Below are 55,518 nucleotides of genomic sequence, written 5' to 3' on the forward strand. Positions count from 1 at the left end.
GTGACCACCACCGTCTCGTTGGCCTTGACGGACTCGGCCTGGGCCAGGCCCGGTACGGCCAGCAGACCAAGGGAGAGCAGAATGGGGTTCAGTTTAAAGAGGCCGTGCTGCAACTGCATTGTCAAAAACTCCATGGATATAACTGAGGTTATGGGGTCCGGATTCTTCTGATCCGGTGCTCACTGACTTCCTTGTCTGGCGGTGCCAGAGGCAGGATTATTGTTATCTCTTGTGCTCTTCAGGCTCCGGATGAGGAACCAGACACCGGCGCAGGCCACCAGGGTGCACGCAATGTTGATCCAGGCCAGGGTGGGGAAACCGTGCAGTGCGCCCCCCTCGTCGGAGACCAGATATCTGGCGGAGAACAGGCTGCCGAGGCCCGCCGCCACATTGGTGACCGAGCCCTGGAAAGACATGAAGGCGGCGCGCTGATGGGGGGCCGGAATGGCCGCCGTGACCGCGAGGGTGGTGCTGGCACGGGCGGAGCTCAGGGCCATGAAGAGGGTGAACAGCAGATAGAGAGGCAGGCCTGCTGGCAAGGCAAAGCCCACCAGGGTGATCAGGGCCAGGGCCAGGCTGGTGAGCAGGATGGCGCCCTGGGCGCGGCCCTGATCGATCCAGCCGCCGCACAGGCGCATGGTGGCCATGCTGGCAAGGCCGCCGCACAGATAGAGGCTGGCGATCTGCTCGCGTGGGAAACCCAGGTTGAACTGGAAGTAGTTGGCAAAGTGCGGAATGAGCAGGAAGTGGCCGAACATCTGCAGGCAGAGGATGAAGAGGGCTCCCTGGCAGAGCGGTGACCCCAGCAACTGGCGCATCCCCTGGCCTGCCGGGGCCCGGTTGACCGGCAGGGACGGCAGCCAGATGGCACACAGCAGGGCCAGCAGCAGGCCCCCTGCACCAAACAAGAGGAAGGGGCTCTGCCAGCCAGACCACTGAGCCAGCACGAGGGCCGCGGGCACGATCAGAATGGCGGCCAGGGAAAACGCCATGCCCACGTAGGCGAGACGGCGGCCCCGCTCGGCGGGCGGTACCAGATCCAGCACCGCCGCCATCAGGATGGCCCCCAGGGGGCCGGCCACGCAGCCGGACAGGATGAAAAGCAGCAGCAGTGTCTGGCTATCCTCGGCCAGGGCGCAAGCCATCAAGAGCAGGAAGCGCAGGACCAGCAGTACCAGCAGAGCGGGTTTGCGGTTGACCCGATCGAGCCAGGGGGCGGCCAGGAGGCCCAGCAGAGCGGCGCCCAGGGTGGCGCCGCCGCTGAAGTAACCTGTCTGCTCCGGCAGCATCCCCAGGCGGGTTACCAGTTCCGGGCCAAGGGGCATCACCATCATCATGCAGCCCATGGAGAGCATGTTGATGAGCAGCGCCAGGTGGATGGCGGCAGGGGTGGATGCGACGGATTCTGGCTTCATCAGAGGCTGACTCGAAAAAATGAGTCCGAATTGTATCCGAGGGTTTTTGTTGTGACAACAAATGATAACCATTTTTATTTGTATTGATTGGTATCTTAACGAGTCTTTATCAGGTGCCTCTGTATGGGGTTGCATACCAGGCCCGTTGCAATCGGGGCGCCATGGACCATGATGGCAGGAAGCGAGAGGGTGGCGGTGAACGCCGGGAGGAGAAGATGCGCGCTGGATCAGGGTATTGGGGGCTGGGGTGCTGCCTGTTGCTGGCATTGCCCCTGAGGGCCGAAGTGAAGGTCATACCGGTATTCGAGGCGGATGCCGCGGTGCAGACGCTCAAGGAGATCTACCCGGATCTCGGGGTGAGCGCCATGGGCAACCAGCTGGTACTGAGCGGAACCCCCGCCCAGTTGCAGGAGGCCGAGCGTACCCTGGCGCAAGTGAACCAGCCGCCCCAAAGCCTGCTCATCGAGTGGCGGGTGGATGGCGCCTCCAGCCGTCAGCAGGCCGGAGTGGGGCTGGGCCTGGATGCCAAACGGCAGTGGCTGCTGGAGGGGGATGCCCGGCACTATGAACGCAGCCAGAGTGACAACTGGCAGGTGCGTGGCCTCTCCGGACGGCCCGTGTTGTTGCAGATGGGGTCCTATCAGCCGGTCACCTTTTACCAGTGGCAGGGGGGAAGGGTGGTGGGCATGATGCCGCTGATGAACGGTCTCTACGCCACCGCGACCCTGATAGGGGACAGGGTGCAGGTGGCCCTCAGCAGTGAACAGGTAAGAGTGGAGCGAGGCAACATACACACCGGCCAGAGTGCCACCGAGGTGAGCGGCGCCCCGGGCCAGTGGCTGACGGTGGGGGAGCTCTCCACAACCCAAGGCAGCCGGGAGGCCGCGATCGCCAATCCATCAGGCATGGGCGGGGCCAGCGGCAGCGAACGCCAGACTCTGCAGATCCGGGTCACGCGCCAGTGAACCAGCCTGTCAGTGGGGCTGATCCAGAGCGTAATCCCGCAACTGGCGGCTTCTCAGCAGATACCAGAGCGCCCAGAGGCTGGCGATGAGCACCAGGGCGGTGGGCCAGTTGAACGACCACTGCTGCAGATTGAGGCTGTGCAACTGCATGACCAGGCCGCTCGCGGTGGAGCAAAGCAGCAGGGCGCGGCTGTGGCGTCTGAGCCAGGCTCTGGCACTGTGGGTCTGGCGATGGGTGCCGCCGCAGGCGAGCAGCGCCAGCATGGCGGGTACGTCCGTCAGCAGGCTGACATAGAGGGTGAGCTTGTCCGGGTAGAAGAGGGTCAGGATGGCGCTGCCACTCTCCCGGGTGACCCCCGCCATCAGAAACAGCCAGACCGAGCGGGTCAGCAAGAGGGCGATGGGCCAGAACCAGAGCGGGGGGCGCAACTGGCCGTGATCGTCGTAACGGTGTTCGGGGTAGAGGGTCATGGTGGACCGGTATCCATTCATGCAGTGCGAGTGATGAAGGGGATATGGGGCACAGGGCAGGCCATTGCAAGGCCGGCAACGGCCGGGAATTAATCGGGGGGCCAGGCCCCCCAATCCGCAGTCTTTAGTTGCCGGGTTCCGGCGTCACAGCCAGCCTTTTCTCTTGAAGAAGAGACCGGTGCCCAGCGATGACATCACCATCAGCACCAGGGAGAGGGGGTAGCCGTATTCCCAGGCGAGCTCCGGCATGCGGCCAAAGTTCATGCCGTAGATGCTGGCGATAAGCGTCGGCGGCAGGAAGATCACCGCGGCTACCGAGAAGATCTTGATCACCTTGTTCTGCTCCAGATTGGTCACCCCCATGGAGGCCTCCAGCTGGAAGTTGATCTTGTCGAACAGGAACTGGGTATGGGGCAGCAGGGATTCCACGTCGTGCAGCATCTCGTCGATCCACTTGTTCTGCTCCCCCGTCATGCGCTGGCGCAAACTGCGTTTGAGGAAGCGCAGGGCGCGGCGGGTATCGTGCAGGGAGAGACGGATCTGGCCGTTGGCCTCTTCCTGGGCCATCAGCTCCTTGAGCATGGGGTTGATCTGGTCCGGCTCGAAGATCTGATCGGCGGTGTTCTCCAGGGTCTTGTAGCCATCCTCGATCAGGTCTGAGAGGTACTCCACCTTGAGGTTCTGCACCTCCAGCAGGATGTCGAGGGCGTCTTCGACCTCCAGCCTGTCCTGACGCATGTAGTGGCGCAGCAGACGCACCAGGCCGATGTCATCCTCGCGGATGCTGATCAGCAGGTTGTTGCGCAGGGTAAAAGAGACGTGCACACCCTTGGTGTCGCGACCGATGCGCTGGGGAAACAGGGAGTGGATGTGCAGACCGTCGGTGTCCCAGTAGAAGCGGGCGGATGCCTCGATGTCATCGAGCTCCTCCTTGTCCGGCACCTCCTCCAGGAACAGGCCCGTCAACCATTCTCGCTCCGCAGTGTCCGGCTTGTAGGCATCCAGCCAGACGGTGTTGTCGGGAACGATGTCATCCGGCCCGAGTGTGACTATGTCCAGCACCTTGTTGTTGAGAATGTAGGCGGTGATCATCTGTCCCCCCTTAAGAAGTCATGGGTAATCAGGGATGGTTGCACAGGTTCATGCGGCCTTAGATCGCACGGAAAGCGATCCCATGAAATAGCATAACGAGGCCGATGGACAACCTGAATGCGGCGAACTATACAGGGGCGGGACCCGCTTGTCAGGGCCTATTCATCAGGGGTTCAGCCTGTTCGCTCAAAAAAGCGGCGGGGTCGGATCAGCCACGCCGACCTCGAAACGGGCGATCCCGACGTCACCTCCTTTGTTCGCCCTGGAGTGGAGGAGGGCCCGGGCTCACCGGCGGGAATGACGGGTTGCTGGTCGCCCTGCGACAGCCCCCGGCCAAGCGCAGGAAACGGTCTCCGTGCGGTGTTCCGGGGCTGCGTCTCCTTGTTATCTGCTCTGGTTTGCGTGGGCAAGCCTGTTACATATTGGGATAGTTGGGGCCCGAGCCGCCCTGGGGCGGCGTCCAGACGATATTCTGGCTGGGATCCTTGATGTCGCAGGTTTTGCAGTGAATGCAGTTGGCAGCGTTGATCTGCAGCCTTGGCCGGGTATCCCCATCAAGGATCTCGAACACCCCCGCCGGGCAGTAGCGCTGGGCGGGTTCGGCCCAGGTGGGCAGGTTGACCTCGACCGGAATGCGCGCGTCCTGAAGGGTCAGGTGACAGGGTTGATCCTCGTCGTGGCTGGTGCTGGCCAGATAGACGGAGGAGAGCTTGTCGAAGCTGAGCTTGCCGTCGGGTTTGGGGTAGTCGATGGGCTGGCAACGGCTGGCCAGGCGCAGCTGGCGGTAATCCGGCTCCTTGTCCAGCAGAGTAAAAGGAGAGGTCAAGGCAAAGAGTCGCTGCTCCAGCCAGTTGAAGGCGCCGCCGAGCCAGGGGCCGAAGCGGTGCAGTGCGGCCCCAACGTTGCGGGCCCTCTTCAGTTCCCGGGTCAGCCAGCTTTGCTGCAGCGCGTCCTGAAACTCGGCCAGATCCCGTCCCCCTTCATCCCCTCCTCGCAGTGCCATAGCGACCGTCGCGGCGGCCACCATGCCTGACTTCATGGCGGTGTGGATCCCCTTGATGCGGGAGAAGTCCAGGGTGCCCGCATCACAGCCGATGAGCAGGCCGCCCGGAAAGTGCATGCGCGGCAATGAGTGCCAGCCCCCCTTGGTGATGGCCCGTGCGCCGTAGCTGATGCGCTCGCCCCCCTGCAACGTTGCCGCGATGAGGGGGTGGTGCTTGAGACGCTGGAATTCGTCGAAGGGGCTGAGCCAGGGATTCTGGTAGTTGAGATCGACGATAAGGCCGACTGCCACTTGATCCAGGGCCAGATGATAGAGATAAAAGCCCCCCTGACTCTTGTTGCCCTTTCCCTCACCAAGGGGCCAGCCGCTGCCGTGCAGCACTCGGCCCGGTTTGCCCTGGCCGGGAGGGAGCTGCCACAGCTCCTTGAAGCCGATGGCGTAATGCTGCGGCTGGGCAGTATTTTCCAGATGGAATCGGGCGATCAGCTGTTTGCCGAGGTGGCCGCGCGCCCCTTCGGCAAACAGGGTATAGCGGCCATACAGGGCCATGCCGGGCACGTGATCCGGCTTGGGGTTGCCCTCCTTGTCGAGACCAAGGTCGCCGGTCACCACACCGCGAACCCGGCCCTCCTCCACGATGAGGGTGCTCGCCGCAAAGCCCGGGTAGATCTCGACACCGAGGGCCTCGGCCTGCTTGCCGAGCCAGCGGCAGAGGGTGCCGAGGCTGATGATGTGGCTACCGTCGTTGTGCATGCGGGGTGGCACCGCCCAGTGGGGCAGTTGCAGGGAGCGGCTGTCGCTTTGCAGCAGATGGACCTGATCATCCGTCACCGGTACGCCGAGGGGGGCCTCCTGCCAGCTCTCTGGCAGCAGCTCCCTGAGGGCGACGGGATCGAGCAGGGCGCCGGAGATCAGGTGGGCGCCGATCTCGGCACCCTTCTCCAGCAGGCAGACCGAGAGGGCCGGGGCCTGCTGCTTCAATGCGATGGCGGCGCTCAGGCCTGCCGGGCCGCCACCGACGATGACGACATCAAATTCCATTGCTTCGCGTTCCATCTTGCCTCTGCGCTCGACTTGGCCTAGGGTAGTGCTGGTAGTTTACGTAAACGTAAATCACTTTGTCAGCAGAAAAGTGAGTGACGACAAGGTGGACCCACACAACAGGTATGAGGGATGACCGCCATGAAGCTGCTGGTCGCAGTCAAACGGGTCGTTGATTACAACGTCAGGATCCGGGTCAAGGGGGATGGCTCCGATGTGGAGCTCGCCAATGTGAAGATGGGGATCAACCCGTTTTGTGAAATCGCGGTGGAGGAGGGGGTCAGGCTGCGGGAAGCCGGCGTGGCATCCGAGCTGGTGGTGGTGACCTTCGGCCCCGAGGCGGCGGCCGAGCAGTTGCGCCATGCCCTGGCGCTGGGGGCGGATCGGGCGCTGCACTATGTTACCGGCGAGACCCTGACCCCGCTCACCGTGGCCCGGGCCCTGCAAACGGTGTGCGGGCAGGAGCAGCCCGACCTGGTGCTGCTCGGCAAACAGTCCATCGATTCTGACAACAATCAGGTAGGGCAGATGCTCGCCGCCCTCAATGACTGGCCGCTTGCCACTTTCGCCTCCGCCATCAGGCTGGTGGAGGGGGAATTGCAGGTGACCCGCGAGATAGACGGTGGCCTCGAGACCCTCGGCATGGCGCTGCCCGCCGTGGTGACCGTGGACTTGCGCCTCAACGAGCCGCGCTTCGCCTCCCTCCCCAACATCATGAAGGCCAAGCGCAAGCCGCTGGAGAGCCAGCCGTTCGCCGCCCTCGGGGTGGTGCCGGCCGACCAGACACGGCAGCTCGGAGTGATGGCGCCACCGGTGCGCAGCGCCGGCATCAGGGTGGGCTCGGTGGACGAGCTGCTGGACAAGCTCAAGCACGAAGCCCGGGTGCTCTGATGGGCAGGGGCATGAGAGGGATGCCTCCCGCAGGCGTGAGCGCCATGCATGGGGCAACGGCCCCGGGGAGCAAGAGATCAATGGATGACATGAAGGTGCTGCCATGAGCGTACTTGTGATTGCGGAACATCATCAGGGGCGGATCGCCGACAACCTGGCCCAGCTGGTCACGGCGGCGAGGCGCCTGGGGGGCGAGGTGCATCTCTTGCTGCTGGGGCAGGGGCTGACGGAGGCGGGGGAGCAGGCCGCCGCCCTCACGGGGGTAAACCGGGTGCTGCTGGCGGAACATCCCATGCTGGCGGAGGGGCTCAACGACGGGGTCGACAGACTGCTCGCCGAGGTGACCAGGGACTACCAGCACTGCCTGATGGCTGCCAGCAGCCAGGGCAAGGATCTGCTGCCGCGAGTGGCGGCCAGGCTCGGGGTGGAGATGATCGCCGAGGTGACCGGCATCGAGGGGCCCGACACTTTCCTGCGTCCCATCTATGCGGGCAACGCCATCGCCCGGGTGGCGAGCAGCGCCCCCGTCAAGGTGCTCACCGTGCGGCCCACCGCGTTCGCCAAGGCCGGGTCCGGGGAGGAGCGTGCCGTGATGGAATCGCTGCCGGTGGCCGAGGTGCGCTGCCGTACCCGGCTCATCGAGCGGCGTGCGATGCGCTCCGCCAGACCCGAGCTCGGGGCGGCCCGGGTGGTGGTCTCCGGCGGGCGGGCACTCGGCTCGAAAGAGCACTTTGCCCTCATCGACGCTCTGGCGGACAAGTTGGGGGCTGCCGTCGGGGCATCGCGGGCCGCCGTGGATGCCGGTTATGTTTCCAACGACCTGCAGGTGGGGCAGACCGGCAAGGTGGTGGCCCCCGAGCTCTACATCGCGGTGGGCATCTCGGGCGCCATCCAGCATCTGGCGGGGATGAAGGAGTCCAAGGTGATCGTCGCCATCAACAAGGACGCCGAGGCCCCCATCTTCCAGGTGGCGGACTACGGTCTGGTGGGGGATCTCTTCACCCTGCTGCCGGAGCTCACCGCCAAGCTGTAAATTTGCCACAAAGGGGCGAAAAAAGCCGTCCGTGCTGTCTCGCCCCCGTTTCCATGCATATTCTCTGCAAGCCCTGGCCCGTTCAGGGCTTTTGTCTGATGGGTGCCCGGTGGCGCCGGGGCAAAAGGTTGCGCTGGATCCCAAAAAGCCTTTGCCCCCACGGGGGGCTGTCGTGTAAAAACGTTCGAGTCACCGATCACACACATCCATTCACGGAAAGCGTCATGAGCAAACAGATTTACAACTTCTGCGCCGGCCCCGCCATGTTGCCGGTTGAAGTCATGGAGCGCGCCCAGCGCGAATTTTGTAATTTCCAGGGGCTGGGAGCCTCGGTCATGGAGCTTTCCCATCGCGGCAAGCCCTATATGGCGGTCGCCGAGAAGGCCGAAGCGGACCTGCGCGACCTGCTGGCGGTGCCGGACAACTACAAGGTGCTCTTCATGCACGGCGGTGGCCGCGGCCAGTTCTCCGCCGTGCCCATGAACCTGCTGGGTGGCGCCAACAAGAAGGCGGATTACCTGGTGACCGGCGTCTGGGCCCAGAGCGCCGTGGATGAAGCCCAGAAATACGGTGACATCCAGACCTTCCAGGGGGTAGCCAAGAACGAGCAGGGGGTCTCCCACCTGCTGCCGACGCCGGCGTTTCGCGCGGATGCCGCCTATGTGCACTACTGCCCGAACGAAACCATCGATGGCATCGAGATGTTCGACATCCCGGCCACCGGCGATGTGCCCCTGGTGGCGGATCTCTCCTCCACCATCCTCTCCCGTCCCCTCGACGTGAGCCGCTTCGGCATCCTCTACGCCGGTGCCCAGAAGAACATAGGCCCCTCTGGTCTGGCCATCGCCATCGTGCGCGATGACCTGCTGAACCAGGCCCGCGCCGATGTGCCGTCCATCTTCGACTACCAGCTCACCGCCAAGAACGACTCCATGTTCAACACGCCCCCCACCTACGCCTGGTACCTGGCCGGTCTGGTGTTCGAGTGGCTCAAGGAGCAGGGTGGCCTGGCGGCGATGGAAGCACGCAACAAGGAGAAGGCCGACTTCCTCTACGGCTACCTCGATCAGTCGAGCTTCTATGGCAACAAGGTGGATGTGGCCTGCCGCTCCCGCATGAACGTGCCCTTCCAGCTGAAAAACGAGGCCCTGGACAAGCTGTTCCTGGCGGAGTCGGAAGCGGCCGGTCTGCTGGCTCTCAAGGGACATCGCATCGTCGGTGGCATGCGCGCCAGCCTCTACAACGCCATGCCCCTGGAAGGGGTCAAGGCCCTGGTCAGCTTTATGGATGACTTTGCCAAACGCCACGGTTGAGGCGTGTCTCCCCATTGCCAGACGCCGGGGACTCCCCGGCGTCTGTTTTTCAGACCCATCCTGACCCAGGCCGCCCTCTCCCGCGGTCGTGCCACTGTCGAACTTGCCGCGGGGGACGCGGGCTGTTAACGTCCGGTCAGGTGATTTAATTGAGATCGAACAGGAAGTCTATGAATTCGTTGCGTTTGGAACCCATTTCTAGCGTGGCCGGGGTGGTCAATCTGCCCGGCTCCAAGAGTGTCTCTAACCGGGCCCTGCTGCTGGCGGCCCTGGCCCGGGGCACCACCCGGCTGACCAACCTGCTCGACAGCGATGACATCCGCCACATGCTGGCGGCGCTGACCCAGCTTGGCGTCAAGTACAAGCTCTCCGCCGACAAGACCGAGTGCACTGTGCATGGTCTGGGTCGCAGCTTCGCGGTCTCGGCGCCGGTCAACCTGTTCCTCGGCAATGCCGGTACTGCCATGCGCCCCCTGTGCGCCGCCCTGTGCCTGGGCTCCGGCGAGTACACCCTGGGCGGCGAGCCGCGCATGGAAGAGCGCCCCATCGGCCACCTGGTGGATGCCCTGCGCGAAGCGGGTGCCCACATCCAGTACCTGAAGAAAGATGGCTATCCGCCCCTGGTGGTGGATGCCAAGGGGCTCTGGGGTGGCGATGTCCACATCGACGGCTCCGTCTCCAGCCAGTTCCTGACGGCGTTTTTGATGGCGGCCCCCATGGCGGCCGGCGACACCCGCATCCACATCAAGGGGGAGCTGGTCTCCAAGCCCTACATCGACATCACCCTGCACATCATGAAGCAGTTCGGGGTGGTCATCGAGCACGACGACTACAAGGTGTTCTACATCAAGGGCAACCAGACCTATGTCAGCCCGGGCGACTTCCTGGTGGAAGGGGATGCCTCCAGCGCCTCCTACTTCCTCGCGGCGGGTGCCATCAAGGGCAAGGTGCGGGTTACCGGCATCGGCAAGCACAGCATCCAGGGGGACATCCACTTCGCCGACGTACTGGAGAAGATGGGGGCACGCATCACCTGGGGTGATGACTTCATCGAGGCCGAGCAGGGGCCGTTGCACGGCATCGACATGGACATGAACCACATCCCGGATGCGGCCATGACCATCGCCACCACGGCGCTGTTTGCCGAGGGCACCACCACCATCCGCAACATCTACAACTGGCGGGTGAAGGAGACCGACCGCCTGCACGCCATGGCGACCGAGCTGCGCAAGCTGGGCGTGGAAGTGGAGGAGGGGCACGACTTCATCACCGTGATCCCGCCCGCACAGCTCAAACACGCGGCCATCGACACCTACAACGATCACCGCATCGCCATGTGCTTCTCCCTGGTGGCGCTCTCCGATACGCCGGTCACCATCAATGATCCGGGTTGCACCTCCAAGACCTTCCCGGACTACTTCGACAAGCTGGCCAGCGTCAGTCAGGCCTGAGCCCTTTCGGCCCGCTTCGTGCGGGCCTTTTCATCTCTGCCCCCCGCTTTTTTCATGCCTCCTAGCAGCATTATGCAAACTTGCAAGGTGCGATAATAAAATTCCTTGCCGAAGAATGTAATTTTCTATTTACACCGACCCGGCACAGGGCTAGATTGAGATCTCTTTATCGCAGTCATCTAGCAGGAAACTTGGTCATGCAGCATCAAACCGACGACGTTCGTATCAGTGAAATCAAAGAGTTATTGCCCCCGGTTGCGGTGCTTGAGAAGTTTCCGGCGACCGACACCGCCTCGGCCACCGTGTTTGAATCCCGTCAGGCCATCCACAACATCCTGGCCGGCGACGATGATCGCCTGCTGGTGGTGATCGGCCCCTGCTCCATCCACGATCCGGTCGCCGCCCTGGAATACGGCAAGCGCCTCAAGGTGCTGCGCGACGAGCTGAAAGATCAGCTGGAGATCGTGATGCGGGTCTACTTCGAAAAACCCCGTACCACAGTGGGCTGGAAGGGGCTGATCAATGACCCCTACCTCGACAACAGCTGCCAGATCAATGACGGCCTGCGCCTGGGTCGCAAGCTCTTGCTGGATCTCAACGACATGGGGCTGCCGACCGCCTCCGAGTTCCTCGACATGATCACCCCGCAATACGTGGCGGATCTGATGAGCTGGGGTGCCATCGGCGCCCGTACCACCGAATCCCAGGTACACCGCGAGCTGGCCTCCGGTCTCTCCTGCCCGGTGGGCTTCAAGAACGGCACCGACGGCACCATCAAGGTGGGCATCGACGCCATCGGCGCCGCCAGCGCCCCGCATCACTTCCTGTCGGTGACCAAGTACGGCCACTCCGCCATCGTCTCGACCGCTGGCAACCCGGACTGTCACATCATCCTGCGCGGTGGCCGCGAGCCCAACTACAGCGCCCGTCACGTGGATGAGGTGGTGAGTGGTCTGGACAAGGCCGGTCTGCCCCAGAAAGTGATGATCGACTTCAGCCACGCCAACAGCAGCAAGCAGTTCAAGAACCAGATGCTGGTGGCCGAGGACGTGGCCGGTCAGCTGCGTGCCGGCAGCAAGGCGGTGTTCGGCGTCATGGTGGAGAGTCACCTGGTGGAAGGGCGTCAGGATCTGGTGGACGGGTGCGAGCTCACCTTCGGCCAGAGCATCACCGACGCCTGCATCGGCTGGGCCGATACCGAGGTGCTGCTGCGCAACCTGGCGGACGCCGTGGCCGCTCGCAACGCCCTCTGAGCTCAAGGCGCCCCGTTGGCGGGGCAATAAAAAAGCGCGACCCTGGGTCGCGCTTTTTGTTTGGCCATCTCTCGGCAGGTCGCGGTTTACTTGGCCCGCTCCTGGTGGCCGCGCAGGCGGATGTTGATCATCTCCACCACCAGCGAGAAGGCCATGGCGAAGTAGATGTAACCCTTGGGAATGTGCAGATCCAGCCCTTCGGCCATCAGCGCCACCCCGACCAGGATAAGGAAGGAGAGGGCCAGCATCTTGATGGTGGGGTGGGTATCGACGAAGTCGCCGATGGCCTTGGCGGCAAACATCATGACGCCGACGGCGATGATGATGGCCAGCACCATGACAGGGACATGATCCGCCATGCCCACGGCGGTGATGACGGAGTCCAGGCTGAAGATGATGTCGAGGATGGCGATCTGCACCAGAGTGGACAGGAAGCCCGCGGTCTTGCTCACCACACCCGCCTCTTCGGCGGCCCCTTCCAGGCTCTGGTGGATCTCGTGGGTGCTCTTGGCGATGAGGAACAGACCCCCCACCAGCAGGATGAGATCCCGTCCCGAGATGGCTTCCCCCAGCACGGTGAAGAGGGGCTCGGTGAGGCGCATCACCCAGGCCAGGGAGAGCAGCAGCAGGATGCGGGTGCCCATGGCGAGCCCCAGCCCCAGGATGCGCGCTTTCTGGCGCTGGGCTTCCGGCAGGCGACCCACCAGGATGGAGATGAAAATGATGTTGTCGATGCCGAGCACGATCTCGAGCAGGGTCAGGGTGGCGAGCGCGACCCAGGCGGAGGGGTCAGCAATCCATTCCAGCATGATTGAACCTTGGTTGAACAGTGATTGAGGTAGAAGTCGCGCATTTTAGCAGGGGGTCATGGCTTGTCCCAGTGGCGGGAAAAGATAAAAATGGCGGCGATCCAACAGGAGGGAAACATGTTTCGATTAGGGCTCATCATCAACCCCGTCGCCGGCATCGGCGGGGACGTCGGTCTCAAGGGCAGTGACGGTATGGTCGCCGAGGCGCTGGCGCGCGGGGCCGTCCCCAAGGCCCGGGAGCGGGCCCGCCAGGCCCTGTTGCCCCTGTGCGAGCTGACCACGTCATTCGAGCTGCTGACGGTGGCCGAAGAGATGGGGGCCGACCTCGCCGCAGAGCTCGGGCTGCCCCATCGCATCGTCCATCGGCCTGCCGGGGCGCAGACGAGCGCCGAGGATACCCGGGCCGCCGCCCTGGCCCTGCGCGATGCCGGGGTGGATCTGCTGCTCTTCGCCGGTGGCGATGGCACCGCCCGTGACATCTGCGCGGCGGTGGGGGAGTCCTGCCATGTGCTCGGCATCCCGGCGGGGTGCAAAATCCACTCCGGGGTCTACGGGGTGACGCCGGCGGCAAGCGGCCGGGTGGCGGCCAGAATGATCGCAGGGGAGCTCCTGAGCCTGGTGGATGCGGAGGTGATGGACATCGACGAGGAGGCGTTTCGCGCCGGCAAGGTGCGCGCCCGCCACTACGGGCAGCTGCTGGTGCCCGGGGATCTGCGCTACGTGCAGGCGGTCAAGCAGGGGGGGCGGGAGTCCGAGGAGCTGGTGCTCGCCGATCTTGCCGCCGGTGTGGTGGAGCAGATGGAGCCCGATACCCTCTACCTGATGGGGTCGGGGAGCACGGTGGCCGCCTGCATGGGTGAGCTGGGTCTGGAAAATACCTTGCTCGGTGTGGATCTGGTGGAAAATGGCCAACTTATCGGGCAGGATCTCAGCGCCGCCGAGATCCTGACCCGGATCCGCGGCCGTCGCTGCCGTCTGATCATCACCCTGATCGGCGGTCAGGGACATCTGTTCGGGCGCGGAAATCAGCAATTGAGTCCAGACGTGATCCGGGCCGTCGGGCGCGAGCATATCCAGGTGCTCGCCACCAAAGCCAAGCTGGCGGCGCTAGAAGGCCGTCCGCTGCTGGTGGACACCGACGATCCGGCACTGAACCGGTCGTTGAGTGGTTATCTGCGCATAACCACGGGATACAAGGATCAGGTCATCTACCCGGTGGCCAACCCGGAATAGGACATCAAGGATGCGGCTGGCCTGGCGCCAGAGAGCCGCGATCAACCGGATCGCGGTTCCACTCCCCGAATTTTTTGCCGGCAACCCCGGAAATGAGGCTGCGTTAAATGACGATTCACGATTTTGAACACAAGTTGTTGGGACTGATCGACGCCATGGTCGCCACGGCCAGCGAAGACGAGCTGTTTGCGGGTGGCTATCTGCGAGGGCACATCTCCCTTGCGGTGGCGCGCGCCGAGCTGGAGGGCAAGACCCTGGTGCGGGACGTCAAGAGCTATGTGCTGCGCAGCCTGAACGAGGCCATCTTGCAGGGTGAGCTCTCCGAGCAGGACGAGGTGCTGGTGCAGGAGATGTGGAAGCGTCTGCAGGCCCAGGCGGAAGCTTGATCCCATTCGCAGTTCAAACACAAGTTTAAGTAATCTGCTTCCCTGAGTGTTATCAAAAGGTTAATAATGAGGCTCGCCTTTTGTTTCAGGGATTAAACCATGGCCTCCACCTCACGCATTGCCACCAGACTGCCGCTCGAGATGCTCTATCACTGGGAGCGGCAGTGTCCCGACCGAATCTACCTGCGTCAGACCATCCACCGCGAATACGTCGACTTCACCTGGGGTGAGGTTGCCGACGAGGCGCGGCGCATGGTGACGGCACTGCGCGCCCTGGGCCTGGTGCCCGGTGACAAGGTGGCCCTGCTCTCCAAGAACTGCGCCCAGTGGTTCATCGCCGATCTGGCGATGCAGATGGGGGGATACGTGAGCGTGCCCATCTACCCCACCGCCAACGTCGACACCATCGAATACGTGCTGCGCCACAGCGAAACCAGGGCGATCTTCGTCGGCAAGCTGGACGACTGGAAGAGCCAGGAGGCGGGGGTGCCCGGGGATCTGCTGCGTATCGCCCTGCCTTACGACACCATGCCGGCCGCCCACCAGTGGGACGATCTGCTGGCGCAATACGACCCCATCCCGGACAGCCCGGTGCAGGCGCCGGATGCCCTGCTGAGCCTGGTCTACACCTCCGGCAGCACCGGCAAGCCCAAGGGGGCCATGCTGAGCGTGGAGCGCTACGCCTGGTCCTGCGAGAAGCTGGTGGAGGCGGTCTCCCTCACCGCCGAGGATCGCGGCTTCTCCTACCTGCCCCTTGCCCACATCACCGAGCGGGTCTACATCTACGGCGGCAGCCTGTTCAGCGGTGCCACCATCGCCTTCCCCGAGTCCCTCGACACCTTCATCGAGGACGTCAAGCGCTGCCGTCCCACCGTCTTCATCTCGGTGCCGCGGCTCTGGGCCATGTTCCGCATCAAGATCCACGAGAAGCTGCCCCAGAAAAAGCTGGCGCTGCTGCTCAAGATCCCCCTCGTCTCCAGCCTCATCAAGAGCAAGCTGCAAAAGGGGCTGGGGCTGGATCAGGCGCGGGTGCTGGGCTGCGGCTCGGCGCCGGTGGCCCCGGCGCTGCTGGAGTGGTACCACAGCATCGGCCTCGAGATCACCGAGGCATGGGGCATGACCGAGAACCACGCCTACTCCACCCTCAACTACCCGTTCCGGGCGGACAAGATAGGCACCGTCGGCAAGGCCGGGCCCGGGGTGACCATCAAGATCTCCGACGAGGGGGAGATCCTCTGTCGCTGCGACGGCATGATGGTGGGCTACTACAAGGATCCCGAGCACAGTGCAGAGGCCATCGACGCCGACGGCTGGCTGCACACCGGTGACATGGGTAAGCTGGACCGGGAGGGTTACCTCACCATCACCGGCCGCATGAAGGACGTCTTCAAGACTGCCAAGGGCAAGTACGTGGCCCCGGTGCCCATCGAGGGGATGCTCGGGCAGGAGCCCATCATCGAGCAGCTCTGCGTCATCGGCTACGGCATGCCGCAGCCGGTCGCCCTGGTGCAGCTCGCCGAGAGCGCCATGAAGGGGGACAAGGCCGGGGTGGAAGCCCAGCTGGAGGCCGCCCTCAACCGGGTCAACGACAAGCTGGAATCCCATGCTCGCCTGCGCGGCATCCTGGTGGTCAAGACCCCCTGGAACATCGAGAACGGGGTGCTGACCCCCACCATGAAGATCCGCCGCCACCTGCTGGAGCAGAAGTACGCGGACATCGGCGAGCGCTGGTCCGGCAGTCAGCGCATCCTGTGGGAGTCCTGACAGGGGTCGGTGCCGCCATATCGGCCACATCAATGACAGTCGGGGGAGCCAGTGGCTCCCCCGCTGTATTTCAGGGGGGAAGCAGCCGACAGGGGGCTGGGGCATTGACCCCTTCCCCGACGTTTCCCGCCGCCGTCATACCGCCCCGCGTCGAGGGAACGGCAGGGAAAGGTATTTGCAAAATCCATGGAGAGGGGTGATCCCAGTGGCTGGGCAAATGCATCTTGAGGTCACACACGGGGGCCGCAAGGGGCGGGGTGGGGCATTGGCCCCTTAACCTGGGCTTCCCGCTGCCGCAGAGGAGGTCTGCCAATAAGGTCATCGGAGGGAGAGCGCCCTCACATGGGGCAGGGGGGCATCTGATGCACGGCGCCAGAGGCGCAGAGAAAGGGGGTGAGGGGCAGGATGAGAGCCGCAGAGAGCAAGAAGGGGAGCCGCAGCTCCCCTTCCCGTTGGCGGATGCCGGGGTCAGACGGCTTTGTACTCAAGCTCGACCGAGCCCAGGGCCTTCAGGGTGGACTGGGCCGAATCCCGCTGGCTGATCTGGCCATCCTTGCTCTCCAGCAGCACGGCGCGGCGCACGGTGGCGAGATCCTCGCCACCCAGCACAGCGTGGGCGCAGGCCATCTGCATCGGCGGCAGGCTCGGGTTGAAGGCGGCGTTCTCGGCATAGCGGCCGCAGAAGATGCGCCCGTCCTCGAACTGCAGCGCCACCGCGGCATAGCCCTGGCTGTAGGGGGCATAGCTCTGGCGGGCGGCGGCGAGCGCAGCCTGCCACAGGGGGTCGTCGCTCTCGAGCACCAGCTCATCATGGGCCTGGGGGCTCATCAGGGCATCGGTGATCTCGAGATCGGCGGGGCCGAAGGAGTGGGGCAGGAAGGATTGCAGCTCGCTGAGATCGTCCGGCAGGGAGACCTTCAGGGTCTTGGCGGTGCTCAGCTCGTTCATGAACTGGCGGCAGTGGCCGCAGGGGGTGTAGTTCACGGTGATCTCGGAGATCCCGGTCTCGCCACCCAGCCAGGCGTTGGAGATGGCGGACTGCTCGGCGTGGACCGAGTGGAACAGCCCCTGGCCCGCGAACTCCATGTTGGCGCCAAAGTACCAGGTGCCGCTCAGGCCGCAGGCGATGGCGCCGACGAAGAACCTGGAGATGGGGGCCACCGAGCAGGCGGCCGCCAGCGGCAGCAAGGCCAGACGCAGGGCCCTGTCATCCAGCCCGGTGGCGGCTTTCAGGGTCGCGACCTGGTCCGGGGTGAAACGGGCCTGGAAATCGTCCCCCAGCATGGGCAGCAGGGCAGCCTGGAGCGGGGCGGAAAGGGTCTCGAATGGCTTGGCAAAGCGGGGATGCATACTGTGTCCTCAAAGGCCAATTGGGGGGCCATTGTAGGGAGCAAGCGCGGCGAATTGTGTGAGCGCGCTCACGCCTTGATGGGCAAAGGGGCGGGGATGGTAAAGGAAACGTTTGTCTTTCGCAATCTGTGCGCCAGCTCCCGGCATCAGGGAGGTGAGGGTATCGGATGGAAACGGTGAAAGGGTACAGAGGCCATGGCCGCAGGGGCGGCCATGGCAACGGGGATCAGGTCAGCCAGTGGTAGAGGGCGAACAGCAGGGGGGCGATGGCCGCGGTCAGCACGCCGCACACCACCATGGCCAGCGACGAGAAGGCGCCCTGGGTCACCCCCTGCTCGGCGGAGGCGGCGGTTCCGATGGCGTGGGCGCAGGCTCCCATGGCGAGCCCCTGGGCCTCGGGGTCGGTGACCCGCATCAGCTTGAGCAGGGGATAGCCCGCCAGGGCCCCCAGGATCCCCACCACCACCACCACGGCGGCGGCGATGGCGGGAATGCCGCCGAGGGACTGGCTGACGCTCATGGCGAGCGGCGTGGTGATGGACTTGGTGGCGATGGAGGCGAGCAGCGCCGGATCCGCCCCCATCAGGTGGCCGACTCCCAGGGTGGTGCAGACCGAGATGAGCACCGCGGTGAGGGTACAGGCCAGGATGGGTGTGAGCTTGTCGCGGATCTGGCGTGCCTGCTGGTAAAGCGGCAGGGCCAGGGCCACCACGGCGGGTTCCAGCAGGGCGGTCAGGGGCGAGGCCCCCTGCTGGTACTGATCCAGAGGCAGATCGAGCCAGAGCAGCAGGCCGATGATGACGGCGGTGGGGATCAGCACCGGATTGATGACGGGCCAGGGCAGGCGGCGGTAGAGGGCCCGGGTCATGAAATAGAGGGCCAGGGTGAGGGGCAGGGCGAACCAGAGGATCATGGCTTGTTCATCCTTTGATAGAGGTGGCCGACCGCGCCCAGGATGAGCACGATGCCGAGCACGACGCAGAGCATGATGAGACCGAAGGATTGGCGCAGGGGCTCGAGCCAGGCCACCAGGCCCACCGCCACCGGCACGAACAGCACCCCCATGTGGCGCAGCAGCAGGCCGCCCCCCAGCTCGACCCAGGAGAAGCGGACGATCTGCAAAGAGAGCAGCACGAACAGCAGCAGCATGCCGATGATGCTGCCGGGGAAGGCGAAGGGCAGGATGGCCGCCACGGCCTTGCCTGCCAGCAGACAGGCGATGATGACCAGAAAATCACGAAGGTAGCGCAGGGTGCGTTGCAGCAGCACGGGGGCCTCATCTTGGCAAGTGTGAGCAAGGTCGCAGTTTAACAGGCACGGGGGGGAGGGAACAGGGTCAACTGGCCCGCAGGGGATACAATGGCCCGGCTTCAACCCCATTCACAAGAAGGAGTTCCCATGTCGACCCCCTCTCTCCTGGCCCGGTTGCGCCAACTGCCCGCCGATCCCGCCCTCCCTGACACCCTGCTGCAAACCCGCCAGTGGGAGGGGCCGCTTTGCCGGGTGAGGCTTGACAACACCGGGAAGCAGTCCGAGGCCGTCCACCACTGGCGGCTGTTTGAGGGGGATCTCGGACTTGCGCCCGACGCGGCCATCTACGGAGAGGGGTTCCAGATGCTGGCCCAGACCGGGGGACGCTGGAATGCCCCCGAGCACCTGGGCCGCTGCCCCGATGCGTCTGTCTATCGCATCACCGCCGACCATGGCTACCACACGGTGCACAACCTGCTGCTGGTGGCGCAGGAGGGGGGCTGGCTGCTGCTGGCCTTTGCGAGCTGCCAGCGCTTTGGCGGGGAATTTCGCCTCCATCCCGACGGGCGCCTCGAGATCGTAATGAACACCGAAGGGCGTACCCTGGCGCCGGGTGCGCACTGGCAGAGCGAGGCGCTGATCTGCCAGGAGGGGCCGGACAGGGAGGCCCTGCTCGCGACGCTGGCGCAGCATATCGCCGCCGAGCACGGCTCCCTGGTGGGGGAGGTGCCCACGCGCCCGAGCGGCTGGTGCTCCTGGTATCACTACTACGCGAACGTGAGCGCGGCGGACATTCGCGAGAACCTGGCGGTGCGGGCCGAGCGTTTCCCGGCCCTGCGCTACGTGCAGATAGACGATGGCTATCAGGCCAGGATGGGGGACTGGCTCACCCCTTCCGCCAAGTTCGAGGAGGGGGTGGCGGCCCTGGCAGGGGAGATCCGCGCCGCCGGTTGCGAGCCTGCGCTCTGGGTCGCCCCCTTTATCGCCGAGCCCGGCTCGCAAGTGTTCCAGGATCACCCTGACTGGTTCGTGAAAGGGGAGGATGGCCTGCCGCTCCCCTCGGAGCGGGTCACCTACGGGGGCTGGCGCTGCACCCCCTGGTACGTGCTGGATGGCACCCACCCCGAGGTGCAGACGCACCTGGAGCAGGTATTTCGCACCCTGCGTACCCAGTGGGGCATTCACTACTTCAAGCTCGATGCCAACTTCTGGGGGGCCATCCACGGTGGTCGCTTCCACGACCCCGCCGCCACCCGGGTGGAGGCCTATCGGCGCGGCATGGCCGCCATCCTGCGCGGCGCCGGGGAGGGGGCCTTCCTGCTCGGCTGCAATGCGCCGCTGTGGCCGAGCCTCGGCCTGGTACACGGCATGCGGGTGAGCGATGACGTGGAGCGCCAGGGCCCCCGTTTTCGCCAGATAGCGCGAGAAGCCTTCTGCCGCGCCTGGCAGCACGAGCGGCTCTGGGTGCTGGACCCCGACTGCGTCTGCCTGCGGGATATCCCGGGCCAGCACGGGAGCCGCGCCGAGTACGACTTTCACCTGGCCGCCCTGGTGGCGAGCGGTGGCATGGTGCTGGCGGGGGACAGATTGCAGGATCTGGACGAGGGGCAAGGGGCGCGCCTTGGCAAGCTGCTCGCCCTGTGCGCCGCGCGCACCCCGGCGGCCCGCTTCGAGGGGATGGCATTCGAGCGCGGGCGGGTGGCGTTGCCCGGGGGCGGCGAGCTGCTCTGCCTGTTCAACTGGGGGGAGCACCCCTGCGAGTGCCCGTTGACGCCGGGGGGCACAGACTTCTGGGACGAGACGCCCCTGGGGAGCACCCTGGTGCTGCAAGGGGGGCAGGGGGCGGTGATCCGCTACCCCTGATGGCGTTGCACTGCAAAAAGGCTCCCTCGGGAGCCTTTTTTACGTGGCGAAATGGTCTCTAGAAGTGCCACTCCATCCCGATGGCGTAATTGGCGGAGCCATAGCCCGGGATCTCGTTGCTGGAGGCGAGCGCCTTGACGGTGAGGCGGGTTGTCAGGGGGATGCCGAGCCCCATGCCGATGGCGATCTCGTCGCTCTGATCCCCCATCATGTCCACCCGCAGGGTGCGATAGAGGGAGAGATCCTGGCTCATCTGGGCATAGATCTGGGACGACTTGTTGTAGAGCTGGCCGAACACCTCCATCTGGAAGCCGTTTTGCGGCGTGATGGCCAGGGGAATGCCGGCGAAGCGGTAGAGATCCGAGTGGTTGAAATAGCTGTTGGTGATTTGCGGGGTGAAGTCAGTCTGCTGGTAGAGGGTGCTGAAATTGCGCTCGATGAGCCGGTAGGTCTGCTCCGGCAGGCGCAAGAGGTAGTCCGGCACCTCGAACCGGGCGCCAGCGAGGGCGGCCTGGGGCAGCAGGGCACAGGCGACGAGTGTCAAAGCAGGCAGAGCTGAACGCATAAAACGAGAGTTCCCCAACAGTCGAAAGCACGGCATCCATGCCGTCAGCGCATCTAAATATTCACACTATCAGGAGCTTGGGCTCCCTGCCCATTATGTCGCGAGCCGGGGAAACGCATCGGTTTTTAACTGTGAAACGGCTCACATCTCACAGATTTTCAAGGTAGTGATAGAGACTCTTTAGAATCGCAAAGTTCCGTTCGTTCCCCTGGTTCTGTTCCGCCAGGGCTTCCAGGCGCGGCACATAATCCGGCAGGCGGCGGCTGAAGTAGTCACTGCAATGCAGGCGCCAGCGCTTCTGCTCCGCTTCGCTCAAGGTGTGGGGCCAGTTGCGGGCGCGGTAACGGAACAGCATCTCGGGCAGACGGGGATCCGTGAAGGCAAACTCCCGCTCCCCCAGCAGATCCGCCGGAGTGGCGCGCACCAGGTCTATGGTGGACTTGTCGCCGTGGCCGAAGAAGCCGGCGTAGAGCTGGGTGTCGGGGTCGCCGTCGGTGCTGCCGGCAAACTCCTGGTTGAACACCTCCACCAGTTTTTCCCGCACCTCGGGGTGGGCCCGCAGCAGATCCAGGCTCTTGCGGCACTGAGCCCGATTGATGCCCAGCTCGTCCGCCCGCTCCGGCGTCAGGGTGGCGGCCGGGGCCAGTACCGGGCACTTGTTGATGTGCACCAGTTTGACCGGAATGCCGGCCAGATCCCCCAGCTCCTCTTTTTTGGTGTAGAGGCGCTCGCGGATCTCCTCGCAGGAGAGCTCGATGAGCGGAGTCGGGTCACGGGTCAGATCCACCATGATCACCGCGTTCTGGTTGGTGGGGTGCCAGGCGAGCGGCGACACCCAGCTCGCACACCCCTGCCAGGGGGAGAACATGCCGGAGACGTGCACCAGGGGTTTCATGGTCACCACGTCGATGAGGGCCTTCACCTTGTTCTTGTTGCGAAGATCAAAGAGGTACTCGAAGAGCTTGGGCTGGGCATTTTTCACCAGCCTGGCCATCTCGATGGTGGCCAGCACATCCGAGAGCGCATCGTGGGCGTTGGCGTGGGCCACGCCGTTGGCCACCGTCAGCTTCTCCAGCCTGAAGCTCGGCTTGCCCTCGTCGTCCAGGGCCCACTCTATCCCCTGCGGGCGCAGGGCGTAGCAGGCCCGCAGCATGTCGAGGATGTCCCAGCGGGAGTTGCCGTTCTGCCAGGCGTAGGCATAGGGGTCATAGAAGTTGCGATAGAGGGTGTAGCGGGTCACCTCGTCATCGAAGCGGATGCTGTTGTAGCCGAGCACGCAGGTGCCCGGGGTGGCGAACTCCCCGTGGATCTGGCGGATGAAGTCCGCCTCGCACAATCCGTCCTTCATCGCCTTCTGCGGCGTGATACCGGTGATGAGGCAGGCCTCCGGCTCCGGCAGATAATCCGCCGGCGGCTTGCAATAGATGACCAGGGGCTCCCCGATGACGTTGAAATCGGCGTCGGTGCGAATGCCCGCGAACTGCGCCGGCCTGTCTTTGGCCGGACTGATGCCGAAGGTCTCGTAGTCGTGGAAGTAGAACGTGGGCCCGCTGGCCGGGTGCGCTGATGTGCTCATGTTGCTCGAAAGGAGTATCCGATGACGGCGGCGCCTGGCGCCTGGGTGGGGGTGCCATGCACCGCAATTGCCTGCATGGTAAACCATCGCGCTGGCAGAGCGAAGTCCGGGGCGTTCGCCTGGCGCTTTAATGGGCAGTGGGCGTTGTCCGTGAGCCTGGTCATCCCATCGGTCCGGCTCAGGGCTGGGGAAAGTGAGGAGTCAGGGTATTGAGGTCCAGCAGGGTGAAGTAGCCGCCTTCGTCTGGGTACCAGCCGCCGGTGTCGATGTAGTGGACGTTGCCAAGGCGCACCGGCACCCTCACCGGGGTGTGGCCCACCACCAGGGCGGCGAGATCCGCGACCCCGCTCTCGTCCAGCCGTTCGATACGGCGCCTTGACCAGAGGCAGACGTTCTTGATGGCCCGAAGCCGTCCGCCGCTCACCCCGGCATCGAGTTGGTCCAGCAGCCCCTGCCAGGAGGAGAAGGGGCAATCGGCGTGAAGCAGCCCGACCGGACCGGCCGGGGTGGCCACCTCGATGGCCAGGGGCAGGCTGCGGTAGAAGACGGCGAACGCCGCCTGCTCGGCAGGGGTCAGCTGCTGAAACCAGCCGCCGCCGTTTCGGACCCAGTTCTCCCGATCGCAACTCTCGTAACGGCAGACGTAGTCGTCGTGATTGCCGCAGACCGGGTGAAACCATGGCCTGGCCAACCAGTGGATCACCTCGCTGCACTCGGGCCCGCGATCCGCCAGATCCCCGACGCTGAAGAGACGGTCCCGGGCGGGATCAAAATCCAGGGTGTCGAGGGCCTGCTGCAACAGGGCGAAGTGGCCGTGGATGTCGCCGACGGCCAGATCGCGCCCCTGGGTGTTTTGGGGGAAGCGTCTTATCAGGGGGGAGGGTGTCATGGCGTCTCCTGCCTCTATCCCGGACGGGGATGTTTTGTCTGCCTGTACATAAGGTTACAGAAGAAAAGTGGCGAGCGGGCAGGGCCTGGTAAATCATGGGATTGCCCCCGTGAACGTGCGGCGTCACGCGCTGCCTGTGGGGGAGTCACTCCGGGAGGGCGCCTTGTCCGCCCGCTTTCGGAGGCTCTCTTTCTCCACGCTTTTTGACAGGAATCTTGAATGCGGCGTCAGCTGTTGATCTGGATAGGCCCCCTGTGCAGCCTGCTGCTGCTGGGGGCGGCCTTGACCGTCCTCTATCATTTGACCCACCTGTGGCACTGGCACGACATCCGCCAGGCCATCTGGTCACAACCCTCGCCGCAGTTGGGGGGCGCCCTGCTGCTCACCCTGCTCAGCTATGGCTGCCTCTGCTGCTATGATCTGCTGGCCCTGAAGGTGCTGGAAAAACGCCTGCCCTGGCAGCAGGTGGGGATGACCTCCTTCATCGCCTACACCTTCTCCAACACCCTGGGCTTTGCGCTGCTCACCGGCTCCTCGGTACGCTACCGGCTCTACTCCTCCCTGGGGCTTGGCACCGGGGAGGTGGCCAGGGTAATCCTCTTTTGCTCCATCACCTTCTTCCTCGGTCTGCTGGGCTGGGGGGGCAGCGCCCTGCTGCTGGGGCTGGGGGCGGCTCTGCTGGTGGACTGGCCCCGCTGGGCGACCGGGTTGTTGCAACTGGCGGGGGGCCTGGCCCTGCTGACGGTGCTGGCGTATCTGGTGTGGCCGGGGGCTGCCCTGGTCTGGCGCGGACACCCGCTGTTCTTGCCGCGCATCAGATACCGCCTGCTGCAACTGCTCATCGCCCTGCTTGACTGGATGGCCGCCGCCGCCGTGCTCTATGTGCTGCTGCCATCGGGCAGCGTGCCCTATCCGGTGCTGCTCAGTGCCTTCGTGCTCTCCAGTCTGCTCGGGGTGCTGGCCCATGTGCCGGGGGGCATCGGGGTCTTCGAGGCGAGCATGAGCCTGCTGCTCACCCACTATCTGCCGGTGGACAAGCTACTCGCCTCCCTGCTTATCTACCGCTGCGCCTACTACTTCCTGCCCTTCCTCTGTGCCCTGCTGCTGTTCGCAGGTCAGGAGCTGCTGCAACAGCGGGCCCGCCTGCATCGGCTGCAGGGGGTGATGATGGCGACCCGGGAGTTTGTGCCCGCCCTGGTGAGCATGGGTACCTTCGCGGCGGGCACCCTGCTGCTCTGCTCCGGGATGATCCCGACCATGAGGGGGCGGATCGAAGCCTTCCTGGAGGTGCTGCCCCTGCACTTGCTGGAGCTCTCCCATGTGCTCGGCAGTGTCAGCGGCGTGTTGCTGCTGTTGCTGGCCCACAGCCTCTACCGCCGTCATGACGGGGCATTCAGGATCACCCAGTGGCTGCTGGGGCTTGGCATGCTGTTCTCCCTATTCAAGGGGTTTGACTGGGAGTCGGCCCTGCTGCTCGGGGGCTTCTTGCTCATCATCACCCCCTGCCGCCCTCTCTTTTATCGCAAGGGTTCCCTGCTTCACGCCCGGTTCACCCCTTCCTGGCTGATGTCGGTGGGAGCCGTGCTGCTGGGGGCCTTGTGGTTGCTGCTCTTCTCCTACCGCCATGTGGAGTACGACCCTTCCCTCTGGCTGCACGTCTCGGCCCACGGACCCGGGGCCGCTTCCCGTGCCCTGCGCGCCATGGGGAGCGTCATCGGGGTGCTGGCGGTGGTCGGGGTGGCCCATCTGCTGGCCCCCTTGCGCCTGGCCGCCGGCAAGCCGGATGCCGAGGCGCTCTCCCGTGCCCATGGGCTGGTGATGCGGGCAGGGGGAGGCCACGGCTACCTGGCCCAGCTCGGGGACAAGTCCCTGCTGTTCCACCCCAGCGGCGAGGCCTTCCTCATGTACGGGGCCGAGGGCAGCAGCTGGATAGTGATGGGGGATCCCGTCGGCCAGCCCTCCCTCGTGGAGGAGCTGCTCTGGCAGTTTCGCGAGCGCTGTGACGAGCACGACGTCAGCCCGGTCTTCTACCAGGTGTCGGCCCGATATCTGCCTGTCTATCTGGATCTCGGGCTCATCCCCTTCAAGCTGGGGGAGGAGGCCATCGTGGATCTGCCGAGCTTCGATCTCGCCGGCAGTCGCCTGCGCAACCTGCGCAACCTGCGCCAGAGCCACGCCAAGGGCAAGCGGGAAGGGCTGCGCTTCGAGGTGGTGGCTCCCGGTGAGATTGCCCCCCTGCTGCCCGAGTTGAAGGGGATCTCCGACAGCTGGCTGCACAGCAAGCAGGGCAGGGAGAAGGGCTTCTCCGTGGGCAGTTTCGATCCCGCCTACCTCACCCTCAACCCGATGGCGCTGGTGCGGCGGGAGGGGCAGATCGTCGGGTTTGCCAACCTCTGGACCAGCGACAACAAGGAGAGCCTCTCCATCGATCTGATGCGCTACAGCCTGGACACGGGGGCGGCGCCCGTCATGGATTTCCTGTTTGTCGAGCTCCTGCTGTGGGGCAAGCAGGAGGGTTATGCCAGCTTCAACCTGGGGATGGCCCCCATGTCGGGCTTCAACGACAACCCCCTCGGCGGTTACTGGGCCCGCCTTGGCAACACCCTGTTCACCCGGGGCAGCCGTTTCTACAACTTCCAGGGATTGCGGCGTTACAAGGAAAAGTTCGGCCCAAGGTGGGAGCCCCGCTACCTGCTCTGTACCGGTCATCTGGTGCTGCCCCGCACCCTGACTCACCTCGTCTCCCTCATCAGTCGCGGCCCCTTCGGGCTCATGAAGAAATAGGAGTTGGCCCATGAGAGCCATGTTGTTGCTGTTGATTTGCTGTTTCGTCTCTTCGTTCACCTTGCCGGCAGTGGCCGCCCAGCCGGGGCGGGTCGGCGCGGATCTGGGGCTGGTGGAGTTGCCGGTGGTGCAAGCCTCGTCTGCCCCCATGGTGGTCTTCATGAGCGGGGATGGCGGCTGGGCGGCGCTGGACAAGGGGCTCAGCGCCCAGTTGCAGGCCCACGGCATGCCGGTGGTGGGTTGGAGCTCGCTCTCCTATTACTGGAAGAAGAAGACGCCGGAGCAGGCGACGGCGGATCTGGTGCGCATCCTCACCGAGTACCAGTCCCGTTGGGGGCGCCAGCGCTGGTTGCTGGTGGGTTTCTCCTTTGGTGCCGAGATAGTGCCCTTCGTCATCAATCGTCTGCCGCCAGCCTATCGCGACAGCCTGGCGGGGGCCGTGATGCTCTCCCCCTCGACGGCGTCGGATTTCGAGATCCACGTCAGCGACATGGTGGTGCACGACAAGGGGGGCCGCTATCCCACCCTGCCGGAGGTGACACGCATTCAGAGTCTGCCGCTGCTCTGCGTGCAGGGGGCGGAGGACGACTCCCCGGTCAAACTCTGTCCGCGCTTGCAGCAGCCGAACGTGACGACGGTGACCCTGCCGGGCTCCCACCACTTCGACGACAACTACCAGACCCTGTATCAGCAGATTGCCGTGCACCTGGGTCTGGCCCAATAACGGCGAGAGACCGGGAAAACGACACAGGGCGGCCAATGGCCGCCCTGTTGCCGTGGCCCCTTGCAACTGTCCAGGGGGCCGGCATGCCGGGATCAAAGCAGATCTTCGAGCTGGTACTTCTTGAGCAGGGTGTTGAAGGTGCCGTCGGCCTTGACACTCTCGATGGCGGCATCGAAGCGGGCCTTGAGCTTGTCATCGTGCTTGCGAAGGGCCACCGCCACCCCTTCTCCCAGGATCTTGTCCTGGGTGCCGTTGAACTGGGGACCGACGAAGGCGAACTGCTTGCCCATCTCCTTGTCGAGGAAGCCCACCTTCAACTGCACCATGTTGCCGAAGGTGTAGTCGGCGCGGCCGGACTGCAGATCCAGCATGGGAGACTGGGCGTTGACGTAGCGCTTGATCTTGGCCACCTCGCCATAGCGGGCGGTGACGAAGTTGTCCTGGGGAGTGCCCTCCTGCACCGCGATCACTTTGCCCTTGAAGTGGGCCGGATCGTCTGCAAAGTCGGCGGCCTTGTCGCTGCGCCCCACGAAGCGGTTCTGCATCATGTAGTAGACCTGGCTGAAGTCCACTTTCTGGCGCCGCTCGTCCGTGATGTTCATGGAGGACATGATGGCGTCGTACTTGCGCACCTGCAGGCCGGGCAGCAGGGCATCCCAGGGCTGGTTGATCACCTCGCACTCGGTCTTCATGGCCGCGCACAGGGCATAGGCCAGATCGACCTCGAAGCCGCCGAGCTTGCCGCTGCTGTCGACCATTTCGAAGGGGGGATAGGTGGCATCGGTGGCGATCACCAGGGGTTTGGCGGCGGCCTGGCCGGCGGTGGCCAGGGCCATCAGCATCATCAGTGTGTTGAGTTTCATGGTCAGTCCCTTGAAGTGTGGTGTCATTCCTAGCGTGCTAAAGGGTGCCGGCCTCAAGGGCCGACGGCTATCTTGCGATGGGTGAGGGCCGGCAACTGGCTGCGCACCGTGCGCTGTGCTGCCAGATCCAGGGTGGCGATGGCCAGGCCCTGACCCTCCTCTACCTGGGCCAGTATCCGGCCCCAGGGATCGATGATCATGCTGTGGCCGAAGGTGCGCCGCCCACCGGGGTGGTGTCCCCCCTGGGCACTGGCGAACACGAAGGCCAGGTTCTCTACCGCACGTGCCCGCAGCAGCAGCGCCCAGTGCGCGAGCCCGGTGGTGTGGGTGAAGGCCGCGGGCAGGGCGATGAAATCGGGGGCGGGCCCCAGGCGAAACAGCTCCGGGAAGCGCAGGTCGTAGCAGATCCCGAGGCGCAGCACGCCCCAGGGCAGGGGATGGCTCACCACCTCCCGGCCCGGGGTCATGGTCGCGGCCTCGTCATACTGCTCCTGCCCGGTGCAAAAGCCAAACAGGTGCAGCTTGTCGTAGCGGCTTGCGAGCTGCCCTTGCGGGTCGATGAGCAGGCTGCTGTTGTGCATCTTGCCGGGCTCGTGGCTGGCAAGCGGCAATGTGCCGGCCAGGATCCAGAGCCCGAGCTCCCGGGCCAGCCCCTGTACCCAGGCAAGCAGGGGGTGATCGTCAACGGGGGCAGCCAGGGCCACTCGCGCCCGCTCATCGACCGGCATCAGGTAGAAGTATTCGGGCAGCAGGGCCAGCTCGGCCCCCTCGGCCGCGGCCTGACGCAGCAGCGCTTCGGCCTGGGCCAGGTTGTGGTCAAGGTCATCCCCGGAGACCATCTGGAGGACGGCAACGCGCAGTGAATCCATGGTGCCCCCTAGACGGCGCACAGGCGCTCGGCGCCCGCCAGCAGGGTGTCGTCATCCTTGGAGAAGGAGAGGCGGATGACCCGCTGATCCGTGCCGTCATGATAGAAGGCGGAGACCGGAATGGTGGCGACCCCGTGATCGCGGATGAGCCGCTGCACGAACAGGCTGTCCGGCTCGTCGCTTACCCGCTCGTAGCTCGCCAGCATGAAGAAGCTGCCCGCCGAGGGGAGCAGGGTCAGTCGCGAATCCGCCAGGGCCGAGGCGAGCAGGTCACGCTTGCGCTGGTAGAAGGCTGCCAGCCCCTGATAGTGGGCCGGTTGCTGCAACAGGTGGGCGAAGCCGTACTGCATGGGGGTGTCGGCGGCGAACATGGCGAACTGGTGCACCTTGCGGATCTCCTCCATCAGGGGACGGGGAGCCACGCAGTAGCCCACCCGCCAGCCGGTGACGTGGAAGGTTTTGCCGAAGGAGAAGACGGCGACGGAGCGCTCCACCAGCTCCGGATAGCGGATGACGCTCTGGTGCAGGGCGCCGTCGAACACCACGTGCTCGTACACCTCGTCCGAGAGGATCAGGATGTCGGTGCCGCGCACCAGGCGGGCGAGGCGCTCCTGATCCCCTGCCTGCCAGACGGTGCCGGTGGGGTTGTGGGGGGTGTTGAGCACTATCATGCGGGTGCGGGGGGTGATGCGGGCGGCCACCTCGTCCCAGGGGATGGCGAAATTGGGGGCCTTGAGGGCGATCACCACAGGGGTGGCTCCCTGCAACTGGATCATGGGGCGGTAGCTGTCGAAGGCCGGCTCGAACATGATCACCTCGTCGCCGGGGTGAACCAGGGCGGTGATGGCGCAGAACAGGGCTTCGCTGGCGCTGGCGGTGATGGTGATCTCGTCGCCCGCGTCATAGTGATGGCCGTAGCTGGCTGCAATCTTGGCCACCAGTTGTTCGCGCAGGGCAGGCAGCCCCGTCATGGGGGCGTACTGGTTTTCACCGGCCAGCATGGCCTCGTGGGTCACCCGGATGAGCTCGGGATCGCAGGGGAAGCTCGGCGCCCCCTGGGAGAGGTTGATGCTGGGGTGGCGGGCGGCCAGATCCCCGATCACGGTGAAGATGGTGGTGCCCACCTGGGGCAGTTTGCTGGAAACCTGGGGGATGGACATGGGGCCGTCACCTGCGTGTGTGAAAGAGGTCCCTTTTTAGCCCCCCCAAGGCTTGCCGGACAACGGATTATTCGGCATGGTACGCATGAGTTTTTCTCAAGCATGGAGGCTTGTCATGTTGTCTACCCAGCCGCGTACTCAGTTGCCTCTCTATGGCCTGCAGGTCTTCGAGTGTTCTGCCCGCCACCTGAGCTTTACCCTGGCTGCCGACGAGCTGTGCGTGAGCCAGGGGGCGGTGAGCAAGCAGATCGCCCAGCTGGAGGCGCGCCTGGGCCACCTGCTGTTCGTGCGCGGCACCCGTTGTCTCACCTTGACCCCCGCCGCCGAGCGGCTGCTGCCTTTCGTTCGTGAAGGGCTGGCCCGCATGGGGGAGGGGCTCAGCGCCTTGCAGACCCTGCCCCACGAACAGGCGATCAGCATCAAGGTGCCCTCCTGCGCCAGCCGCTGGCTGCTGCGGCGGTTGCAGGCGTTCGAGGGGGAGGCGGTGGAGGTGCGTGGCAGCCACAGCCATGGCATCGACTTCTCCCGGGAGCCCTTCGATCTCGCCATCGTCTACCAGCCCTGCCTGGGGCGCTATCCCCACAGCCAGCCCCTGTTTCGGGAACGGCTGACCCCGGTCTGCGCCCCGGCGTTTGCTGCCAAGCATCGTCTGTTCGAGCGCGACCTGAACGAGCTGCCCCTGCTGCCCCTCATCCATGCCAGCGCCGATAGGCGGGACTGGCGCAACTGGTTTGCCGCCTTCCTCGACATCCCCTGGCAGCCCCAGGGGGGGCAGCTGTTCGATACCCTGGACTTGGCGATGAATGCCGCCTTGCAGGGGTTTGGCCTCTCTCTCGGGGATCCCACCATAGTGGCCGAGGAGCTGGAGAGCGGCGCCCTGGTCGCTCCCTTCGCCCCCGTGCTGGAGACGGATCACGAATACGCCCTGATCGCCCGGCCCGACAGCCAGCGCCACGGGGTACAGCGAGTCTGTCACTGGCTGCTGGAGGGGGAGGGTCATCCCTGAGGGGACGCGAAATGAAACAGCCCCGCGGGCGGGGCTGTTGTCATGGTGATGGCCGCTGGCCGATTAAAGGGTCAGTGGCAGATCTTGTAGTAGACCTCGTTCCAGCGCAGTTGCTCCTTGAGCGCGGGGATGCGGGTGTGCTCGTCGATGACCACAAACTCGATACCCATGATGTCGGCGAAGGTGCGCAGCTGCTCGATGTCCACCGCCTGGGTGAACACCGAGTGGTGGGCGGCGCCCGCCAGGATCCAGGCCTCGGCGCTGGTCTGCAGGTCCGGCAGGGGTTTCCACAGGGCGCTGGCCACCGGGAGTTTCGGCATGGCCTCTGGCAGGTCCACCACCTCCAGCTGATTGACCACCAGGCGGAAGCGGTTGCCGAGATCGATGAGGCTGGCGTTGACCGCCTTGCCCGCCGGGGCCGCGAACAGCAGGCGGGCCGGATCGGCCTTCTTGCCTATGCCTAAGTGCTGGGCGTCCAGCACGGGTTTGCCTGCGGCGATGGAGGGGCAGACTTCCAGCATGTGGGCCCCCAGCACCAGGTTGTTGCCCGCTTCCAGATGGTAGGTGTAGTCCTCCATGAAGGAGGCGCCCCCCACAAGGCCATATCCCATCACTTTCAGGGTGCGCAAGAGGGCCGCGGTCTTCCAGTCCCCTTCTGCCCCAAAACCGAAGCCTTGCTCCATCAGGCGCTGGCAGGCGAGGCCCGGCAGCTGGTGCAGACCATAGAGATCTTCGAAGGTGGTGGTGAAAGCGCCAAAACCACCGTCGGTGAGGAACTTCTTCATCCCCAGCTCCTGGCGCGCCGCCTCATACAGGGAGGCACGAAGCCCCCCGCCCGCCTGCACCGCCTCGGTCAGGGTGTAGGTCGCCTCATACTCGGCCAGCAGCGCCTCGATGTCGCTCTCGGGCACGGCGTCGATCACCTTGACCAGATCGCCGACCGGGTGGTAGTTCACCTGATAGCCGAACTGGATCTGGGCCTCAATCTTGTCGCCCTCGGTGACCGCCACGTTGCGCATGTTGTCGCCAAAGCGGGCGATCTTTAGGTGGCGGCTGTCGTGGATGGCGGCGGCGATGCGCATCCAGTTGCCAATCTTCTGTCTTGCCTCTTCATCCTGCCAGTGACCCACCACCACGGTGCGCGGCAGCCGCAGGCGGGCCCCCATGAAGCCGAATTCGCGTCCGCCGTGGGCGGTCTGGTTCAGGTTCATGAAGTCCATGTCGATCTCGCTCCAGGGGAGATCCCGGTTGAACTGGGTGTGGAACTGCAAAAGGGGCTTTTGCAACTGGCTCAGCGCCGGGATCCACATCTTGGCGGGGGAGAAGGTGTGCATCCACACCATGAGCCCGGCGCAGCGCTGGTCGTGGTTGGCATCCCGGGCCACCGCGCTGATTTCATCGAGGGTGGTGCCGGTGGGTTTGAGCACTATCTTGAGGGGCAGGTTCGCCCCCTCGTTGAGCTGGTTGGTGATGGTATGGGCGTGATCGGCCACCTGCTTCAATGTGGTGGCGCCATACAGGTGCTGGCTGCCGACCAGGAACCACACTTCCAGCTGTTTCATCAATTCCATGAGTTTGTCCTCTTTTAGGCTTTTGTCTGGCCGTAATAGGCGTGTTTGCCATGCTTGCGCTGGTAGTGTTTCTCCAGCAGGTAATCGGGCAGGGGGCGGGCCCCCGGGTTGATCTGGCCGGTGAGCCAGGCCATGCGGGCCACCTCTTCCAGCACCACGGCGTTGTGCACTGCATCCTCGGCGCTCTTGCCCCAGCTGAAGGGGCCGTGGTTGGCCACCAGCACCCCCGGCATGGTGAGGATGGGGGTCTGCTTGAGGGTTTCGACGATGAGATGACCGGTCAGCCCCTCGTAATCCTCCTCCACTTCGCCCGGGGTGAGCAGGCGGGAGCAGGGGATCTCGCCGTGGAAGTAGTCGGCCTGGGTGGTGCCGAAAATGGGGATGGGACGCCCCGCCTGGGCCCAGGCGGTGGCATGGGTGGAGTGGGTGTGCACCACGCCGCCAAGCTCCGGATAGGCGCGATAGAGCACCAGGTGGGTGGCGGTGTCGGAGGAGGGGCGAAGGTCCCCCTCCACCTGCTTGCCCGCCAGATCCAGCACCACCATGTCCTCGACCCGCATCCGCTCATAGCTGACGCCGCTTGGCTTTATCACCACCAGATTGCGCTCTCGGTCGATGCCGCTCACGTTGCCCCAGGTGAAGGTCACCAGGCCATGGCGCGGCAGATCCAGATTGGCGGCGAGCACCTGATCCTTGAGGGTCTTGAGGTTCATGCCGGCACCCCCCGGTTGTAGAGCGGTTCGGCGGCGGCGCCCCAGGCGAGGTAGCGCTGGTAGAGGCGTTCATACTCGGCGACCCGCTCGGGGTGTGGCTGGTGGGTGCGCTCCACGGCGCTCGCCATGTGGTGCTGGGCCTTGGCCACATCGGCGTGGATCCCGGCCGCCACGGCGGCAAAGATGGCCGCCCCCAGGGCGCAGCACTGATCCGAGGCCACCACCTGGATAGGCCTGTTCATCACGTCGGCGCAGGTCTGCATCACGGTGGTGGACTTGCGGGCGATGCCGCCAAGGGCGATCACCTGCTCCACCGGCACCTGCTGACTGGTCATGCACTCCATGATGCTGCGGGCACCGAAGGCGGTGGAGGCCACCAGGGCACCGAAGAGATCGGGGGCATCGGTGCCGAGGTTGATCCCCGTGAGGGTGCCCTGCAGGCGCTGGTTGGCATAGGGGGTGCGCCGGCCGTTGAACCAGTCGAGCACCACCGGCAGGTGCGCCAGGTCGCGCTGCTGATCCCAGGCGGCGGCGAGGCTGGGTAACAGGGCCTGCTTGTGGCGCTCGATGGCGGTGCGAAGCTCCGGATACTGGGCGGCGAGGCTGTCCAGGGGCCAGCCGAGCTGGCGCTGATACCAGGCATAGATGTCACCGAACGCGGACTGTCCTGCCTCCAGCCCCACCATGCCCGGCACCACGCTGCCGTCTACCTGGCCGCAGATCCCGGCAATGGCCCGATCACCTATGGTGGCCTCATCTGCGATCAGGATGTCGCAGGTGGAGGTGCCTATCACCTTCACCAGCGCATTGTTGCCGGCCCCGGCTCCCACCGCCCCCATGTGGCAGTCAAAGGCGCCGCCGGCGATCACCACCTCGCAGGAGAGGTGCAGCCGCTCCGCCCACTCCGGGGTCAGAGTGCCGACCGGGAGATCGGCGGTCCAGCTGCCGGTAAAGAGGGGGAAGTCGAGATCCTCCGTCAGCAGGGGATCCAGGGCATTGAGGAAGTCGGCGGGGGGCAGGCCGCCCCAGCTCGGGTGCCAGAGGGACTTGTGGCCGGCGGCACAGCGCCCGCGCTTGAGGGTGGCCGGGGCCTGGGTGCCGCTCAGGACGGCGGGGACCCAGTCACACAGCTCGACCCAGTTGCAGGCGGCGGCGCGCACGGCGGCATCGGCGCGGGAGACGTGCAGGATCTTGGCCCAGAACCACTCGGAGGAGTAAATGCCGCCGATGTAGCGGCTGTAGTCGGGGAACTGGCCGCCGTGGCACAGGGCGGTGATGGCCTCCGCCTCCTCGATGGCGGTGTGATCCTTCCACAGCACGAACATGGCGTTGGGGTTGTCGGCAAACTCCGGACGCAGGGCCAGCACGCGCCCCTCTCTGTCGATGGGGGCGGGGGTGGAGCCGGTGCTGTCCACCCCGATGCCGCGCACGGCGGTGCGCTGACTCGGCGTGAGCTGGCTCACCACCGCCACCACTGCCTGCTCCATGGACTCCAGATAGTCGAGGGGGTGGTGGCGGAACTGGTTGTTGACCGGTTGGCAGTAGTGGCCTGCCTGCCAGCGCGGGTAATAGACGACATGGGTCGCCAGCTCGGCGCCGTCCTGGCAGCGCACGGCGAGTGCCCTGACCGAGTCGCTGCCGAAATCGAGTCCGATGACGATGTGCTCAGACATAAGTGCTCCTGACCATCAATGAGGGGTGACTGGGGGGAACCATAGGAGATGGGCAGGAGGGGCGGTTAGCCATTGGCTGCTGGAAATATGGATTTTAACGCTGTCAGTGCGACAGGGTGACGGCTCTCTAAAATTCAATATGTGACGAAATTGCTAATTATATAGACGAAATGGCTGCAATCTCATGGCGTGATCCTGCTCTCCATTTTTAATTGTGAAAACGATTACAACTTGGTTCGCTCAATCAGCAACAACAATAACGTCCTGTTTAAGCATGTTTTTATATGGCTGCGACTTGATTGACTCAACGAGCAGCACTGCGTGGATACATGGATTGATAGAACCGTTGGAGACATTCGCATGAACAAAATCGTTAAAGGCATGATCGCGATGGGGTTCGCCCTTGGTATGGCAAATTCTGCTTTCTCGGCCGAAGCGCTGAAGCTGGGCTACCTGGTCAAGCAGCCCGAGGAGCCCTGGTTCCAGACCGAGTGGAACTTCGCCGACAAGGCGGGCAAGGAACTGGGCTTCGAGGTGATCAAGATAGCCGTCCCCGACGGGGAGAAGACCCTCAATGCCATCGACAGTCTGGCGGCGAATGGCGCCAAGGGCTTCGTCATCTGTACCCCTGATCCCAAACTCGGTGCCGCCATCATGGCCAAGGCCAACAGCATGGATCTGAAGGTCATCACGGTGGATGACCAGTTCGTCAACGCCAAGGGCCAGCCCATGGAGCAAGTGCCCCTGGTGATGATGGCCGCCACCAAGATTGGCGAGCGTCAGGGTCAGGAGCTCTACAAGGAGATGCAAAAGCGCCAGTGGGACGTAAAGGCGACCGGGGTGCTCGCCATCACCGCCGACGAGCTCGACACCGCCCGTCGCCGGGTCGAGGGCTCCCTAGGCGCGCTCAAGGCCGCCGGTTTCCCCGAGGGCCAGATCTTCCGCGCGCCCACCAAGAGCAACGACATTCCGGGGGCGCTGGATGCCGCCAACTCCATGCTGGTGCAACACCCCGAGGTCAAGAACTGGCTCATCGTCGGCATGAATGACAACACCGTGCTCGGCGGCGTGCGCGCTACCGAAGGGCAGGGCTTCAAGGCGGAGAACGTCATCGGCATCGGTATCAACGGGGTGGATGCGGTGAACGAGCTCTCCAAGTCCAGCGCCACCGGCTTCCTCGGCTCCCTGCTGCCCAGCCCGGACGTACACGGCTACAAGAGCATCCAGATGCTCCATGACTGGGTCGTCAACGGCGCCGAGCCTGCCAAGTTCACCGAGGTGACCGACGTGGTACTCATCACCCGCGACAACTTCAAGGCCGAGCTGCAAAAGAAAGGGCTGTGATCCCCATCCCTTGATACCCATGCCGGCATGGCGGAGTGCGCCGTGCCGGCTGGCTGGAGTCATCTCATGAATCAAGTTCCATATCTGGAGTTTTGCGGCATCAGCAAGGAGTTTCCCGGCGTCAAGGCGCTGCAGAACGTCTCCTTCGCCTGCCAGCAGGGCACGGTACACGCGCTGATGGGAGAGAACGGGGCCGGCAAGTCCACCCTGCTCAAGATCCTGAGCGGTTTTCAGGCGCCCACCCGCGGGGTGGTGAAGCTGGCGGGTCAGGAGAAAGTGTTCCAAAACACGGTCGATGCCCTTGAGAGCGGGATCGCCATCATCTATCAGGAGCTGCACCTGGTCCCTGAAATGAGCGTGGCGGAGAACATCTACCTGGGGCAGTTGCCGACCCGGCGCGGCGTCATCGATCGGGAGAAGCTCTATCAGGATGCGGCCAGGCAGCTGGCACGCCTCGGCATGGACGTCTCCCCCGAGACGCCGCTCAAGTACCTGTCCCTGGGTCAGTGGCAGATGGTGGAGATCGCCAAGGCCCTGACCCGGGACGCCAGCATCATCGCCTTCGACGAGCCGACCAGCAGCCTGTCGTCCCGCGAGATTGAGCAGCTGTTTCGGGTCATCCGCCAGTTGCGGGATGAGGGCAAGGTCATTCTCTACGTCTCCCATCGCATGGACGAGATCTTCGCCCTGTGCGATGCCATCACGGTGTTCAAGGATGGCCAGTTCGTGCGCACCTTCGCCTCCATGGCCGAGGTGGACCGGGATCTGCTGGTCAAGACCATGGTGGGGCGCGAGCTGACCGACATTTATGGCTACAGCCCAAGGCCGCTTGGTGAGACGGGCCTCAAGGTGGAGCACCTGATGGGGCCCGGCCTCAAGGCGCCGGTGTCGCTCGAGGTGAAACGCGGGGAGATCCTCGGCATCTTCGGGCTGGTGGGGGCCGGGCGCAGCGAGCTGATGAAGCTTATCTTCGGCGCCGAGACACCTCGAGGGGGCGAGATAGCGGTGTTTGGCAAACAGGTGGTCATTCAGAGCCCCATCGACGCCATTCGCAGCGGCATCATGCTCTGCACCGAAGACAGGAAGGCGCTTGGCATCATCCCCATCCATTCGGTGCAGGAGAACATCAACATCAGCGCCCGCCGCCACCACGCGTGGGGAGGCTTCTGGATCAACCAGCAGTGGGAAGACGAGAACGCGAGGCTGCGGATCCGCGACATGCGGGTCAAGACCCCGTCTCCCCAGCAGGCCATCATGAACCTCTCCGGCGGCAACCAGCAGAAGGCCATTCTGGGGCGTTGGCTGTCGGAAGACATGAAAGTGATCCTGCTCGATGAACCGACCCGGGGCATCGACGTCGGGGCGAAGAACGAGATTTACAACGTGATTTACGATCTGGCCAAGGTGGGCATTGCCGTGGTGGTGGTCTCGAGCGAGCTGCCGGAGGTGCTGGGCATCGCGGATCGGATCCTGGTCATGCGGGAGGGGGAGATCGCCGGAGAGCTTTCCCATGACGAGGCCAACGAGGTCAAGGCGCTCAATCTGGCCATGCCGGCCCGTTGATCTGCTGACCGCAACGAGATAGCACCCGGAATTTTCAGGAGAAATACCATGACAACAACGACCTCGGTCGGCCAAGCCGCCAACGACACCGCGGCGAGCGGTACCCGCCTGCAACTGACCCGCATCTGGGATCAGTACGGCATGCTGGTGATCTTCGCCATCCTGTTCCTGCTCGCCTGCGTGCTGGTCCCCAACTTCGCAAGCCTTATCAACATGCGGGGGCTCGGGCTTGCCGTCTCCATGTCGGGCATGGTGGCCTGCGGCATGCTGTTCTGCCTCGCCTCCGGCGAGTTCGACATGTCGGTGGGCTCAGTGGTGGCCTGCTCCGGGGTTGCCTGTGCGGTGGGCATCAACGCCACCGAGAGCATCCCCCTCGGCATTCTGGCCGGTCTCTCGGTGGGCCTTGTCTTTGGCCTCATCAACGGTATCGTCGTTGCCAAATTCAAGATCAACGCCCTCATCACCACCCTTGCCACCATGCAGATGGCGCGCGGGGTGGGATACATCATTTCCGACGGCAAGGCAGTGGGCATCGTGGAGGAGGGCTTCTTCGAGCTTGGCAACTCCGCCCTGCTCGGCATCCCGACGCCCATCTGGCTGACGGCGGTCTGCTTCGTGTTGTTCGGTCTGCTGCTCAACAAGACCACCTTCGGGCGCAATACCCTGGCCATGGGGGGTAACGAGGAGGCGGCACGTCTGGCCGGGGTCAACGTGGTGCGCACCAAGATCATCATCTTCACCATGACCGGGCTCATCGCCTCGCTCGCCGGCATCATCCTCGCATCCCGCATGACCTCGGGTCAGCCCATGACCTCCATCGGCTTCGAGCTGGTGGTGATCTCCGCCTGCGTGCTGGGTGGGGTCTCAATGAAGGGGGGGATCGGCAAGATCTCCTACATCATCGCCGGGGTGCTGATCCTGGGGCTGATGGAGAACGCCATGAACCTGCTCAACATCTCCCCGTTTGCCCAGTACGTGGTGCGTGGCCTCATCCTGCTCGCCGCCGTGCTGTTCGACCGCTACAAGCAGGTGCGCAAAGCCCGTATCTGAGCGATGTGTTTCCTCGTCACCGGGCCGGCCTCGCGTCGGCCCGGTGTTTTCCCCGGCAAGCTGTGAGCCAGTTCAACAATTTCACAACGAACAGCTTGCGAACATAGGGGGTTCCTACGCCGGATCTCTACAATGGCCCATGTCGACTTTTTTACCGAAACCCTGTTTTCCGCCATGTCCTCGATGCAAAAAGAGAAGCCGAAACAACTCAATCCCCTGCTGCCTGGCTACGCCTTCGACGTCTTCCTGGTCTCGGGGATGACTCCCATCGAGCAGGGGAGCGCGCTGGATTTCACCATCGACAGGCCCCACGGCATGAAGGGGTTCATCGTCAATCTGACCATCAAGGGCAAGGGACAGATCTTTCAGGGGGACAAGGCCTTCACCGTGGAACCCGGCGACCTGCTGCTCTTTCCACCAGCGGCGGTGCACCATTACGGCCGGGCGCCGGATGCCCGAGAGTGGTATCACCGCTGGGTCTATTTCCGGCCGCGGGCCTATTGGGCTGACTGGCTCAAGTGGCCCCAGGTGACGGAGCAGGTGGGGCGACTGCAACTGGCGGACAACCAGCTGCTCACCGAATTCGACGCCCTCTTCCTCGACATCGAGGAGACCCACAAGCAGCTGCGGCCCATGTCGGAGCAACTGGCCATGAACCTCTTGGAGCGGTTGCTCATCCGCTGCTACGAGGCATCGTCCCAGAATGCCTATCCAGCCATCGATCACCGGGTCCACGAGGCGTGCCAGCTCCTGAGCGAGTCCCTCTCGGCTGAGATCTCGGTGGAAGCGCTGGCGGAGCAGGTGTTCTTGTCCCCCTCGCGCCTCGCGCACCTGTTTCGCGAGCAGGTGGGGGTGAGCATAGTGCGCTGGCGTGAGGATCAGCGCATCATGCGGGCCAAGCTGCTGCTGCAGACCACGCCGCTGTCGGTCGCCACCATAGGCCAGCAGGTGGGCTATGACGATCAGCTCTACTTCTCGCGGGTGTTCCGAAAGCGGGTAGGGGTCAGCCCCACCGAGTACCGCAAGTGCGCCACCCCGCTGTGAGCAGAGCCCAGAGATGACAAAGCCCTCATGACGAGGGCTTTTGTTATCCATGAGGGGCGGATGCGCAATCAGCCCTGACGAGCCTTGAACCTGGGATTGCTCTTGCAGATGACGAACAACTTGCCGCGCCGACGCACGATCTGGCAGTCCGGGTGACGCGACTTGGCGGATTTCAGGGAGGCGAGGACTTTCATTGTTTCTCTTTTCCTTTGCTGAAGAACTGACCGAATCGCTGGCCGAAGCGAGCGACCTGACCTTCCTTGCCGACCTGCTTCTGTTTGCCGGTATAGAAGGGGTGGGACGCGCTGGAGACATCCAGCGTCACATAGGGGTAGGTGTTGCCATCTTCCCACTCTCTGGTGCGATCGGTGGCCAGCGTGGAGCCGATCAGAAAGTAGGTATTGCTGGCGAGATCGCGGAACAGAACCTTGCGGTATTCAGGGTGAATATGGGGGCGCATGATTGCCTCTTTTGTTATGTTATAACAAGAGATGGATAATGCGATGGATGAGAATCAATATCAACTGTTTTTTCCATGATGACAGCGATGGGGGAAAATCGGGGCCGTTCGGCTGCACATCGTCAGCGAGAAGGTGTGAGCGGTGAGGGCCTATGTGCAGCCACCATCTTTACTTTTTAAAAGTACTGTATAAAAATACAGTAAACTATCATGGAGACGTACCTTATGCGCCTGGAAATCATCATCGACAGAAAACACCAGATCCCCACCTCGACCATGGAGGCCTTGCGCCAGGAGCTGCTCAAGCAACTGGGTGAGCGCTTTCCCGATCTGCATGTGCGGGTGGCACCGGGTAGTGCCATGGCTCTGACGGTCAGTCGCGCCAGCAAGGAAGACAAGGAGCTGGCCGAAGCCATGGTGCAGGAGGTGTGGGAAAACGCCGATAGCTGGATGCCGGAAGAAGAGGCTCTGGAGGCCTGAAGATAAGCTCTCAGCGGCAAGCATCGTCGTGATCTGCCAGGGCGCGAGGAGGAACCTCCAGTCGGGTGATGATCCCTGTACCGGCTTTGCCGAACCGCTCTTCAAAACACGCAGCCATGGGCTGCGTGTTGTGTTGATGGGGTAAGCGCATGACCATGAAGGCGAAAGGCGAAAGGCGAAAGGCGAAAGGCGAAAGGCGAAAGGCGAAAGGCGAAAGGCGAAAGGCGAAAGGCGAAAGAGTAATGTCTCTGGCTGCGTTCAGAGTCCCGCCCAACGCTTGAGGCTGTCGACCTGCACCCGTTGGGTGGCCTGTGCGATGTCGCCATTGGCACGTAGTGCCTTGAGGGCGGTGGGGAGCGCCGCGCGTACCTCGTCCGCCGTCATGCCCGGTTGCAATGCCGGGTGGTAGGCAAGCCTGAGCAACACGTAATCGAGCCCGGTCAGAAAGCTGTCGATGCTGCTGTCATTGAAGATGGAGGGGAACACCTTGTCCGAGTCGTTGGGCAGCCCCATCACCTGGCTCAACTCTTCCACTACGCAATCCAGAAAACGGCCCTTTGCCCGGCTGTAATCCACCGGAATGATGATGGTGGCACGGGTGATCTCGTAGCGAGCGTTGGTGGCGAAATTGGCCAGGCAAATCCCCTCCTTGAGGGCGATGCGCACCGACTCGTCCTGGCGCATGGTGCGCGCAGCCCAGCTCGCCATCTGTTTGTGCCGGGTCATGATGAGGGTGAGATTGGGGTTGTCGCTGACAATCTCGATGGGGTGACCGGTGATCCTGCTCAGGTGACGGGTCTGTACCTTGACGACCTCGGCCTGCAGCGGCTTGTCGCCGAATTCGTTGACGAGCTTGAGACGAACAGGGCCCGGCCAGCGGGAGAAGTGCTCCTGTTGTTCATGGCCATACTCCCGTTTCATGGCGATTTCCATGAAGCTCTGGACAAGGTAGTCATCACGCTGCCAGCGTTCGGTGGCCGACAACGGCAGTGAGAAGAGCCAGAGCATCAGCCCCGGGAGCAACCAGTGCCCATGGCGAACGGGCTGGAGAGGTGTGTGCCATGGGCGCATCTTGCCTCCTTGCAAGGGGATCAGCGGGCGGTACGCTCGATATCACGCCAGGTGAGCCAGAGCCTGAGATCGAACTCCAGTTGATGATAGTCCGGTTCCATGTGCTGGCAGAGCTGGTAGAAAGCCTTGTTGTGATCCTTCTCCTTCAGGTGGGCCAGCTCATGCACCACTATCATCTTGAGAAAGGCGGGATGGGCCTCCTTGAACAGGGCGGCGATACGGATCTCGTTCTTGGCCTTGAGCTTGCTGCCTTGCACCCGGCTGACATAGGTGTGCAGTCCCAGGGCATCCTTGATCACGTTGATCTTGCCGTCGAAGATCACCTTGGAAAGCGGCGCGGAGCTTTTCAGGTAGCGGTTCTTCAGCTCCATGGTATAGGCGAGCAGCGCCTTGTCGCTCTGGACGAGGTGGGTTTGCGGGTAGCGTTTGGCCAGCATCTCGCCGAGTTTGCCCGCCGCAATCAACTGCTGTACCTGAGCCTTGAGTGGCTCCGGATAGCCCCCCAGATAAGTCAGCTCCGCCATGATTCTTTCCTCTGCCGCGAAAAAGAGCGCCATTGTAGTCAGGATGGGGCGCCTTGAACATGGTCGGCCCCCTCTTTATGACGGCAACGAAAAGGGGCCATCACCAGGATGGCCCCTTCTGTGTGCCTGATTAGCGGCGCCGGTACAGGCCCGGATCCACCTCTTCATACTGGTCTGTCAGATACTGGTAGAAGGCAAGGTGGGAGGGGGAGGTCGGAGTCTTGAGCTCCTGTGCCACCCGCTCCGGTTTGGCGATGATGAATTTGGGGTGTTGGCGCTGGATGTCAGCCAGCACCCGCTCGCGCACATCGTAGGGCGGGTTGACGTTGGCAAAGAACAGATAGGCGGAGGCCGGCTGGCGATCGGTCCAGAGGTAGTATTGCGGCTGGATGCCATCGACCCAGATCTTGTCGGTGGGGGTCGTCTCGGCCAGGATACGATCGACCCTGACCTGGGCGGGTGGATTGAACGGCCTGCCCTTGAGATTGCCTTCCCAGGCGTTGTTGACCAGCAGTACCAGCATGGCCAGCGAGGCGAGCCAGGGGGTGGCGCTTCGCACGTCCCAGGCGCGCCAGAGCGGGACCAGAATGAGCACGGGCAAGGCCCACAGCAGGCTGTTGCCGAGCACCTCGCGCACCCGCTCCAGAGACCACTCCTTGGTGCTCCAGCCGTAACCGAGCTGCTGGGCCAGCAACCAGCTGGCGGTCAGCACCACCAGGGAGATGCAAAGTAGCCCCAGGGCATCGGATCGCTGCTCGCTTCTGTCCAGCAGGCAGGCGAGCGGCAGCAGGCCAAGCTGCAGATAGAGCACATCATAGTGATCGAACACATGGCCGGAGACCGAGTTGGCGATCAGGGTGAACAGCACCCCCAGCAGGGTGGCGCACAGCGCGGGGAGATACCACTCCTGGCGGCGCCCGAGCATCAGGACGAGGAAGGCGGGCAGCAGCATGATGAGGCCGGTGCGCAGCAGACCGACGGCGCCCACCTCAGGAGAGAAGCCGTTGCCGTAGCTCCCTTCAAAGAAGATGCCGAAGGCGTAGTATTTGAACTCTGCCAGCACGTCGTGGTGCTGGAAGTAGGCATAGAGCGGGCCGCCGACGAGAGCCAGTCCAAGCAGGCTGGAAAAGAGCAGGGCAAAGGCGCAGCGCCACTGCTCGCGCAGGCACCAGTGACAGAAGAGCACCAGATACCAGGCCCCCCAGAAGGCGCCGTTGTTGGTGCGCATCCAGGCCACGATGGCGAAGGTGAGTGCGGCGACCAGGGCCGGTCCCCAGCTGAATCGCTTGTCCAGCAGCAAGGTGATGAAAGCCCACTGGGCGATGAGGGCCAGATGGAATGTCCAGTCCTCTGTCATGTTGCCGTAGTAGTAGCGAGTGCTGTAGAGCGCCAGCAGGGCCAGCATGCTGCCAAGTCGCGCCCGCACCGAGAGCCCGAGCTGCGAAAAAGCCTGCCAGCTCGCCATGAGGCCCAGCCAGCAGAGCACCCACTCCAGCAGCCAGATCCCGAAGAAGCCACCAAGGCCATAGCCCAGTGCATCGAGGGCGAAGACCATGGGACCCTTGATGTCGATCATGTCCCGATAGAGTACGCCCCCCTCGCTCCACATCTTGCCCATCACCGCAAACAGGGAGGCATCAAATCCCGGGGCCATGCCGTGGAACAGCGGATTGCGCAGACAGAACAGCAGAGCCATCAGGGCGGTGAGCAAGATAACCGACGGCCTGATCCCGGGATTGTGGCGGTGCGGGGTAAAGCGGATGGCATGATTCATGGGTGACCTGTTCCTGCGGGAAAGACTGAAAAAGCGGGCTTATCTTGCCGAGCCGGGCTGCACGATGCAATGGAAGAAGTGTAGGCACCTGAAATAATTCGTAAAAGTATCGTTTTCACGCCTCTGGCTGCAGTGGCAGGCCCCATCACAAGACAGGGCTGGCGCAGTCGGGCGTCACAGCCTGAGGTTGCATGGTAGGGGGACCTGCGCCTGGGAGTGGATCAGGATTCCCCTATGCGGGGGAAAGGCGGCACCGACCCGGGATGGGCCGGTGTCAGATTCACTGGCCGTGATACTCCACCAGGGCCGGCAGGGGGCTGAGCCCCGGCAGGTGACGTGCCCAGCGCAGGAAGGCATCCGCCAGGGTGATGCCGAGCTCCTGATTGTGCTGGGTCAGGGTGCGGGCAAGGGCCGTGTAGCCCTCCTTGCCGGAGGCGGTATAGGCACTGGAGACCCCGCGATAGATGGCATCCGGCTCGACGTGCTGCCACTGACCCGGGCTGACTTCCCATTCCAGGCGAGTGATCCTCTCCCCTTTGGGTCTGTCGGCCTGATAGCAGAAGCGCACCCCGGCGGTATAGGGGAAGCTGCCGCTGCCATTGCCCGTCCCCCCGTTGTTGGTGGCGTTGTCGATGGCCCCCTCCAGCGCCTCGGCCAGTTCATGGCCGTGCACCCGGTAGAGGGTAAGGGGAATGGCAAAGGGCAGCAGGCGTCCGGCAACGTCTGCTTCGGTCAGGGGACCGGGCTCGAGGGAGCAGCGCACGCCCCCGGCATTGTGCAGGGCAAAGTCCACCTGACCCACCTGTTCGCGGGCACTGGCCAGCATGGCACTCGCTACCAGGGGGGCGACCTGGCTGCCGGCGGGCAGGCTGGCATCGGGCAGGCGCTGGTGATGGAGCGGATCAGCGAGCCGGGTCACCACGCGCCGGGTCATGGTTTCGAGCTCGGGGCGATAGCGTTTGGTCAGATGCTGCTCGAGCTCGGGGGCCGGTTCGCAGAAGTGCAGCCCCGCAGGAGGCGGGGAAGCAAAGGGCCAGGGATCCCAGGGTAACCACTCCAGCTGGCCGCGGCTTTGGCACACGCGTCCCTGCTCGTCGAAGGTGAGTTCGCACACCCCGAGACAGAGGGCGCTGTGGGCGGCGTGCAGGATGGCCACCCCGTTCACCATGAGGGGATAGTTGCCTTCGCTGTCGAGCCCGAGCGGCGCCAGATCCCCCAGCAGGCTGTGGGTGTGCCCGCCGACGATGAGGCTGAGCTCGGGGAAGCGGGTCGCCAGTCGCTTGTCCTGCGCCAGACCCAGGTGGCTGAGCAGGATGATGTGCTGGATGCCGGCGGCCTTGATCTCGCCGAGGGCGCGGCTCAAGGTCTCTTCGATACCGTGGAAACGGGTGTGGGGATCGGGGCTCGCGATGGCGGCCATCTGCGGCAGCGTGATGCCAAGCAGGGCGAAGGGCACGTCGTCGATGACGCGCTTGTGCCAGGGGCGGCTCGCGTCAAACAGCTGCGGCAGCCCCTGCAGCCGCAGCGGGGCATTGGCGGGCTCCTGACGGTTGTCGATGTTGGCGGCGAGCACCGGGAAATCGAGCTGGCGCAAAAACTCCACCAGCGGCCCGTTGCCCAGATCGAATTCGTGGTTGCCGATCACCATGGCATCCGGTCGCAAGAGGGCCAGCAGGTCCGCATTGGCCCGCCCTTTGAAGCGGTTGAAGTAAAGTGACCCCTGGAAGGTATCGCCGCCATGCAGCAGCAGGCAGGTCTGGCCGGCTGCCTCGGCCTGTTGGCGCAGGGCGGTGAGCCGGGTCAGGATGCGGCCATAGCCGCCGCACTGGGTGCGCCATTCGGACTCGCCATCGGGGGAGAAGCGCATGGGGGCGCCATCGAAATGGGAGTGGCAGTCGCTGAAGTGGGCAAGTTGAACCGTCATACTCAAGGCTCGGTCCTCCTTAGGAAAAAAGAGCACCGAGTCTACTGCATGGGGTGGGGGGGATACCAGCCCGGCGGCAGCCGGGCCGGTGAAGAGTCAGGCGGGAACCATGATCTGGGTGGCGAGGATCACCACCAGCAGGCCGACGGCCACCGGCAGCGAGGTACGTTTGACCACCTCGAACGGAGAGAGATTGCCCATCCCCGCACAGGCTACCACCACCCCGGAGACCGGCGAGATGGTGCGGCCGAGGTTGGATGCCTGCAGCATGGGGATCACCAGATAGGCCGGGTTGACGCCGAGGCTGGTGGCCAAATGGGGGATGAGCTCCACGAAGGCGTAGAAGGGGGCGTTGCCGGAACCCGTGGTGAAGGCCGCCAGGGTGGTGATGACCACCAGCACCAGCATGATGACGATGCCGCCGGTACCGAAGCTCTGGGCCAGATCAAGGAGGTTGGCGATGAAACCAAGCCCCATCAGACCCTGGGCAAAGACCCCGGCACCCACCAGCAGCATCACCACGCCGGCGAAGGCGTCGGCCATGTTGCGCCAGCACACCTGCAGCCCGTCCAGCAGCTCGCGGCCGTTGCGCTTGCGCACCAGCTCCAGCAGGGCGGCCAGCACCAGGCAGATGACGATGATGGTGACGATGTCGAGCTTGGGCCCCAGTTTGCCGTCAAACAGCAGCACACCGATGATGGGGGTGAAGGGGAGGATGGCGTAGAAGCCGGGGGCGTCAGTGACGAGATCGCTCGGGGCGACCGCGGCGTTGTGCTCCCCGGCCTTCTGATCCAGATAACGTTGCCAGAAGAAGTGGGTCACCGCCATGGCGGCGATGGCCACCAGGGAAATGGGCAGGGTCAGCTTGAAGGCAAACTCGATGAGCTCCATGTTCGCGGCCTGGGCTGCCATCACCACGTCCCCCGAGGTGGGGGAGAGGATGATGGCGGCCGGCGAGGCGCACACCGCCGCCGCCGCGCCACGTGAGATCCCCATGTTGACCATCAGCGGGAAGAGGGTGGCCATCAGCAGAACCCCGAGGCCGGTTGCGGAGCTCACCGCCAGCGACATGGCGCAGGCGACCAGATAGGCGGCCACCAGCAGGATGTAGGGGGACTTGATGACACCGAGGGGCTTGCTCGCGAGCTTCACCAGTATGGTGTTGGCACCGATGTGGCTCATGTAGCCAGCAAAGCCGCACAGCACCATGATGAGCATGCCGAGGCCACCCCCCCTGTCGACCAGCAGGAAGCGCACGTATTCGAAGATGTCGGTGGCCATGTGGCCGGTGGAGGGGACGCTCGCCGGCAGCACCGCCTTGCCCATCAGGGCGGTGATCGCCAGCAGCAGCAGGCCGCCGCTGAGCAGTACCCCGGTGGCGGAGTAGCCCTTGAAGATGTAGCGACCCACGGCCAGGGTGACCAGGGTGCCGATCAGGAGTTCTATCATAAAACCTTCCCAAGAGTTGAAGTGAGGGGGTGGCCTGCCAGGGCTCACCAGAGGGTTGCGCTGGACTATCCGGTATCGGCCAACAAAAACACTGCGGATATTACCCACTAAGGAGTATTTCACCATCCATTCGATGGCAGCTTGTGATCTCGACTGCAAATCCCCGCCTGAGCCGGGGTGATGACTCGCACGTTTGCAGCAACCGGGTGCCAAGAGCGGATGACAGGGGGCTGGATCAGGGGTAATCTCCCAATCGGGTTATTAATTCATTGATTATTAATTGAAATTAAGCCGGGACTCACAAGGAGCAAAGCCGCGGACAGATGGGACTCTTCAGCAAGACAGGGGTGACGGTGGCCCTCATTTATGCCGCCTCAATCGGTGCTGTACCTTCCCACTATGCCGGTGTGAAGGTCGCCCCCGATATCAAGGTCGACTTCCAGTTCTATCGGGTCTCCGGGGCCGATGTGGGGGCCGTGATGCGCCAGATCACCGCCTTGTCGCCCACCCAGGCGGACGGGCACATCGGCAAGGCCAGTTATCAGCTCTCCTGGCAGTTGCAGACGAAGGCGACGGCGGCGCGCTGCGAGCTGGAGCAGGCCAGCGTCCGTGCCCGCATCCAGGTCAGGGTGCCCAACTGGATGGACAAGGCCCGTGCGCCCGCGAAGGAGCGCCAGAAGTGGGACAAGCTGGTGGCCGCCATGTTTGACTACGAGAGCCGTCACAAGGACATCCTGCTGGAGAGCGTGAGCCAGCTTGGCACGCGCCTCGCCCAGTTGCCGGTGACCCGGGATTGCCCAACCCTGGAGCATCAGGGCTGGCAGGCAGGGCAGGCGGTGCTGGAGGCCACCCGGGCGCGGTTCGACACCCTGGCCAGCCAGACCGATCAGGGGCGCAAGCTGGGGGTCGTCTGGCCCAGGGCTGGCTGATGACACGTGTACAGGCCCATGGACGCTCATGGAAAACATAAAAAACGGGCTGATTGAGCCCGTTTTTTATTGGTGCGCCCAATGGTGTGGAGGCGGGCAGCCCCGGCTCCTGGGGAGTTAGTCGCGCAGTGGCTTGCCCCTGCGCAGCCTTCGCACCCAGTAGCGGGCGGGATGGAGCGCCTCCAGCAGATCGGCGGCCAGCGGCAGGGGATCGCCGCAGATCTCGCTGGCGACCAGTTCGCCGCACAGGGGCGCCGAGCACAGACCCCGGGAGCCGAGCGCCCCCAGCACGTAGAGGCCGGCGTGCAGGGGTAGTGCGCTCTGCTGATCCGCGGGGGCGTGGACGTCATGATCCGCCAGCGCCGCCAACCGGGCGACGGGCCCGGCGACCGGCAGGTGATCCCGGCTGGCGCAGCGCACCCCGATGCGGGCCTGAGCGCCGCTCACATCCACCTCGGCGGGCCAGCGCTGCTGGGGCACACAGGCTTGCAGCCGCGCCCTGTTCTGGTCCTGCTCGTCGGCGCGGTAGGCAAGGTCGGTCTGGTTGCGGCCATAGCTGGCCCCGATACAGTGCGCACCGTTGTGGGCCGGGGTGAGGTAGCCATCGTAGCAGAGCACGGTCTTGAGCTGGCTCAAGCTCGCCGTGGTCGGCACATGGCTCACCTGGCCGCGCACCGGATAGAGGGGAAGCTCGGCAAAGGGGAGAAGGGTTGGCAACTGATGCCCGGCCGCCACCACCAGATTGGGGGCGTGCCACTGGCGGCCATCCCGGCTCTCCAGGTGCCAGCCACCGTCCTCTTCGGCAATGCGGGTTACAGCGGCATTGAACACCACTTCCAGCCGCCTGCTGGCCTGCGCCTCCCTGATGGCGGCGCGGGTGAGATCCGCCGGACAGAGCCAGCCCCCCAGGGGATAGCTCACACCATCCGCATCGCAGGGCAGGCCGACCACCTGCTCAACCTCCGCTGCCGAGAGTGGGTGCATCAGCTCGGGGGGGAAGGGGCCCTGGCTCATCTTGGCAAGCTTGGCGGCGGATTTGTCGTCGTAGCCGAGTTGGGTGACGCCACACAGCGAGAAGGCGACGGGGTGGTGCTTTGCCAGGGCCAGCAGCCGGTTTCTGGCAAAGCCAAAGGCCAGCGAATAGAAGCGCGACAGGGCATCGTGCTCGCCGTTGAGCAGGGGGTAGAGGGCTCCTTGTCGATTGCCGGAGGCGCCGCTGGCCGGTTCGCCATTTTCGCACAGCAAGGTGACGTGCCGACCCCGCTCCACCAGAGAGAGCGCCGTCATGGCGGAAGCGATGCCGCCACCGATGATGAGCACCTCTCCCTCCCGCCCTGCGGGGCGGGCATACCAGGGGGCGATGCTCTGCTGCGGCACTTTGCCTTCCCGAACACCCGCCAGCATCTCCCGCTTGCTGCCATGGCCCTTCACCTTCTTCATGGCAAAGCCGGCGGCAATCAGCCCCCGTCGCACGAAACCGGCGCAGGTAAAGGTCGAGAGGGTGGCATCGGGGCGGGCGAGGCGAGCGAGATTGTCGAAGAGCTCCTGGGTCCACATCTCTGGGTTCTTGGCAGGGGAGAAACCGTCCAGATACCAAGCGTCCACCAGACCGGTTGCCGGATGGGGCACGTGAGGCAGCATCTCCTTGATGTCGCCAAACCAGAGATCGAGGCGGATGCGGCCATCGGCAAAGAGCAGGCGATGGCAGCCGGAGACCGGCAACGGCCACTGGTCGATGAGAGGCTGGCTCAAGGGGGCGAGCTCGGGCCAGGCGGCCAGGGCCTTGCGCAGATCGGCCTGGGTAAGGGGGTATTTCTCGACGCTGATGAAGTGCAGCCGGGATCCGTTGCCGGACAGGGGGGCCTGTTCCAGAAAGACGGCCATTGTGGCCAGAAAGTTAAGTCCTGTACCGAAACCTGTTTCACCAATCACGAAACTGTCACTATCGTGATGCGAAAATCGCTCTGGCAGTCGATTTTGCTGCAAAAAGACGTAGCGGGTTTCACTTAGACCGTTATCATTGGAAAAGTACACATCCCCGAACTCACTGGAGACTGGAGTTCCCGCTTCGTTCCAGTCCAATCGGGCATGATGTAAGGATGTTTGACTCACGTTTTCCTCGGCTCGCGTCACAAAATCGCGGGCATTCTACGTGAAAGCAGACCAGTTTGGCAGCCGAAAGCGGGTAGACTCGGTGCCAGTTTTTCCAGACGAGATGAATTAATGAGAAGAGCAGTGATCACCGGTATCGGCGTCATCTCCAGTATCGGCAACAACAAGGAAGAGGTGCTGGCCTCCCTGAAAGCAGGTAAATCCGGCATCACCTATTCCGAGCAGTTCGAGCAGTACAACCTGCGCAGCCGTGTCTGGGGTAACATCAAACTCGATCCGTCTGAACTGATCGACCGTAAAGTCATGCGTTTCATGGGTGACGCCGCGGCCTACGCCTACCTCTCCATGCAGCAGGCCATCGAAGATGCCGGCCTGCCGGAAGAGATGGTCTCCAACGAGCGTACCGGCATCGTGACCGGTTCCGGCGGCGCCTCCGGCAAGAACACCTCCGAATCTGCCGATATCGCCCGTGAAAAGGGCGTCAAGCGGGTGGGTCCCTACATGGTGCCGCGTACTATGTCCTCCACCACCTCCGCCTGTCTTGCCACCCCGTTCAAGATAAAAGGTGTCAACTACACCATCAGCTCCGCCTGTGCGACCTCTGCCCACTGCATCGGTCACGCCTTGGAACTGATCCAGCTTGGCAAGCAGGACATCATCTTTGCCGGTGGCGGCGAGGAGCTGGACTGGTCTTCCACCATCCAGTTCGACGCCATGGGCGCGCTCTCCACCAAGTACAACGACAACCCGGAAAAAGCGTCCCGCACCTATGATGCGGACCGCGACGGCTTCGTCATCTCCGGTGGTGGCGGCATACTGGTGGTCGAGGAGCTGGAACACGCCCTGGCCCGTGGTGCCCACATCTACGCCGAAATCACCGGTTACGGTGCGACCTCCGACGGCTACGACATGGTGGCCCCGAGTGGTGAAGGCGCCGTGCGTTGCATGAAGATGGCGATGCAGGGTGTCGGCAAGGTGGACTACATCAACACTCACGGTACCTCTACTCCGGTTGGTGACACCAAGGAGCTGGAAGCCATTCAGACCCTGTTTGGCAGCAATGCACCCAAGCTCTCCGCCACCAAGGCGATGACCGGCCATGCCCTGGGCGCCGCCGGCGTGCACGAGGCCGTCTACTCCCTGCTGATGATGGAACACGGCTTCATCGCCCCCAGCATCAACATCGAGAACCTGGACGAGAAAGCCGTGGGCCTGCCCATCGTGCGTGAATACGAAGCGGCGGATCTCAATACCGTCATGTCCAACAGCTTCGGCTTTGGCGGTACCAACGCCTCTCTGGTGTTCAGCAAGTTCAAGGCTTGATCTCCCTGTGGGGAGCGCAACGCGAAATAGAAAAAGGCGCCGAAAGGCGCCTTTTTTATTGAACTCTTTTTATTGAATTCTGCTGATGGTTCCCGGTTTGGGACCGCTGTCAGCCAGGGGCAACCGCATATAGACTGCCCCGTCACCATACTCCACCAGCGATTTGCCGGTGTCGGCGGGCACAAACCCCTGCTTGCGCCAGAAGGCGGGGGCATCCTGAACCGCCACCAGGCCTGCATGGCGATATCCTGCATGGCTCGCGAAAGCGAGCGCCCTTGCCAGCAGTCGCTGTCCGACACCCAGGCCGCGTGCCTTGCTCGAGACAGCGAGATCGTGCAGATAGAACTCGTCGTGGCCGGCCAGCGCCTTCATCGGCACCGAGAGGGGCGGGGGCTGGTGGGCACGCCAGGGGTGGCAGAGCAGGTAACCCAGCACTTTGCCCTGACGCTCGGCCACCCAGCAGGAGGCGGGGGCCAGCTCGGTTTTGTTCTGCATCACCTCGAGGGGCTCGGGTTCGAACTGGTGATAACACTCGTGCTGGATGGCCATGATGGCGGGCCAGTCTGGCGTGCGGATGGTGCGGATGGTGATCATGATGCGGGTCGGGTCCGTACTCAAACCGTGGCAAAAAGGGGTGACAGCATACCCCAGAGAGCACACAAACGAAACCGGGTCACCTGTCAGCGACTCGTCAGCGAACCGGCTCCTTGCTCACGATCTTGATCAGCTGGTAGCGCAAGGAAGGGGCATCGGCCGGCACATCGGCAAGTTGCTCCTTGCTCACTTCGAGTTGATAGCGAAAGCCCGGTTCAAAGGTGAAGCCTTCGATCTGCTGATAGAAGAGACTCCAGCTCTCGCCCGGCTGACTGCGCACCTGCATGCACTTCATGGGGGCGACACCGACGCAGTCTGCCAGCTTGTCCTGGATATAGAGGGTTTCGGTGGTCGGGGCGCTCTGGCAGGCGCTGAGCAGGAGGGCGGAGCTGAGGAGCAGGGGAGATTTCATGATGAGTGTCCTTGGCGTAAAAGGGCGCGATTAAACCTGCAAAAGAAAAGGCGGTCAATGACCGCCTTTGTAACAAACCATGACAGATCGGGCTCAGCGCTGGTCGAGGGGCACGAACTCGCGCAGGGGCTGACCGGTGTAGAGCTGACGGGGACGGCCGATCTTCTGATCCGGGTCCGAGTGCATCTCGTTCCAGTGGGCAATCCAGCCGATGGTACGGGAAATGGCGAAGATCACGGTGAACATGGACATGGGGATGCCGATGGCCTTCATGATGATGCCGGAGTAGAAGTCCACGTTCGGGTAGAGCTTCTTCTCGATGAAGTAGGGGTCGGACAGCGCGATGCGCTCCAGCTCCATGGCCACGTCCAGCAGCGGATCTTTGATCTGCAGCTCGGTAAGCACCTCGTGGCAGGTTTCGCGCATCACGGTGGCACGGGGATCGTGGTTCTTGTAGACCCGGTGGCCGAAGCCCATCAGACGGAACGGATCGTTCTTGTCCTTGGCGCGGCCGATGTACTCGGGAATGCGATCCACGGAGCCAATCTCTTCGAGCATCTTGAGGCAGGCTTCGTTGGCACCGCCGTGGGCCGGGCCCCACAGTGAGGCGATCCCCGCGGCGATACAGGCAAACGGGTTGGCACCGGAAGAACCGGCCAGACGCACGGTGGAGGTGGAGGCGTTTTGCTCATGATCCGCATGCAGGGTGAAGATGCGGTCCATGGCGCGCTCGACGATGGGGTTGACCTTGTACTCTTCGGTCGGCACGCCAAACATCATGTGCAGGAAGTTGCCTGCATAGGAGAGGGCGTTGCGCGGTTGCATGAAGGGCTGGCCGATGGAGTACTTGTAACACATGGCGGCCAGGGTCGGCATCTTGGAGAGCAGACGGAAGGCACAGATCTCGCGATGCTCCTCGTTGTTGATGTCGAGGGCGTCGTGATAGAAGGCGGACAGCGCGCTGACCACGCCGCACATGACGGCCATGGGGTGGGCGTCGCGGCGGAAGCCGCGGAAGAAGAAGGCGATCTGCTCGTGCACCATGGTGTGGCGGGTGACCAGACGTTCAAATTCCGCATATTGGGTCTTGGTGGGGGCCTCGCCGTACAGCAGGATGTAGCAGACTTCGAGGTAGCTGGCCTGGGTGGCCAACTGGGCGATGGGGTAACCGCGGTGCAGCAAGACACCCTGGTCGCCATCGATGTAGGTGATGGAAGATTTGCAAGAACCGGTGGCCATGAAGCCGGGGTCGAAGGTGAAATATCCTTGCGTGCCCAGCTTTCTGACATCGATCACATCGGGTCCAACGGTACCGGAGAGGATCGGCAGTTCAACCGGCTCTTTTCCGGGCAGATGTAGGGTGGCTATCTTATCAGCCATAGCACGTCTCCTTTGCTCTTTTATAATTTGGTTCCAGCCCTACTTTATTACGACTGTTATGACGCTGGCAAAGGTTCTTACCCGTACCACGGCGGCTGGAGCGCCTTATTTGAACCAGAGAACCATGTCTTTGTCAATTTTGCTGGATGATCATTAATGACTTGTTAAAGCTGTTGTGAGATCTGGTTTACGGTTTTGGATTTTCTGTGTAGCTATTTGATTGTCATTGGTTAAGGCCGCCGATATACTGCGCCACGTGGGTGATGGTCGTCGGTGTTTGAAACGCTTTCGCAAAGCCAGATGTGATATCGAAAATGTTATTTTTGGCTTTCCTGAGTTGTTTTGGTAACAAAAACCTAACAAATGCCACTCCTCGCCCTCAAAGCGTGTGAAAACAATAACTAACGTGCTCAATGGAGCTGAGTGGGCAAAGCCGTGAAAAACAAACAGAGACCTGTAAACCTCGACCTACAGACGATCAGCTTTCCTGTCACCGCCATCGCTTCCATCTTGCATCGTGTCTCAGGGGTCATCACCTTTGTGGCATTGGCCATCTTGCTGTGGATGCTTGGTACTTCACTCGCCTCTCCCGAAGGATTTGAATCGGTCGTTGCCATCATGGACAACTTCCTGGTCAAGTTCGTGCTGTGGGGGATCCTGACCGCGCTGGCTTACCACATCGTGGGCGGTCTGCGGCACCTGGTCATGGACATGGGCTATTGGGAAGAGCTGGAATCCGGTAATCAGAGTGCCCGTGTGGCCTTCGTGATCACCGCGGTTTTGGCGGTATTGGTGGGGGTACTGGTATGGTAACCAATTCTGCAACTTTCGGGCGCAGCGGTGTTCATGATTACATCCTGATCCGCGCCACCGCCCTCATCATGACGTGCTACGTCCTCTATCTGGTTGGCTTTGTCGCGTTCAACGACATCACCTACGAGGTGTGGACCGGCTTCTTCTCCAACACCTTCACCAAGGTCTTCACCCTGCTGACGCTCGTATGCGTCTTGATCCACGCCTGGATCGGTCTGTGGCAGGTGCTGACCGACTATATCAAGCCGGTCGGACTGCGCGGTACGCTGCAGTTTGTGCTGGTGGTGGTGCTGTT

General features: G+C 63.6%; 51 protein-coding genes (2 of these 51 cut by a window edge). 22 read left to right on the top strand and 29 right to left on the bottom strand.

Features of this window, described 5'->3' with window-relative positions; translation table 11 throughout:
- Positions 1–119 carry the 5' end (the start) of a siderophore amonabactin TonB-dependent receptor gene (locus tag C3F36_RS20360; RefSeq protein WP_042017256.1) on the bottom strand. 1,855 nt of this gene lie to the left of the window's left edge, so the window shows 119 of its 1,974 coding nt (coding positions 1–119); its start codon is at positions 117–119; its stop codon lies off the left edge, out of view.
- 60 nt (positions 120–179) lie between these two features.
- A complete protein-coding gene (locus C3F36_RS20365) occupies positions 180–1,415 on the bottom strand; it encodes an MFS transporter (RefSeq protein WP_104455806.1) in 1,236 nt (411 codons plus the stop codon).
- Between the two features lie 215 nt (positions 1,416–1,630).
- On the opposite strand from C3F36_RS20365, the gene C3F36_RS20370 reads away from it, so the two are divergent.
- The gene (locus tag C3F36_RS20370; protein WP_069784851.1) at positions 1,631–2,380 is read left to right on the top strand and encodes a hypothetical protein; all 750 of its coding nucleotides are present in this window, start codon (positions 1,631–1,633) and stop codon (positions 2,378–2,380) included.
- A 9-nt stretch (positions 2,381–2,389) separates the two neighbouring features.
- Here the strand turns inward: C3F36_RS20370 and C3F36_RS20375 are convergent, their stop codons facing one another.
- The 3 genes from C3F36_RS20375 to C3F36_RS20385 form a co-directional block, all read right to left on the bottom strand.
- On the bottom strand, positions 2,390–2,851 hold the full coding sequence (locus C3F36_RS20375) for a DUF2919 domain-containing protein (RefSeq protein ID WP_045524977.1): 462 nt from the start codon (positions 2,849–2,851) through the stop codon (positions 2,390–2,392).
- 144 nt (positions 2,852–2,995) lie between these two features.
- Positions 2,996–3,943, bottom strand: a complete 948-nt coding sequence (gene corA, locus C3F36_RS20380; RefSeq protein WP_005301617.1) for a magnesium/cobalt transporter CorA — start codon at positions 3,941–3,943, stop codon at positions 2,996–2,998.
- Between the two features lie 415 nt (positions 3,944–4,358).
- Positions 4,359–6,002, bottom strand: a complete 1,644-nt coding sequence (locus tag C3F36_RS20385; RefSeq protein WP_104455807.1) for an electron transfer flavoprotein-ubiquinone oxidoreductase — start codon at positions 6,000–6,002, stop codon at positions 4,359–4,361.
- Positions 6,003–6,128: 126 nt separating this feature from the next.
- Between C3F36_RS20385 and C3F36_RS20390 the strand changes: the two genes are divergently transcribed.
- From C3F36_RS20390 to aroG, 5 genes are all read left to right on the top strand, one after another.
- Positions 6,129–6,878 (top strand): electron transfer flavoprotein subunit beta/FixA family protein, encoded by a 750-nt coding sequence (locus C3F36_RS20390; protein WP_180344810.1) that lies wholly within the window; start codon positions 6,129–6,131, stop codon positions 6,876–6,878.
- 103 nt (positions 6,879–6,981) lie between these two features.
- On the top strand, positions 6,982–7,911 hold the full coding sequence (locus C3F36_RS20395; RefSeq protein WP_104455809.1) for an electron transfer flavoprotein subunit alpha/FixB family protein: 930 nt from the start codon (positions 6,982–6,984) through the stop codon (positions 7,909–7,911).
- 224 nt (positions 7,912–8,135) lie between these two features.
- On the top strand, positions 8,136–9,224 hold the full coding sequence (serC, locus tag C3F36_RS20400; RefSeq protein WP_010674452.1) for a 3-phosphoserine/phosphohydroxythreonine transaminase: 1,089 nt from the start codon (positions 8,136–8,138) through the stop codon (positions 9,222–9,224).
- Positions 9,225–9,394: 170 nt separating this feature from the next.
- On the top strand, positions 9,395–10,675 hold the full coding sequence (aroA, locus tag C3F36_RS20405; protein ID WP_049636217.1) for a 3-phosphoshikimate 1-carboxyvinyltransferase: 1,281 nt from the start codon (positions 9,395–9,397) through the stop codon (positions 10,673–10,675).
- A 197-nt stretch (positions 10,676–10,872) separates the two neighbouring features.
- Positions 10,873–11,928, top strand: a complete 1,056-nt coding sequence (aroG, locus tag C3F36_RS20410; RefSeq protein WP_104455810.1) for a 3-deoxy-7-phosphoheptulonate synthase AroG — start codon at positions 10,873–10,875, stop codon at positions 11,926–11,928.
- Between the two features lie 86 nt (positions 11,929–12,014).
- Here the strand turns inward: aroG and C3F36_RS20415 are convergent, their stop codons facing one another.
- Positions 12,015–12,737: a TerC family protein gene (locus C3F36_RS20415; protein ID WP_010674455.1), complete on the bottom strand. Its 723-nt coding sequence runs from the start codon at positions 12,735–12,737 to the stop codon at positions 12,015–12,017.
- A 117-nt stretch (positions 12,738–12,854) separates the two neighbouring features.
- On the opposite strand from C3F36_RS20415, the gene C3F36_RS20420 reads away from it, so the two are divergent.
- The 3 genes from C3F36_RS20420 to C3F36_RS20430 all read left to right on the top strand — a co-directional run bounded on the left by C3F36_RS20420 (position 12,855) and on the right by C3F36_RS20430 (position 16,120).
- Positions 12,855–13,970, top strand: a complete 1,116-nt coding sequence (locus C3F36_RS20420) for an ATP-NAD kinase family protein (protein ID WP_104455811.1) — start codon at positions 12,855–12,857, stop codon at positions 13,968–13,970.
- A gap of 107 nt (positions 13,971–14,077) precedes the next feature.
- Positions 14,078–14,356 carry a YfcL family protein gene (locus C3F36_RS20425; RefSeq protein WP_010674457.1) on the top strand — a complete coding sequence of 93 codons (279 nt, stop codon included), beginning with the start codon at positions 14,078–14,080 and terminating at the stop codon, positions 14,354–14,356.
- Between the two features lie 99 nt (positions 14,357–14,455).
- Positions 14,456–16,120 (top strand): AMP-binding protein, encoded by a 1,665-nt coding sequence (locus C3F36_RS20430; protein ID WP_104455812.1) that lies wholly within the window; start codon positions 14,456–14,458, stop codon positions 16,118–16,120.
- Positions 16,121–16,588: 468 nt separating this feature from the next.
- Here the strand turns inward: C3F36_RS20430 and cdd are convergent, their stop codons facing one another.
- The 3 genes from cdd to C3F36_RS20445 all read right to left on the bottom strand — a co-directional run bounded on the left by cdd (position 16,589) and on the right by C3F36_RS20445 (position 18,739).
- Positions 16,589–17,470: a cytidine deaminase gene (gene cdd, locus C3F36_RS20435; RefSeq protein WP_010674459.1), complete on the bottom strand. Its 882-nt coding sequence runs from the start codon at positions 17,468–17,470 to the stop codon at positions 16,589–16,591.
- Positions 17,471–17,696: 226 nt separating this feature from the next.
- Positions 17,697–18,383, bottom strand: a complete 687-nt coding sequence (locus C3F36_RS20440) for an LrgB family protein (protein ID WP_041212945.1) — start codon at positions 18,381–18,383, stop codon at positions 17,697–17,699.
- Positions 18,380–18,739, bottom strand: coding sequence for a CidA/LrgA family protein (locus tag C3F36_RS20445; RefSeq protein ID WP_010674461.1), 360 nt, complete (start codon positions 18,737–18,739; stop codon positions 18,380–18,382). The genes C3F36_RS20440 and C3F36_RS20445 overlap by 4 nt, the downstream gene beginning before the upstream one ends.
- Before the next feature lie 129 nt (positions 18,740–18,868).
- Between C3F36_RS20445 and C3F36_RS20450 the strand changes: the two genes are divergently transcribed.
- Positions 18,869–20,584, top strand: a complete 1,716-nt coding sequence (locus tag C3F36_RS20450; protein WP_104455813.1) for a glycoside hydrolase family 36 protein — start codon at positions 18,869–18,871, stop codon at positions 20,582–20,584.
- Between the two features lie 58 nt (positions 20,585–20,642).
- Here C3F36_RS20450 and C3F36_RS20455 read toward each other — a convergent pair whose 3' ends face one another.
- The 3 genes from C3F36_RS20455 to C3F36_RS20465 form a co-directional block, all read right to left on the bottom strand.
- Positions 20,643–21,149: a hypothetical protein gene (locus C3F36_RS20455; RefSeq protein WP_039038881.1), complete on the bottom strand. Its 507-nt coding sequence runs from the start codon at positions 21,147–21,149 to the stop codon at positions 20,643–20,645.
- 148 nt (positions 21,150–21,297) lie between these two features.
- On the bottom strand, positions 21,298–22,725 hold the full coding sequence (gene sbcB / locus C3F36_RS20460) for an exodeoxyribonuclease I (RefSeq protein WP_199769626.1): 1,428 nt from the start codon (positions 22,723–22,725) through the stop codon (positions 21,298–21,300).
- Positions 22,726–22,903: 178 nt separating this feature from the next.
- Positions 22,904–23,614, bottom strand: a complete 711-nt coding sequence (locus C3F36_RS20465; protein WP_104455815.1) for a metallophosphoesterase — start codon at positions 23,612–23,614, stop codon at positions 22,904–22,906.
- 219 nt (positions 23,615–23,833) lie between these two features.
- Here C3F36_RS20465 and mprF point away from each other — a divergent pair, with 219 nt between their 5' ends.
- Entirely contained in the window at positions 23,834–26,398 is a 2,565-nt protein-coding gene (mprF, locus tag C3F36_RS20470; RefSeq protein ID WP_104455816.1) for a bifunctional lysylphosphatidylglycerol flippase/synthetase MprF, read from the top strand.
- Between the two features lie 10 nt (positions 26,399–26,408).
- Positions 26,409–27,122 (top strand): AcvB/VirJ family lysyl-phosphatidylglycerol hydrolase, encoded by a 714-nt coding sequence (locus tag C3F36_RS20475; protein ID WP_104455817.1) that lies wholly within the window; start codon positions 26,409–26,411, stop codon positions 27,120–27,122.
- A gap of 92 nt (positions 27,123–27,214) precedes the next feature.
- Here C3F36_RS20475 and C3F36_RS20480 read toward each other — a convergent pair whose 3' ends face one another.
- From C3F36_RS20480 to C3F36_RS20490, 3 genes are read right to left on the bottom strand one after another with little or no spacing between them, the layout of a single operon-like run.
- On the bottom strand, positions 27,215–27,985 hold the full coding sequence (locus tag C3F36_RS20480; RefSeq protein ID WP_010674468.1) for an ABC transporter substrate-binding protein: 771 nt from the start codon (positions 27,983–27,985) through the stop codon (positions 27,215–27,217).
- Between the two features lie 53 nt (positions 27,986–28,038).
- Complete coding sequence (locus C3F36_RS20485) at positions 28,039–28,854, bottom strand: carbon-nitrogen hydrolase family protein (RefSeq protein WP_041215919.1); 816 nt, start codon at positions 28,852–28,854, stop codon at positions 28,039–28,041.
- 8 nt (positions 28,855–28,862) lie between these two features.
- Complete coding sequence (locus tag C3F36_RS20490; protein ID WP_104455818.1) at positions 28,863–30,014, bottom strand: methionine aminotransferase; 1,152 nt, start codon at positions 30,012–30,014, stop codon at positions 28,863–28,865.
- A 115-nt stretch (positions 30,015–30,129) separates the two neighbouring features.
- On the opposite strand from C3F36_RS20490, the gene C3F36_RS20495 reads away from it, so the two are divergent.
- Entirely contained in the window at positions 30,130–31,020 is an 891-nt protein-coding gene (locus C3F36_RS20495) for a LysR family transcriptional regulator (RefSeq protein ID WP_010674471.1), read from the top strand.
- Between the two features lie 71 nt (positions 31,021–31,091).
- Here the strand turns inward: C3F36_RS20495 and araA are convergent, their stop codons facing one another.
- From araA to C3F36_RS20510, 3 genes are read right to left on the bottom strand one after another with little or no spacing between them, the layout of a single operon-like run.
- Entirely contained in the window at positions 31,092–32,591 is a 1,500-nt protein-coding gene (araA, locus tag C3F36_RS20500; RefSeq protein WP_104455819.1) for an L-arabinose isomerase, read from the bottom strand.
- A 14-nt stretch (positions 32,592–32,605) separates the two neighbouring features.
- Positions 32,606–33,304, bottom strand: a complete 699-nt coding sequence (locus C3F36_RS20505; RefSeq protein ID WP_010674473.1) for an L-ribulose-5-phosphate 4-epimerase — start codon at positions 33,302–33,304, stop codon at positions 32,606–32,608.
- On the bottom strand, positions 33,301–34,977 hold the full coding sequence (locus tag C3F36_RS20510) for a ribulokinase (protein WP_010674474.1): 1,677 nt from the start codon (positions 34,975–34,977) through the stop codon (positions 33,301–33,303). Before C3F36_RS20510 ends, C3F36_RS20505 begins: the two co-directional genes overlap by 4 nt.
- Before the next feature lie 360 nt (positions 34,978–35,337).
- Here C3F36_RS20510 and C3F36_RS20515 point away from each other — a divergent pair, with 360 nt between their 5' ends.
- The 4 genes from C3F36_RS20515 (at position 35,338) to araC (ending at position 39,978) form a co-directional block, all read left to right on the top strand.
- On the top strand, positions 35,338–36,321 hold the full coding sequence (locus tag C3F36_RS20515) for an arabinose ABC transporter substrate-binding protein (RefSeq protein WP_010674475.1): 984 nt from the start codon (positions 35,338–35,340) through the stop codon (positions 36,319–36,321).
- Positions 36,322–36,387: 66 nt separating this feature from the next.
- The gene (araG, locus tag C3F36_RS20520; protein WP_104455820.1) at positions 36,388–37,884 is read left to right on the top strand and encodes an L-arabinose ABC transporter ATP-binding protein AraG; all 1,497 of its coding nucleotides are present in this window, start codon (positions 36,388–36,390) and stop codon (positions 37,882–37,884) included.
- Between the two features lie 48 nt (positions 37,885–37,932).
- Positions 37,933–38,934, top strand: a complete 1,002-nt coding sequence (gene araH / locus C3F36_RS20525; RefSeq protein WP_010674477.1) for an L-arabinose ABC transporter permease AraH — start codon at positions 37,933–37,935, stop codon at positions 38,932–38,934.
- A 132-nt stretch (positions 38,935–39,066) separates the two neighbouring features.
- Positions 39,067–39,978 (top strand): arabinose operon transcriptional regulator AraC, encoded by a 912-nt coding sequence (araC, locus tag C3F36_RS20530; RefSeq protein WP_104455821.1) that lies wholly within the window; start codon positions 39,067–39,069, stop codon positions 39,976–39,978.
- Between the two features lie 68 nt (positions 39,979–40,046).
- Here araC and ykgO read toward each other — a convergent pair whose 3' ends face one another.
- Positions 40,047–40,172: a type B 50S ribosomal protein L36 gene (gene ykgO, locus C3F36_RS20535; RefSeq protein WP_010674479.1), complete on the bottom strand. Its 126-nt coding sequence runs from the start codon at positions 40,170–40,172 to the stop codon at positions 40,047–40,049.
- On the bottom strand, positions 40,169–40,438 hold the full coding sequence (locus C3F36_RS20540) for a type B 50S ribosomal protein L31 (RefSeq protein ID WP_010674480.1): 270 nt from the start codon (positions 40,436–40,438) through the stop codon (positions 40,169–40,171). Before C3F36_RS20540 ends, ykgO begins: the two co-directional genes overlap by 4 nt.
- Positions 40,439–40,663: 225 nt before the next feature.
- Between C3F36_RS20540 and C3F36_RS20545 the strand changes: the two genes are divergently transcribed.
- Positions 40,664–40,918, top strand: a complete 255-nt coding sequence (locus tag C3F36_RS20545) for a DinI family protein (RefSeq protein WP_010674481.1) — start codon at positions 40,664–40,666, stop codon at positions 40,916–40,918.
- Positions 40,919–41,176: 258 nt separating this feature from the next.
- Here C3F36_RS20545 and C3F36_RS20550 read toward each other — a convergent pair whose 3' ends face one another.
- The 5 genes from C3F36_RS20550 to dcuC form a co-directional block, all read right to left on the bottom strand.
- Positions 41,177–41,989 (bottom strand): DUF2927 domain-containing protein, encoded by an 813-nt coding sequence (locus tag C3F36_RS20550; protein WP_223952833.1) that lies wholly within the window; start codon positions 41,987–41,989, stop codon positions 41,177–41,179.
- 20 nt (positions 41,990–42,009) lie between these two features.
- Positions 42,010–42,513, bottom strand: coding sequence for a M48 family metallopeptidase (locus C3F36_RS20555; protein ID WP_010674483.1), 504 nt, complete (start codon positions 42,511–42,513; stop codon positions 42,010–42,012).
- Between the two features lie 130 nt (positions 42,514–42,643).
- Positions 42,644–44,287, bottom strand: a complete 1,644-nt coding sequence (locus C3F36_RS20560; protein WP_104455822.1) for a hypothetical protein — start codon at positions 44,285–44,287, stop codon at positions 42,644–42,646.
- Positions 44,288–44,567: 280 nt separating this feature from the next.
- Positions 44,568–46,217, bottom strand: a complete 1,650-nt coding sequence (locus C3F36_RS20565; protein ID WP_104455823.1) for a bifunctional metallophosphatase/5'-nucleotidase — start codon at positions 46,215–46,217, stop codon at positions 44,568–44,570.
- Positions 46,218–46,307: 90 nt separating this feature from the next.
- Complete coding sequence (gene dcuC, locus C3F36_RS20570; protein ID WP_010674486.1) at positions 46,308–47,660, bottom strand: anaerobic C4-dicarboxylate transporter DcuC; 1,353 nt, start codon at positions 47,658–47,660, stop codon at positions 46,308–46,310.
- A gap of 323 nt (positions 47,661–47,983) precedes the next feature.
- Here dcuC and C3F36_RS20575 point away from each other — a divergent pair, with 323 nt between their 5' ends.
- The gene (locus C3F36_RS20575; RefSeq protein WP_010674487.1) at positions 47,984–48,589 is read left to right on the top strand and encodes a DUF922 domain-containing protein; all 606 of its coding nucleotides are present in this window, start codon (positions 47,984–47,986) and stop codon (positions 48,587–48,589) included.
- 117 nt (positions 48,590–48,706) lie between these two features.
- Here C3F36_RS20575 and mnmC read toward each other — a convergent pair whose 3' ends face one another.
- Complete coding sequence (gene mnmC / locus C3F36_RS20580) at positions 48,707–50,722, bottom strand: bifunctional tRNA (5-methylaminomethyl-2-thiouridine)(34)-methyltransferase MnmD/FAD-dependent 5-carboxymethylaminomethyl-2-thiouridine(34) oxidoreductase MnmC (protein ID WP_199769627.1); 2,016 nt, start codon at positions 50,720–50,722, stop codon at positions 48,707–48,709.
- A 90-nt stretch (positions 50,723–50,812) separates the two neighbouring features.
- Between mnmC and fabB the strand changes: the two genes are divergently transcribed.
- A complete protein-coding gene (gene fabB, locus C3F36_RS20585) occupies positions 50,813–52,024 on the top strand; it encodes a beta-ketoacyl-ACP synthase I (RefSeq protein WP_029314417.1) in 1,212 nt (403 codons plus the stop codon).
- 69 nt (positions 52,025–52,093) lie between these two features.
- Here fabB and C3F36_RS20590 read toward each other — a convergent pair whose 3' ends face one another.
- The 3 genes from C3F36_RS20590 to C3F36_RS20600 all read right to left on the bottom strand — a co-directional run bounded on the left by C3F36_RS20590 (position 52,094) and on the right by C3F36_RS20600 (position 54,410).
- A complete protein-coding gene (locus C3F36_RS20590; RefSeq protein WP_010674490.1) occupies positions 52,094–52,618 on the bottom strand; it encodes a GNAT family N-acetyltransferase in 525 nt (174 codons plus the stop codon).
- Between the two features lie 97 nt (positions 52,619–52,715).
- Complete coding sequence (locus C3F36_RS20595) at positions 52,716–53,030, bottom strand: DUF4377 domain-containing protein (RefSeq protein WP_104455825.1); 315 nt, start codon at positions 53,028–53,030, stop codon at positions 52,716–52,718.
- Between the two features lie 93 nt (positions 53,031–53,123).
- Positions 53,124–54,410, bottom strand: a complete 1,287-nt coding sequence (locus C3F36_RS20600; protein ID WP_010674492.1) for a citrate synthase — start codon at positions 54,408–54,410, stop codon at positions 53,124–53,126.
- A 423-nt stretch (positions 54,411–54,833) separates the two neighbouring features.
- Here C3F36_RS20600 and sdhC point away from each other — a divergent pair, with 423 nt between their 5' ends.
- A complete protein-coding gene (sdhC, locus tag C3F36_RS20605; protein WP_104455826.1) occupies positions 54,834–55,223 on the top strand; it encodes a succinate dehydrogenase cytochrome b556 subunit in 390 nt (129 codons plus the stop codon).
- On the top strand, positions 55,217–55,518 hold the 5' portion of the coding sequence (gene sdhD, locus C3F36_RS20610; protein WP_104455827.1) for a succinate dehydrogenase, hydrophobic membrane anchor protein. 43 nt of this gene lie beyond the right edge of the window; 302 of the gene's 345 nt are visible here — the first part of the coding sequence; it begins with the start codon at positions 55,217–55,219; its stop codon lies off the right edge, out of view. Before sdhC ends, sdhD begins: the two co-directional genes overlap by 7 nt.

The sequence above is a fragment of the Aeromonas sp. ASNIH2 genome, assembly GCF_002934795.1.
In the GTDB taxonomy this organism is placed as follows: Bacteria; Pseudomonadota; Gammaproteobacteria; order Enterobacterales; family Aeromonadaceae; genus Aeromonas; species Aeromonas caviae.

Bases quoted from the DNA above. Each gene is read 5' to 3' on its own strand.
- C3F36_RS20590 (WP_010674490.1), bottom strand. From the start codon at position 52,618: ATGATCACCATCCGCACCATCCGCACGCCAGACTGGCCCGCCATCATG.
- C3F36_RS20425 (WP_010674457.1), top strand. From the start codon at position 14,078: ATGACGATTCACGATTTTGAACACAAGTTGTTGGGACTGATCGACGCC.
- C3F36_RS20545 (WP_010674481.1), top strand. From the start codon at position 40,664: ATGCGCCTGGAAATCATCATCGACAGAAAACACCAGATCCCCACCTCG.
- C3F36_RS20415 (WP_010674455.1), bottom strand. From the start codon at position 12,737: ATGCTGGAATGGATTGCTGACCCCTCCGCCTGGGTCGCGCTCGCCACC.
- C3F36_RS20430 (WP_104455812.1), top strand. From the start codon at position 14,456: ATGGCCTCCACCTCACGCATTGCCACCAGACTGCCGCTCGAGATGCTC.
- dcuC (WP_010674486.1), bottom strand. From the start codon at position 47,660: ATGATAGAACTCCTGATCGGCACCCTGGTCACCCTGGCCGTGGGTCGC.
- C3F36_RS20600 (WP_010674492.1), bottom strand. From the start codon at position 54,410: ATGGCTGATAAGATAGCCACCCTACATCTGCCCGGAAAAGAGCCGGTT.
- araH (WP_010674477.1), top strand. From the start codon at position 37,933: ATGACAACAACGACCTCGGTCGGCCAAGCCGCCAACGACACCGCGGCG.
- mprF (WP_104455816.1), top strand. From the start codon at position 23,834: ATGCGGCGTCAGCTGTTGATCTGGATAGGCCCCCTGTGCAGCCTGCTG.
- C3F36_RS20490 (WP_104455818.1), bottom strand. From the start codon at position 30,014: ATGTCCATCCCCCAGGTTTCCAGCAAACTGCCCCAGGTGGGCACCACC.
- fabB (WP_029314417.1), top strand. From the start codon at position 50,813: ATGAGAAGAGCAGTGATCACCGGTATCGGCGTCATCTCCAGTATCGGC.
- C3F36_RS20595 (WP_104455825.1), bottom strand. From the start codon at position 53,030: ATGAAATCTCCCCTGCTCCTCAGCTCCGCCCTCCTGCTCAGCGCCTGC.
- C3F36_RS20370 (WP_069784851.1), top strand. From the start codon at position 1,631: ATGCGCGCTGGATCAGGGTATTGGGGGCTGGGGTGCTGCCTGTTGCTG.
- C3F36_RS20540 (WP_010674480.1), bottom strand. From the start codon at position 40,438: ATGCGCCCCCATATTCACCCTGAATACCGCAAGGTTCTGTTCCGCGAT.
- C3F36_RS20485 (WP_041215919.1), bottom strand. From the start codon at position 28,854: ATGGATTCACTGCGCGTTGCCGTCCTCCAGATGGTCTCCGGGGATGAC.
- corA (WP_005301617.1), bottom strand. From the start codon at position 3,943: ATGATCACCGCCTACATTCTCAACAACAAGGTGCTGGACATAGTCACA.
- araG (WP_104455820.1), top strand. From the start codon at position 36,388: ATGAATCAAGTTCCATATCTGGAGTTTTGCGGCATCAGCAAGGAGTTT.
- C3F36_RS20550 (WP_223952833.1), bottom strand. From the start codon at position 41,989: ATGCGCCCATGGCACACACCTCTCCAGCCCGTTCGCCATGGGCACTGG.
- araA (WP_104455819.1), bottom strand. From the start codon at position 32,591: ATGGAATTGATGAAACAGCTGGAAGTGTGGTTCCTGGTCGGCAGCCAG.
- C3F36_RS20555 (WP_010674483.1), bottom strand. From the start codon at position 42,513: ATGGCGGAGCTGACTTATCTGGGGGGCTATCCGGAGCCACTCAAGGCT.
- C3F36_RS20450 (WP_104455813.1), top strand. From the start codon at position 18,869: ATGTCGACCCCCTCTCTCCTGGCCCGGTTGCGCCAACTGCCCGCCGAT.
- C3F36_RS20515 (WP_010674475.1), top strand. From the start codon at position 35,338: ATGAACAAAATCGTTAAAGGCATGATCGCGATGGGGTTCGCCCTTGGT.
- C3F36_RS20385 (WP_104455807.1), bottom strand. From the start codon at position 6,002: ATGGAACGCGAAGCAATGGAATTTGATGTCGTCATCGTCGGTGGCGGC.
- C3F36_RS20560 (WP_104455822.1), bottom strand. From the start codon at position 44,287: ATGAATCATGCCATCCGCTTTACCCCGCACCGCCACAATCCCGGGATC.
- C3F36_RS20510 (WP_010674474.1), bottom strand. From the start codon at position 34,977: ATGTCTGAGCACATCGTCATCGGACTCGATTTCGGCAGCGACTCGGTC.
- C3F36_RS20420 (WP_104455811.1), top strand. From the start codon at position 12,855: ATGTTTCGATTAGGGCTCATCATCAACCCCGTCGCCGGCATCGGCGGG.
- C3F36_RS20575 (WP_010674487.1), top strand. From the start codon at position 47,984: ATGGGACTCTTCAGCAAGACAGGGGTGACGGTGGCCCTCATTTATGCC.
- C3F36_RS20455 (WP_039038881.1), bottom strand. From the start codon at position 21,149: ATGCGTTCAGCTCTGCCTGCTTTGACACTCGTCGCCTGTGCCCTGCTG.
- serC (WP_010674452.1), top strand. From the start codon at position 8,136: ATGAGCAAACAGATTTACAACTTCTGCGCCGGCCCCGCCATGTTGCCG.
- aroG (WP_104455810.1), top strand. From the start codon at position 10,873: ATGCAGCATCAAACCGACGACGTTCGTATCAGTGAAATCAAAGAGTTA.
- cdd (WP_010674459.1), bottom strand. From the start codon at position 17,470: ATGCATCCCCGCTTTGCCAAGCCATTCGAGACCCTTTCCGCCCCGCTC.
- C3F36_RS20395 (WP_104455809.1), top strand. From the start codon at position 6,982: ATGAGCGTACTTGTGATTGCGGAACATCATCAGGGGCGGATCGCCGAC.
- C3F36_RS20505 (WP_010674473.1), bottom strand. From the start codon at position 33,304: ATGAACCTCAAGACCCTCAAGGATCAGGTGCTCGCCGCCAATCTGGAT.
- aroA (WP_049636217.1), top strand. From the start codon at position 9,395: ATGAATTCGTTGCGTTTGGAACCCATTTCTAGCGTGGCCGGGGTGGTC.
- C3F36_RS20480 (WP_010674468.1), bottom strand. From the start codon at position 27,985: ATGAAACTCAACACACTGATGATGCTGATGGCCCTGGCCACCGCCGGC.
- C3F36_RS20390 (WP_180344810.1), top strand. From the start codon at position 6,129: ATGAAGCTGCTGGTCGCAGTCAAACGGGTCGTTGATTACAACGTCAGG.
- sbcB (WP_199769626.1), bottom strand. From the start codon at position 22,725: ATGAGCACATCAGCGCACCCGGCCAGCGGGCCCACGTTCTACTTCCAC.
- C3F36_RS20375 (WP_045524977.1), bottom strand. From the start codon at position 2,851: ATGACCCTCTACCCCGAACACCGTTACGACGATCACGGCCAGTTGCGC.
- C3F36_RS20365 (WP_104455806.1), bottom strand. From the start codon at position 1,415: ATGAAGCCAGAATCCGTCGCATCCACCCCTGCCGCCATCCACCTGGCG.
- araC (WP_104455821.1), top strand. From the start codon at position 39,067: ATGGCCCATGTCGACTTTTTTACCGAAACCCTGTTTTCCGCCATGTCC.
- C3F36_RS20495 (WP_010674471.1), top strand. From the start codon at position 30,130: ATGTTGTCTACCCAGCCGCGTACTCAGTTGCCTCTCTATGGCCTGCAG.
- C3F36_RS20440 (WP_041212945.1), bottom strand. From the start codon at position 18,383: ATGATCCTCTGGTTCGCCCTGCCCCTCACCCTGGCCCTCTATTTCATG.
- ykgO (WP_010674479.1), bottom strand. From the start codon at position 40,172: ATGAAAGTCCTCGCCTCCCTGAAATCCGCCAAGTCGCGTCACCCGGAC.
- C3F36_RS20465 (WP_104455815.1), bottom strand. From the start codon at position 23,614: ATGACACCCTCCCCCCTGATAAGACGCTTCCCCCAAAACACCCAGGGG.
- C3F36_RS20475 (WP_104455817.1), top strand. From the start codon at position 26,409: ATGAGAGCCATGTTGTTGCTGTTGATTTGCTGTTTCGTCTCTTCGTTC.